This window comes from Parasedimentitalea denitrificans (genome assembly GCF_011813015.1).
GTDB classification, from domain to species: Bacteria; Pseudomonadota; Alphaproteobacteria; order Rhodobacterales; family Rhodobacteraceae; genus Parasedimentitalea; species Parasedimentitalea denitrificans.
Genome location: NZ_QHLQ01000008.1, coordinates 115,344 through 170,859 on the forward strand (window position 1 = coordinate 115,344; position 55,516 = coordinate 170,859).

Below are 55,516 nucleotides of genomic sequence, written 5' to 3' on the forward strand. Positions count from 1 at the left end.
CCAAGGTTGTGGCAACGCCTTCAAAGCCTGCGATAGCGCGTCCAGTTGCCGAAACTCCGGACAGCGACATATCTCGCCTCATGGACGCAGCCGACGAAAAGCTGGAAGATCCAGAGGCTTCCTCTTCACGCGAGACCTACGACCATCTGCGCGCAGCCATGGCTGCTGCTCAGGCTGACCGGGCCGCAGGGGGCAGCGTTGGATCGGACATTCGCGATGATGAGTATCGTGAGGATCTGGCCAGCGTAGTGCGCCCACGTCGCCCTGCGCCGACCAAGACTGCATCACGACGCCCAGAGCCTGCGCAACGCCCTGCCCCACTGAAACTGGTGGCCGAACAGCGCATTGATGAAGAGCCGGTGAAGAAAGATGGCCCGGTACGGCCCCGCCGAATTGCGTCATCCCAGGTAGATGAAGCTGAGTTTGCCAATAATGGGCGTGAAGGTGGGTTTGCAGAATATGCCACCGAAAGCGGTGCCGTGGAGTTGAATGAACTTCTAGAGGCCGCTGCTTCCTACATGAGCTTTGTTGAAGGTCGCGATCACTTCTCACGTCCGCAGCTGATGAACAAAGTCAAATTGTTGGACAGCGCCGAATTCAATCGTGAAGACGGGTTGCGGTCATTTGGTCTGTTGCTGCGTGAAGGCAAGATCGAGAAGACCAACAATGGTCAGTTCACGGCTTCGGGCCAGATCGGGTTTCGCCCAGGTCAACGCGCCGCAGGCTGAGAATACTCGGCATAAAAGAAAAAAGGCAGGTCTTTCGACCTGCCTTTTTTCTTTGCGATATGCTTGAATCACTCGTCTTTTGGCGCGTCAGGATCGGCCTGCCCAATACCGCGAAACAACGACTTGAACGGCAGGATCCAGATGATCCCCAGCACAACAAAGACCAACAGCTGCAAAACAACCGGATAATCCACCAGGAGTCCGCCCAGCACGGTTGCCACCATGATATAGAGCGGCAACCCGATCAGCAGCACCACAAGGGCCCAGCGACGCCGGGCCTTGTAGCTGAGACCTTTCTTGTCAGCCATCAGTCTTCAAACGGGTCGGTTACCAGAATGGTGTCCTCCCGCTCCGGGCTGGTGGACAGCATGGCAACCGGGCAACCGATCAGTTCTTCGATGCGACGGACGTATTTCACCGCGTTGGCGGGCAGGTCATTCCAGCTGCGCGCGCCTTCGGTTGATTCGCTCCAACCGGGCATCTCTTCGTAGATCGGAGTGCAGCGGGCCTGCTGATCAGCAGCGGTTGGCAGATAGTCCATTTTCGCGCCGTCGAGCTCGTAGCCGGTGCAGATCTTCAAGGTTTCAAACCCGTCAAGGACATCCAGCTTGGTCAAGGAAATTCCGGTCACGCCCGAAGTCACGCAAGTCTGGCGAACCAGAGCAGCGTCGAACCAGCCACAGCGGCGTTTACGGCCGGTTGTGGTGCCGAACTCGTGGCCACGGGTGCCCAAACGGTTGCCGTCGTCATCATCCAGTTCGGACGGGAACGGGCCTTCACCAACGCGGGTGGTATAGGCTTTGACGATGCCCAGAACATAGTCGATCGAGCCTGGGCCAATGCCGACGCCAGTCGAGGCCTGACCTGCGATCACGTTGGACGAGGTCACAAAGGGGTATGTGCCAAAGTCGATATCCAGCAGCGCGCCTTGGGCACCTTCGAACAAGATCCGCTTACCGGCCTTGCGCTTTTCGTTCAGCACTTTCCACACTGGTGCGGCGAACGGCAGGATTTCTGCTGCGATTTCCTCGAGTTGAGCGATCAGCGCGTCACGGTCGACGGCTTCGATACCCAGACCTTTGCGCAGTGGGTCATGGTGCTGCAGAGCACGATCAACACGCGCCTCTAGGGTGGCGTCATCTGCCAGATCCGCAACGCGAACCGAACGACGGCCAACTTTGTCTTCGTATGCTGGGCCAATGCCGCGACCGGTGGTACCGATCTTGGTGCCTTTGCTGGCGGCCTCTTCGCGAGCGCGGTCCAGCTCGCCGTGGATTGGCAGAATCAGCGGAGTGTTTTCCGCGATCATCAGTGTCTCGGGCGAGATTTCCACGCCCTGCTCGCGCACAGTGGCGATTTCTTTCATCAGGTGCCATGGGTCCAATACGACACCATTGCCGATGACCGACAGTTTGCCGCCACGTACAACGCCCGAAGGCAGCGCGTGCAGCTTATAAACTTTGCTGTCGATGACCAATGTGTGGCCCGCGTTATGGCCGCCCTGAAAGCGCGCGATGACATCGGCGCGCTCGCTGAGCCAGTCTACGATCTTGCCTTTTCCCTCGTCACCCCATTGGGCGCCGACTACGACGACATTGGCCATATCTGGTCCTTTTGTATTTGTCTGAAACCGGCCCCCCTATAGCGGTCGAAAGGGGCCAGTGGAACCATAAATGCGTGGCAAGCGTGTCTGGGAGTGCACATTCGCTGAAAACTTGAGCAAAAGCGGTGCGTGCAGGCCCGCATCACCCCAGATCAGGGCGTGTCGAGCCGAACAACAGCACCATGTGGAGTTTCCAGATAGGCACGCTCCCAATCATCGCGCAGGCGGTTCACCTCGAGAGCGGGGGCCACCCCGTCTTCGGCGAGAATCAGTTCAAGCGTCGCCAGCCACGCGTTGAAGTAGTCGTCACCGCCGTCCAGTTCCCGGTCGACCCCGTGTTGTGCCAGAACCGCTGAGAACCGGGTCACCCAGTCAGACCATGTGAAACACCCGCTTTCGTTCAAGGACACTGTCAGCGCAAAGACCTGCGCGTGCCAAGGTTGCAGGAACACGGGGTCAGGAGCGGATACTGTAGGACAGTCGCTCATAGCGGCACCAGATAGCTTTGCCACAAGTCCAAGATAACCTGATCATCGGGGTGCTCTGGGTGAGCCCAGAGCTCGCTGGCGGCGAAACGCACTGCATATAGGGGCTCTGGCGCTTCTCCCAGATCATGGGCATTGCTGTCGGGAAGAACGTGGGTGCCGTGCAGGCGGTGAATATAGCCACGCGCGCCTGCTACATAGGCAGGCAAGCGGGTATGGCCGCCATCGACCAGACGATTGGCAGCCGGATGCTTGCATCGCACCGCTTGGCCCGCCGAAAACTTGGGCTGAGCATCACTATCGCGGTTTGCTGGCCCACCCTTTGCCAGAACTCCGGCAACATTTTCTGCCTTCAGTACTTTGGCAGCGAGTGGATGGGGAGTATCGTCCCCCTGCCCAGCCTCTGGCTCGGCCAGATCATCCCTAGTCAGTACACCGCGTTCGACCAACAGGTCTGCCAAGGCCGCGAGCCAGATCTCATAATACGAAAACCCGGTGTAGTCCTGCGGTGACAGGCATTCGCGGGCGTGGCGTGAAATGTCGATGTTCCATTGCCCCAAAGCCCCGCAAGCCAGTGTCACGGACAGGACCTGAGCGTGCCAATCGGCAGTAAAAACCGGAATATCGGGGGCATCGGGCATGACCGGCCCATCTCCGAATCGCCCGCCCATGTCGTGGACGCGAGTCATGTTGGGGCCTGTACAAGCGCCGTGCCGATCATGCTGTCGCGGGTTACAAGAGCGGCCAATGCGTCGACATCCAGCCCTTCGGTTCCTGCGGGGCGCATTGGGATTACCAGATACCGGACCTCGGCAGTCGAATCCCAGACACGGACGGCTGTTTTTTCGGACAGAGTGACACCAAAATCGGCCAGAACCTTGCGGGGTTCACGCACCACACGGGCACGGTAGGCATCAGACTTATACCAAGCCGGAGGAATCCCCAGCAGCGGCCACGGATAGCAACTGCACAGGGTACACACGACCATGTTGTGAAGGTCCGGCGTGTTTTCGACTACCACCATATGTTCACCCTGACGCCCAAAATACCCCAAGTCCCTCACGGCAGCGGTGGCATCCGCCAGCAAGGATGCGCGGAACTTTGGGTCGCTCCAGGCGCGGGCGACAACCTGCGCCCCGTTTTGCGGCCCTATCTTATTTTGATAGGTATCGACGATCTCATCTAGGGCTGCTGGGTCAATCAGCCCCTTGCGGGTGAGAATCGTTTCCAACGCCTTGACCCGCAATGCAGGATCAGACGGCAATAAGGCATGTGGATGGTCGCTGTGATCATGGGGCATGCAATCAGAGTGCGAATTTGTTTGCCACCTGTCCAGCCCCATTGCCGTTTGCCAACAGGGGGAATGCGCCTTCTCGCCTGCAATAGGTAAACTCGGCTCTTGCCCCTCTGCGCAAACTTGCCTACATACCGGCCGATACTCAGCCAAATGCCGCAGGGACCCATGGAAAACGTTGTTCTAATTATTCACCTTTTTCTGGCCCTTGGCCTGATCGCAGTTGTTCTGTTGCAACGGTCCGAAGGCGGCGGCCTTGGCATGGGTGGCGGAGGCGGTGGCGCAATGTCTGGCCGCTCGGCCGCGACAGCAATGAGCAAAGTGACTTGGCTGCTTGCCATTGCGTTTATCATCACCTCGATCACTCTGACCATTCTGGCCGCGCAAAAGTCCGCTGGCTCGTCGGTTCTGGATCGCACAGACGTACCTGCAGCCACCGAAGGCGCACCGGCTGTACCAAGCGTTCCGGGTGGTCTGCTGACACCGCCACCAGCCGAAGGCGACAATGCGCCACTGGTTCCAAGCGCAGACTGAACTACCATACCTAGACGGGGAATTTGAGCCGCAACAGCATCTTGCGGCTCCCTTGCGTTGTTCGCGCGAATCCTTTACTAGTGAAGTCCCGTGATGCTTTGGTTTTTCGGAACCTATTTGGGCACCTGAATTCTTATTTCTACATGACTTCTCACGGGGGCAGCCGACACAATGGCGCGTTATATCTTCATTACTGGTGGGGTGGTCTCCTCCCTTGGCAAAGGTCTGGCTTCGGCGGCTTTGGGCGCGCTGTTACAGGCCCGTGGCTATTCCGTACGTCTGCGCAAGCTGGACCCCTATCTGAACGTCGATCCGGGCACGATGAGCCCGTTTGAACACGGCGAGGTCTTTATCACCGATGATGGTGCCGAGACTGATCTGGATCTGGGCCACTACGAACGGTTCACAGGCGTTGCCGCCCGCAAGACCGACTCGATCTCATCCGGTCGGGTCTATTCCAACGTGTTGGAAAAAGAACGCCGTGGCGACTACCTTGGTAAAACCATTCAGGTAATTCCGCACGTCACCAACGAGATCAAAGACTTCCTTGATATCGGCGGCGACGAAGTTGATTTCATGCTGTGTGAAATTGGTGGCACTGTTGGCGACATCGAAGGCCTGCCGTTCTTTGAAGCCATCCGCCAGTTTGGCCAGGACAAACCGCGCGGCCAGTGTATCTACATGCACCTGACGCTACTGCCCTATATCAAGGCAAGCGGCGAACTGAAGACCAAGCCGACCCAGCACTCGGTCAAGGAACTGCGTTCCATTGGTCTGGCGCCAGACATTCTGGTGTGCCGCTCCGAAGGACCAATTCCAAAGAAAGAGCGCGAGAAGCTGGCGCTGTTCTGTAACGTACGCCCTGACAGTGTGATTGCAGCGCAGGATCTGAAGTCGATCTACGAAGCCCCACTGGCCTATCACCGTGAAGGCATGGATCAGGCGGTTCTGGATGCCTTTGGCATCGCCCCTGCCCCCAAGCCAAACCTGGCGCGCTGGGATGATGTTGCTGACCGGATCTACAATCCTGAAGGCGAAGTCAAAATCGCTATCGTCGGCAAATACATCCAACTGGAAGATGCCTATAAATCTGTGGTCGAGGCACTGACCCACGGTGGCATGGCCAATCGGGTCAAGGTCAAGATCGAGTGGGTCGACGCCGAAACCTTTGACACTGAAGACGCCACCCCACACCTGCAGGGCTATCATGCGATTCTGGTTCCCGGCGGATTTGGCGAACGTGGCACCGAAGGCAAGATCAAAGCCGCGCAATACGCCCGTGAGCACAATGTGCCCTATCTGGGCATTTGCCTAGGGATGCAGATGGCCGTGATTGAGGCCGCGCGCAATGTGGCTGGCATTTCCGAGGCAGGCTCGGAAGAGTTTGATCACGAGCTGGGCAAGAAACGCTTTGAGCCGGTTGTCTATCACCTGAAGGAATGGGTGCAGGGCAACCACAAGGTTCAGCGTCAGGCGGACGATGACAAGGGCGGCACCATGCGTCTGGGTGCCTATGATGCCACCCTGGCCGAAGGGTCGAACGTGGCAAAGGTCTATGGCGGCACTCACATCGAAGAACGCCACCGTCACCGTTATGAGGTCGACATCAAGTACCGTGACAAGCTGGAGGCCGCTGGTCTGCGGTTCTCGGGCATGTCGCCGGATGGTCGTTTGCCCGAGATTGTTGAGTGGGCAGATCACCCGTGGTTCATCGGTGTTCAGTTCCACCCGGAACTGAAGTCCAAGCCGTTTGCACCACATCCGCTGTTCAGCGATTTTGTGCGCGCAGCAATCGATACCTCGCGTCTGGTCTGACCCCAAGCGCGGTGTGTGCAAACGCGCTCACCACCCTAATTAGATACGGGCGTGCCGAAGATCCGGCGCGCCCGTTTTTTTGTTGTCGTGCCCTGCATCGCCAAAAAAAGCGCCTTTTTGCGGGTGTCCTTCGTCAAATTATCAGTGTTAGCGCAATCGTTTAGGCAAGATGGGTGTCCCCCTACAAAACTGCGTGATAGACGGGCCGCAACCGAACTTTTGTGGAGACCTGGGTATATGACACAAGACCTTTCCATTCAGCAGCAGCAATTTGACCGTATCGCCAACGGTCAGGGTTTCATCGCGGCTCTGGACCAAAGTGGTGGTTCGACGCCCAAAGCGCTGGCGCTGTATGGCGTGACAAGCGATGCCTTTTCCAATGATGACGAGATGTTTGGCGAGATCCACAAGATGCGCACGCGCATCATCCAGGCGCCTGACTTTAACAGCCAGAAGATTCTGGGCGCGATCCTGTTTGAAAAGACAATGGATGGGCAAATTGATGGTACTCCGGTGGCCAGCTACCTGTGGGACCAATGTGGTGTTGTGCCGTTCCTGAAGGTCGACAAAGGTCTGGCGGATGAGGCCAATGGCGCGCAGGTGATGAAGCCGATGCCAGATCTAGATGCCTTGCTGGCCCGCGCTGGCGAAGCTGGTATTTTTGGCACCAAGATGCGTTCCGTTATCAAAACTGCCAACACCGACGGTGTGCGTGATGTGGTTGCCCAGCAGTTTGAGGTTGGCAAACAGATTGCCGCCGCTGGCCTGCTGCCTATCATCGAGCCAGAAGTCGACATTCATTCGGACACCAAAGGCGAGGCCGAGATCCTATTGAAGGCGGAACTGCTGAAGCAGCTGAACGCCCTGCCCGCAGACACCAAGGTTGCGCTAAAGCTGACCCTGCCAAATGTCTCTGGTCTGTATGACGAGCTGGCCGACCACGACAACGTTGTACGCGTTGTTGCCCTGTCCGGCGGCTACTCCACCGATCAGGCCTGTGCCCTGCTTAGCCAGAACGCCAAGATGATCGCCTCGTTCTCGCGCGCGCTGACCGAAGGTCTGAACGTTTCGATGAGCGACGACGAGTACAACACGGCACTGGGTTCGAACATCGGCAAGATCTGCCAAGCCTCGCTGTAAAGAGAAATTCAAGCAACCATTCAAAGGCCGTGCATTCAGCGCGGCCTTTTCTTGTTTCGGTTGCGCCATTTTTGAGCACTACTCGTTACCTTAGGTCATTTAACCCTTAAAGCCCCAAACCTGTTGTGTTGTTAAAGACTTTTAAAACCCTTCTACGGCAAGGCTCGGATTGAAGGGAACAAGATGTCTAATGTCACATTCATCATTGCCGCAGTGATTTTCGTGGTCGCCTCTCCCGTCCTGACATTGCTTTTTCAGAGCAAACCGCAGGCTGGTGAGGTTGCATTGGTTATCTCTGCCCCATGGGGGCCGGACACAGCACAAATTGCTGAACTGTCCGGCGTTCAGGAAATCTCCCCTGAACGTGCGCCTCTTGGTGCTCTTGTAACACTGGAAGACACTCAAAGTATTGACCGCCTTTATTCAAACGGAGCCTGGCTGGTCATCAATGGTAAGAAGGTTTTGGAACTATGCTCAAGTTAATCACACCGGACGGTGAACAGGCCACGCCACTGGGAAAAGTCGCCAGTGAGCGCAAGGTCCAACAGGTTTCCAGTTGGCTATTGATGCCGGCTCCCGCACTTGCCGCGTTTTACCTTAACGAAGCAGGAAACTGGTGGGTGCTTGCCCTACTGAGCATAACGCTGGGCGCCTTGGCCTATGTGACGAAACTGATGCCCAATTCGACCAGAGACTATGTGCTGACGTTTTGTTTTGTGGCGCACTGTATTTTGTTTACTGCGGCGCTGAACGGCCATGCCTGGCAACTTGACTCGCATATGCTGTTCTTTGCCGCCCTAGCGATTGTTTCAACGCTGGCCAACCCACGGGCGCTGATTTTTGCAACGGTTTTGGTTGCGCTACATCACCTATCGTTCAGCGTATTGCTGCCAAAGCTGGTCTATCCAAGCGGCGACGTAATGCAGAATGTTCAAAGAACCGTCTTTCACGCGGCTATTGTTTTGCTGGAAACCGGGGTGCTTTTGATCAGTCTGTTGAAAAGCGCTGCAGCAGATGCAGAACTAAAGCAGCAGCAAGAAGCCGCTCGGGAACAGGCACAAGCGGCAGAACGCGCTGAAGCCAAGGCAACACGCAGCCAGAAAGACGCCGAACATGTGGTTTCGGTTGTTGGAGAGCACCTTGGCCAGATGGCAGATGGACGGCTCGATTGTGAAATAGGCACGGAATTCCCCGCAGAATATGACCAGCTGCGGACCAATTTCAATGTCACCGTTGGAACATTGAAAGAGACCATCGAACAGGTCATGGAGGCCACCACCAGCATTAATGGCGGAGCCACTGAAATCAGTCGTTCGTCAGAAGATCTGTCCAACCGTACTGAAAGCCAGGCTGCAACCCTTGAGCAGACTGCCGCGGCGTTGGAAGAGCTGACAGTGTCGGTGACCTCGGCGGCCGAAGGCGCCCGCAGTGTGGAACATACCATGGGTGAAGCACGCCAAGAGGCAAAATCCAGTGGTGAAATCGTAAAGCGTGCGGTTTCAGCAATGACTGAAATTGAATCTTCGTCCGCACAGATTTCGCAGATCATCAGTGTGATCGATGACATTGCCTTTCAAACCAACCTACTCGCTTTGAATGCCGGGGTCGAAGCTGCACGAGCTGGCGAAGCGGGCAAAGGGTTTGCCGTGGTGGCATCCGAGGTTCGGGCCCTCGCCCAGCGCTCGGCTGATGCGGCAACCGAGATCAAGTCGCTAATCTCGGACAGCTCAAAGCAAGTGGAGCACGGGGTTGAACTGGTCGGGAAGGCTGGCGAGTCGATCGGCAATATTGTCGACCGCGTGACCCATATTTCCACCCTGATCACCGATATTGCCGAAGGTGCGGCGGAGCAATCGACCGGGCTGGGAGAAATCAACACCGGCGTGTCCCAGTTGGATCAGGTGACCCAACAAAATGCAGCCATGGTAGAAGAGGCCACAGCGGCAGGGCACCTTTTGCATTCAGATGCGGTAAAGCTGTCGGACCTCATGGCGCGGTTCCATCGGACCGAAGGCAGACAGAATCTTTCGGCATTTGCAGCCTAAAGTTACTTGTCCAACAGCGCGGGCTGCACCTTGTCTGGTTCAGCCCAAACGCAGAATTAGAACTACTCAAGGCCGCGCTTTGCCAAGTGCGGCCTTGGTGGTTTCTAGCGAATCACATGCACCGAACATTTCGCATGACGCACCACGCGGGCCGCTGTCGAACCTAGGAACAGATCCTCGAACCCTGGCCGATGCGAGGCAAGGACGATGCAATCCACGTCGCTTTCATCAGCGAAGTCGACAATCGCCCGTCCTGCGTGGCCAGAAATCAGTAGTGCTTCGGCCCCGGGCAAGGCTCTGGCCGATTGATTGAGCGCCTTTTCTACTTCGTTGCGGGTTTTTGTCAGCACTTCACTAGGGATCTCGGCGGTCACATAACTGGGAATACTTTCCATCACATGCACCACTGTGAACTTGGCATCATCATCCGCTAGCGCGCGCGCAGCCAGATAAGACGCCTGGGTATCGTGGCGATCGTCGAAAAGGACTGGAATAAGAATATGCTTATACATCACAAGCCTCCAACTCGGGTTTGATTTGAGGCCAGTGTAAGGGTAGTCGCAGGTTGGGACCTTGCGTTAGGTCAATACACTATCGCAGAGGATTTCAGGCCCATAATAGGACGATGGCACCTGTGATCAGCGCCATGATCATAAAGAACGCCGAGGCACCAAAGAAGAACGGGCGCGCGGATCGCAGTTTAGCCCGCACATCTTTACGGGTTCCAAAATAGACTGGCAGCCCCATAGCTAGGAACGGCACCGGGACAAGCCTGTTGTTCCTGAGACGGCCAATGGCCCAGATGGTTTGCCCCGTCTTCAGCATCCAGGCTTCAACCCGGCGGAACCGTTCTTTGGGGTCCTCACCATATTTCAAGGACATCTCAATCTGGTTGGTCGGCCGGTTGATCAGCATTTCATTGACCAGAAAAGTCGGGATCGTACCGGGTGCCGGACGCGATTGCGCCTTGGCATTTTCTAAAATACCCGGCGCAATCTTTTGCGGCATTGCATCGGTTAGGTTCGGGAACCCGTTCAGGTCGATCGCACCTGATGTCGTGATGATCTGTGTGGGCACCTGAAAAACCCCCTCATATCGCAACGACTTGTTGTCCTCTCGACTGCGCTTGCGGGCCTCGTCCCGTGTCGTTTCCATGCCTGCCTCGGTGCTGAGGATACGGAAATGACAGGCAAGGATTTCGTGATCCAGTTCTACCAGTGGCACGGCCTGCCCATGGACAGCGCAAACCGCGCCCTCCTTCCCGGTTCCATCCGAGCGCATCATGATGCGCTCCAACCGCAAGTCGCGTATCGCAACAGCCAAGGGAACCAAGCCTAGGGCGATCAGCACCGTAGGCAGCAACGCCAGATCAGCCGTTGGGCCAAGCCAGAAATAGAACCAGTTCAGCGCCAGAAAGATCGCCACATAGGGGGCTATGCGTGCGGCGCGATACCCTATGGCCCTGGCAAGGCTGATGTTTAGCGACATTTCGCCCTCCTGTGGCGGCAAAAGCGATACAAACAAAAGCTAGCTGGGACGTTGGGTTTGACCAGACAGCGGTCACTCAGCTTACTTAAGTGTCACGAGCATTGGCTCTAACACAAAACCAAGCTCTACTGTCGTGGAGCGTTATCGATCAGCAATTGCAGGCTCGTGATGCTATACTTGAAAATGATAGGCGGCAGATATGGTCTAGTCTCCAAGCACAGGGCCAGATTGTGCAGCCCATCGAAAGTGCCAATCTGCATCATCACGTCACGGCCGACACAAGCGTCTGCAATGGCCAATGCATCAGCCAGTTTCAAGGCATTCGCGATCTGCGTGTCTGCCAACACTCCAGTTCTGTGGTCATGCGCCTTGATCGCCCCTAGAGCGTCGACCGGAAGCCTCCCTTCCAGCCACTGCGCAGTGACTTGCAGTTTTTCAGCAATACGCCGCATCAGATGTGCCACGATCCGCGAATGCGCGGCCTTGTTGCTGTTCGCCAGATGCTTATCGAGCAGACCCTGCGCCTGCCTAAGTGTCAACATAACCACAGACTACAACCTAAACGAAAAACAACCAAACCCGGAAACACCAGTCCGCCTCTTCATCTGGCCAAAAATATCCCGGGGTGAGGCCCAAAGGCCCGAGGGGCAGCGCCCCTTATCCTTTATTCAAACACCGGCTTACGCCCACCCATCTGAGCGGCGATCACTTCCATCTGCTCTGGCTTGCCAATCAAGGGCACCTGCTCGGCTGATTCCGCCAGCAGCACCGCCTCGCGGTCCTCGGCTTCGGCCCGCTCGATCAGCCGTTTGGCAGCCCGGATGGCGTTGGGGCCTTTCAGCGCAATCTGCTCGGCCAGTTCCTGAGCACGGGCCAGTGGGTCATCAGCCAGTTCTGTCACCAGCCCCCAATCCAGCGCCTGAGGGGCCTGCACCACCTCGGCCGTGTAGGTCAGCCGCCGCAGTATGTCTGAGCGCAGCAGTTTGGGCAGAAACACCATGCCGCCCATGTCGGGGACGATGCCCCACTTCATTTCCATCACTGACAGTTTGGCATCTGGCGCAGCAATACGAATGTCAGCGCCCAGCGCCAGTTGCAGCCCACCGCCATAGGCTGCACCCTGGATCGCCGCGATCACAGGCACCGGGACTCGGCGCCAGACCATCGCGACCTCTTGCATTTCATTGGCATCGTGGTGACTGCGGGTCATCAGCCATTCCTCGGGATCAACCTGGCTCAACTTGGCAAGGCTCATCAGATCCAGCCCGGCGCAAAAGCTTTTGCCCTCGCCCGACAACACCACCGCGCGCGCATCCGAGGCGGCAACCTCTTGCCCGGCGGCGATGATCGCCTGAACCATCTCGGGGTCCAGCGCGTTCATTTTGTCCCCGCGGGTCAAGGTCACATGGGCGATGTGGTCTTTGTACTCGATTGATACGCGCGCCATGGTGATGTCTCCTGTTTTGATCTCGCGATCACAGTGCCGTGGAAATCGCAATGCCGCCAGCCTGACGCCGGGGCATTAGGGTAGACATCAGCCAACGCGCAACAAAAGTGGTCCAAACCTGAGGGGAAGGTCAGGCGCGGCCCGGTGTGCCACCGGGCACAACACTTGCAGCCTTGTTAGTTCAGTGCACCTTGATTGGCGGCATGTCCCCCACCGACATGCGGGCAAAACCATCGCTGTCCAGCGTCATGACATAGAACTGATCCCCCACGATCTTGCCGCCGGTTGTTATGCCCAGACGCCCCGTCGGGTCTTGCAAAGTGCGTAGGATGTTTCCCTGCCCGTCAAAGTGCACCATCATGCCGCGATGGATTGGGGCTGGTCGCACCATGGGGCCCAAGCGCCAGACCACTTTACGCAAGAACGGGTATGGCATCAGCGCCTCGGCCGGAACACGGGGGCTGGCAAAGGCAAGCCAATAGGTGCCATCGCCCTGGGCCTCAAGATTGTCGGGATAGCCGGGCAGATTATCCAGGAAAACCTCTTGCTGTCCGGCCTTGGGGCCTGTCAGCCACAGACGGTGCATTCGCGCGCGACCGGTTTCGTTGATCAGCAAGAAATCTTCGTCGGGCGATAAGGCCACACCGTTGGTATAGACAAAACCTGTTGCGATTTTCTCGACTGTGCCATCCGGCAGGCGCCGCGCCACATAGCCGGTGTCTGATTGCTCCCAGATGGTCATGACCGAGGTTGGCTTGGTACCGCCCAGCACCTCAGGGTCAAACCTGTCGGATGAGTTCGAGAAGTAGATGGTTCCGTCCCGTCCCACATCCAACTGGTTGGGGTAGATGACCGGCGCGCCGTCAATCTGATCGACCAGAGTTTCCAACGTCCCCACCCCGCTCCAGCGCAGGATGCCGCGGAAACTGTCTGCGATGTACAGCGCGCCGTCTGGACCAGCCTTTAGCCCCAGCGGACGGCCACCCAGTTGATCAACCACCTTGGGGCTCTCACCATCAATGCGATACAGCGCACCGATCAAATCCGTGGTGTAGACCGTACCGTCGGGCATCACCGCCAAATCCTCGGGGCCAATCGCGCCTTCTCGCAGGGTGACCATTTGGGCAGCATCCAACGCGTTGTTGGGAACATAATCCCCGGTGAAACCCTGCGATTTAGGAGGTTCGTAAGCCACCGGAGCAACCGGCACTGGCCAGAACAGCAGGTAGCCAAAGCCAATCAAAAGAATTCCCAAAACAATACGCATTTGAGCCCAGCCTTTTATATGCGGTGAAATTCAACCAATGCCCATCTTTGGAACAGGATTGATCCCGCGACAAGGTATGTCTGGGTAATCGTCGTTGAGACACATCAAGGCTCGCTCTGCGTCGCTGTGATACCCTGCGCTTAGCATTTACGCCCCTTTGCCGCACAATATTCCGCGAAGGTTCGACCGAATTTCGAAGTTCATCTGATTTAATCTGTGAACGGGAGATCATTTCATGACCCATGCTCCGCAAGACCAAATCGTCACAAATGCCATTGCAGACCAAGCGATTTCATCTGTCACGGTTCTAAGCACAGGACAGGCTGAGCAGCATTGGGAACACCGATACGGCAGTCGGCTTCCGCAGCTTTGGTGGGTGTTCTTTTCCAAAAACTGGGTGCCTGTGCCCATTCAGCTCTTTGTTATTCAGCACCGGGATGGATTGGTCCTGTTTGACACGGGTATCGACCCGGCGATCCTGAGCGACAAGGGCTATATTCGGCAGGCTATCGGGCGCTTTTTGTTGCCGAGGATTTTCCGGCTGCACATTAGCGCGCAGGACCGGTTGGACCATGTCTTGGCACGCGCGGGTTTCGCCGCGAGTGATGTACGAAAAGCTGTGATTTCACACCTTCATTTCGACCATGTGGGCGGGATTGCCCAAATCCCGCAGGCTGATCTGCTGGTGAACAGTCGGGAATGGGCGATGCTGTCAGAGCCGCACCCCGAGAGAGAATGGATCCTGCGCGAGCATATTGAAATTCCTTCAGCCAATTGGCGGCAGGTGTCATTTCAGCCAACCGACAACCCCTTATTCGAGGATTTTGATGGGGTGGTTGATGTTGCTGGAGACGGATCGATGATCCTGTTGCCTACGCCCGGTCACACGCCGGGGTCGATGTCGATGCTGATCCGCCGTCCGGGCTGGGCGCCAATTCTGCTGGTTGCAGATCTAACCTACGAGGCGGCCTTGCTTGAACAGGACATTGTTCCGGGCACTGGCGACCGTGATGCGCTGCTTGCGTCGTTTGCCAAGGTCCGGCGGCTAAAAGAAAAGCTGCCCGGCCTTGTTATTGTTGCATCACACGATGCAGCGGCGCGTGGTCTGTTGGCGCAAGCGACAGGTTCTGGCGAATAGGTTTGCTGTCAACCTAGCGGGCCTTGTTGTTTCGCCCGCGATGGGATTATCTGACCCTATGTCAAATGCACGCTACACCCCGCTTACCCAATCCCTGCCCGCAACGGTGCCCTTTGTTGGGCCTGAAACCCAAGAACGCGCACGCGGGTCGGCGTTTGAGGCAAGATTGGGGGCAAATGAAAACATTTTTGGCCCCTCGCCCAAGGCGATTTCAGCGATGCAAGAGGCCGTTGGCGGTTGCTGGATGTATGGCGACCCCGAGAATTATGACCTGCGGCAGGCGCTGGCGACGCATCACGGGGTATCGGCGCAGAACATCGTGGTTGGCGAAGGCATCGACGGGTTGCTGGGCTATCTGGTTCGATTGCTGATTTCCCCCGGTGACAGTGTTGTCACCTCGCTAGGGGCCTATCCGACCTTTAACTACCATGTCAGCGGGTTTGGCGGGGTTATTCATACAGTGCCCTATGTGGACGACCACGAAGATCCGGCCAGCCTGTTTGCCAAGGCGGCTGAGGTTGGCGCCAAGATTGTCTATCTGGCCAACCCAGACAATCCGATGGGCAGCTACCACCGGGGCGAAGACATTGTCGCCGCGATGGACCACCTGCCCGAGGGCTGCCTGCTGCTGCTGGACGAAGCCTATGTTGAATGCGCCCCAGAGGGGACTGCCGCCCCGGTTAGTTGTGATGATCCGCGTCTGATCAGAATGCGTACCTTTTCCAAGGCATACGGAATGGCTGGCGCACGGATCGGCTATGCCATGGCTGCGCCTGACTTGATTTCGGCCTTTAACAAGGTGCGTAATCATTTTGGCGTGAACCGCATCGCTCAGGCCGGGGCACTGGCCGCGCTGAAGGATGACGCCTGGCTGGATCATGTCCTGAAACAAATCTCAATCGCCCGCGACCGTATCGGGGATATTGCCCGAGACAATGGGCTGACTGCCCTACCCTCGGCCACCAACTTTGTTGCAATCGATTGTGGGGCTGATGCGGGCTTTGCGAAACGGGTTCTGGATGGGCTCATTAGCCAGGGGATCTTTGCAAGAATGCCGTTTGCTGCCCCACAGAACCGCTGCATTCGTATTAGCTGCGGCCCACAGGTTGATCTTGACGCATTTGCCGCTGCTCTACCAGCCGCACTTCAGTCTGCGCAATCGGCGAAATAACGCAGACTTCACGATTAATTGGCAATCCATTTACCGGACATTGTCAAAGCCTGACCTAGATTATTGCATGTACCCACCGAAAAATGGAGGTCACTATGCAAGATCAAAATCTTCCAGAGAAGCCCGACATCTTATCGATGGCGATTGCCTTTCTGGGCATAAACTTGATGTGGATTTTTGTCGTAATCTGGGTGGGATATGGCTTGGTCCCCGTGTTTGTATTAGCCGTCCTAATCAACCATCTCATCACCCGGCTAGACCACCGCCTGAATTAAGCGCAACTGACGTGTTCACAGCGAAATTTTCCGTTAGGAACGAGCGAATTCCCCTGTTAGCCCGTAGCCAGAATCTTGGCAGCAGCCTCTACCGCGCCCGAGCCATGTGGAATATTCAGGGCCTGCAAACCAGTCTCGATGCCGCCCAGCATGCCCATCACCATGTGGCCGTTGACGTGGCCCATATGCCCCAACCGAAAGTATCCGTGCCATTCGGGTGAATCGGATGGTGCCATGCCAAGGCCAATTCCAAGGGTCAGCCCCAGATTCTGCTCTAGCCAGTCCCGTAGGCGTGTACCGTTCGGGGCTCCAATGTGAATCGAGGTGACAGCATGGGACCGCAAGCTCGGCTCGCTTACGTTCAGGCGCATTGGGCCACCATCTTGCCCCCAGACCTCGCAGGCAGTCCAGATCGCCTGAGCCAGGCGCTGGTGTCGAGCCCAGACATTATCCATCCCTTCCGCGTGGATCAGATCAAGCGCTGCCCGCAGGCCATAGAGATGATGAGTCGGGGCTGTTCCGTTGAAAAACTGGTAGTATTCTTGTGGGCGGGCACGCGGCTGCCAATCCCAATAGCCACTGACCCGCGGCATTGCGTTGCGCACTGCGTCCGCCTTGTCATTGAAGAACACAAAACCCAGACCGGGTGGCACCATCAGTCCCTTTTGGCTGGCTGCAACCAACACGTCGACGCCCCATGCGTCCATTTCCACTTGATCGCAGCCCAATGAAGCGATGCAATCGAGCATCAGCAACGCGGGGTGGTTCAACTCGTCCATCAATGCCCGCAGCGCGACGATGTCGTTGCGAATCGAGGTCGACGTGTCGACGTGCACTGCCAGAACCGCTTTGATCCGACGGTTAGGATCATTCTTCAGGCTATGCGCAACCTGCTCCAGATCCCAGCATGAGCTCTGGTCGTGGCTTAGCTGTTCGACCTCGGCCCCCAGCCCCCGTGCCATGAGCGCCCAGCCCTGACTAAATTCGCTGGCGCCGGGCACGAGGACCCGATCGCCCGGTGATATGACGTTGGACAGAGCTGCTTCCCATGTGCCGTGCCCATTGGCGATGTAGATCGCGACGTTATGATCGGTTTGCGCCACCCGTCGCAGGTCGGGGATCAACCCATGGGTCATCTCGACCAGCTCACCTGCATAGATATTCGGAGAGGCGCGGTGCATCGCCTGCAACACCTGATCCGGAATGACCGAGGGTCCGGGAATTGCCAGATACGCACGCCCTGCCGTCAATTTCACAGTGTCTGCCATTGGTCTGTGCCCTTTGCCGGTCAGCCCTCGATGGGCCGATTTGTGATCAAATTCCCCCACACAGTATCCTCGGCACCCAGCGCGTCAATCCATGGAAGCGCATCAGATCGCCAGCCGGTCCCTTCTGCAAAGCTTGCGCCTATGGATACAGGTGTTTAAATGGCCCAGAGCATCATAAAGGCCCATACATGATACCACTGTCCCGGCGAAAGTTCCTCTTATGACTGTCAAAACGACTGTCAAACCAAAGTCCTCTCGCGAGTTGATGGGTTGGCTTTGGCGGGGATATCTGCGCCAATACATGCCGCTTTTGGGGCTTGCAGCCATATTCATGTTGATCGAAGGCGGTACCGTTGGTGCGCTGAGTTACATGATGCAGCCAATGTTCGACCTTGTATTTGTAGACGGAAATTCGGACGCATTGTTCTGGGTTGCAATGGCCTTTTTTGTCATCTTCACGCTGCGTGGGATGGCCAGCGTTTGCCAAAAGGTTATCCTTAGCAAGATCTCTCAGACTTCCGCCGCGCATCTGCGCAAAGACATGCTGGCGCGGTTGATCCGACAAGATCCCTCGTTCCACCAGATCAACCCACCCGGCTTTTTGATCCAACGTATCCAAAGTGACGTGGGCGCGATCAATTCGGTCTGGCGGGCTGTGGTAACTGGGGCTGGGCGCGACATGGCGCAATTGGTTGCTGTCATTGGCGTGGCGATCAGTGTCGACTGGATCTGGACTGTGGTCATGCTGGTCGGCTTGCCGGTAGTGCTGGTTCCCATTGCAGCGATCCAACGCTATGTGCGCAAAAAGGCCAGCCAGGCACGTGATCTTGGCGCCTCATTGGCGGTGCGACTAGACGAGATTTTTCACGGCATGGTGCCAATCAAACTAAACAACCTTGAGGACTATCAGACGGACCGATTTGCCGGTCAAACCAGCACATTTGTACGGGCAGAAGTCAGGGCCTCGCTGGGCACTGCGTCAATTACTGGCATGATCGACATGATGGCCGGAATCGGTGTGATGGGTGTTGTGCTGTATGGCGGCGGCGAGATTATTTCTGGCGAGAAGACTGTTGGCCAGTTCATGACGTTTTTCACCGCGATTGGTCTGGCGTTTGATCCGATGCGCCGGTTGGCAGCAATCAGTGGTATCTGGCAAACCGCCGCAGCGGCGCTGGAGCGGATCAAAGAGTTGATGGATGAACCGATTAAACTGACCTCGCCAGCCAAGCCTGCTGCGTTGCCGACCGGGTTGCCGAAAATTCAGCTGGATGACGTAACCCTGCGTTATGGCGATGCAGAGGTTTTGCGAAACCTGTCTTTGGAGGCCGAAGCTGGCAAGACCACTGCCTTGGTCGGGGCCTCGGGCGCTGGCAAGTCGACCATTTTCAACCTGTTGACCCGTTTGATCGACCCCCAGGAAGGCGCGGCGACGGTTGATGGGATTTCGGTTGCGGACTTGGAACTGACCGATCTGCGAACGTTGTTTTCGGTGGTAACGCAAGAAGCTGTGCTGTTTGACGAGACCCTGCGCGAAAATATCCTGCTTGGGAGAACTGATGTTTCGGATGCGCAGCTACAAAAGGTGCTAGAGGCCGCTCATGTGGCGGACTTTTTGCCCAAGCTGCCAGACGGATTGGAAACCTTGGTTGGCCCCCGTGGTTCGGCCCTTTCGGGTGGTCAGCGACAAAGGGTGGTCATTGCGCGGGCTTTGCTGCGCGACAGCCCCATTTTGTTGCTCGACGAGGCGACATCGGCACTGGACGCAAAATCTGAGAAAGTGGTTCAACAGGCGTTGGACAAGCTGTCAGGTGGCCGCACCACGCTGGTCATCGCGCACCGATTGTCGACCATCCGCAACGCGGATAAGATTGTGGTCATGGAGCGCGGAGAAGTCGCCGATCAGGGCACGCATGATGAATTGCTGTCGCGTGGTGGCATCTATGGTGATTTGTACCGACTGCAGTTCCAAGATGGCAAAACCCTAGTGGACCGGCAGGGAGTCGAGGCTCAGGCGCCAGCAATTGCGCAGGACTCAACAATCCGACCCAATTGGTGGCAACGTATTGGTCGTAAGGTCTTTGGGTCCTGACCTAGTTGGGGTGCATGTTGCCAAGCAACATTGCGCCTTATTTTCCGTATGATCGGGCCAACGCTTCAGTCCTGGCGCCAAGGGCATAACGCAGCAGCAACAACAAGTTGCGCCCCCCGCGGCGCAGCCAGCCCTGTTGCTGATACCGCGTCGCACTTGTCTGGGCATGGGCGGGCAACTCTTGCAAGCCTTTCAGACGACGTACCATTGCAACATCTTCCATCAGGGCCTGATCCCGGTAACCACCGGTAGCGTCATAGTCACTGCGTTGTATCAACAGGGCCTGATCGCCGTAGGGCAGTCCAAAAAGTCTTGAGCGCAGGTTGGCCCAGCCCGCAACGACCCCCGGCATCACTCCGCTCGCCCGGAACCTGAGCTTGAAATAGGCTGGTCTGCCGCCACCGTCGCGCAGGTGCTGTGACACCACCTTGCTCCACCCGGCTTCTAGCTGCGTATCAGCATGCAAAACTAGCAGCCAGTTGCCCTTTGCCAATTCACATCCGCGCTGCAATTGCCCCCCACGTGAGGCAGGCCCCTGAATGAATTGCGCACCAGCGGCATCGGCAATCTTATCCGTTGCATCCTGCGAGCCGCCGTCGGTGATGATAAGCTCTCGGATCAGCCCCGTTGCCAGCCCTTCCATCAATGCCTCTAAACACTCCGGCAGTTCGTTCGCTGCATCTAAGGTTGGAATGACAAGGCTTATCTCGGCGGGCATCTGGGCTTTTCCTGTTTTCTTCCGGTCCCGTTGCTATATCACTGAGACAGAATATGACCATGCCAATGGAGACCCAAATGAGCCAACGCCGCATTCTGCGCCTGTCCGGTCCCGATGCTCGCAGCTTTTTGCAGGGTCTGGTGACAAATGATGTGACCAAGATCGACCAAGGTTCGGTCTATGCAGCGATGTTAACGCCGCAGGGAAAGTATTTGGCTGACTTCTTTCTACTGTCCGACGGAGACGATGTCTTGCTAGACGTTGCTGAAGATCTGGCGGACGGGTTGTTTAAACGACTGTCGATGTACCGGTTGCGGGCACAGGTCGAGATTTCAGACAGTGATACGCAGGTTTCACGCGGAACCGGGCCTGCCCCGTCGGGGGCTTTGGCTGATCCGCGCCATGACGCGATGGGTTGGCGGTTGTATGGTGATGTCAGTGGCGACGATGGCAGTGATTGGGACGCAATCCGGGTGGCCCATTGCATTCCAGAAACTGGGATAGAGCTGACCACGGACAGTTTTATTCTGGAGGCCGGTTTTGAGGCCCTGAATGGGGTCGATTTCCGCAAGGGTTGCTATGTCGGTCAGGAAGTCACCGCTCGGATGAAGCACAAGACAACGCTGCGAAAAGGATTGTGCCAAGTCGAAATCGACGGACACGCAGCACCGGGGACGTCTGTCACCATAGATGGCAAAGTGGCAGGCACTCTGTTCACTCAATCCGGGCCTAGGGCCATCGCCTATCTACGGTTTGACCGCGCGAAGGGTGATATGCAGGCCGACGACGCAATTGTTCGAATGATCAATCCGGGTTGAGCTATTCCGCTATCCGGTCCACGATCCAGCAAAACAGGTAAGGAACGAGGCCAGCTTTGCTACAGCTATACACTGCCATCTGGCGCGTCAGTGGAGGCCGTCAGCTTGTCCTGATCGCGTTTTCGATAGCAATTGCCGCTTTGGCTGCACTGCCGCTTAAGTTTCAGCAGGAAATCGTCAACGCGCTGACTGATGGCGCCGCAACGGCCGAGTCTCTGTTTTGGCTCGGAGCGGGCATGATGGGGGCTATTGTCCTTAGCCTGGTGTTGAAGTGGCTGTTGGGTCTGCGTTCTGGTGTGCTGGGTGAAGACATAATAAGGCTGCTTCGTAATCGTCTGTATTCAACTACCGAAGGGCATCAAGAAGGCTCCAGCTCTATCCAAACTGGCACGCTGACGACCGCTATTTCCGCCGAGGCCGAAGAACTGGGCAAGTTTGCCGGCAGTGCATTTTCTGAGCCAGTGGTGCAGATAGGCACGTTAATCAGTGTGATCGGCTTCATTGCCTCGACCCAACCGGGGTTAGGCGCCATTGCACTGGCGATGATCGCTCCACAGGTTGCCTTGGTTTTGTTCACTCAGAGCCGGATCAACGCATTGGTGGCCATGCGGGTTCATATTCTGCGTCGGGCAACAGATCAGATAAGTGTCGCTGAGGCGGCCGAGGCTGAGCAAACTGTTTTGAAAGAATTCGACCGAATCTATGAAACCCGTCGACAGATGTTCATCTGGAAGTTGTCGACCAAGTTCCTGCTAAGCGCAATCAACGGGGCCGGAACCGTGGCTGTTCTGATGCTGGGTGGTTGGCTGGTTCTACAGGGACGCACGGATGTCGGAACCGTTGTGGCCGCTACATTGGGGTTGTCCCGCCTGCAGGGGCCGACGGCCTTTTTAATCGCATTTTACCGGCAGGTAAGCGCCAATCGCGTCAAGTTCGAACTATTGCGCGATATCCTACCCCCGCGTGTTAACGCAACGTAAGTTCAGGATATAAAGAAAGTTTCGCCAATTAGTTGAGCGAAAGGGCCTGTAGATTCACACTAATTTTAGACGAACATGATCTTGCATTACTACGCCCCTGTGTAACTTTTGACATAGACTTCGAAGGATTGTTTGATGCGAGTATTCCTTGCCCTTGCACTGGCCGCTGCCTCGGCCGTACCGGCCAACGCCGGTTACTGGAACTATAATGATTGGCATGTTTCCACTGACCAATTTGACACAGGCGAGGACGTACGAGTCACCTGCTATGCTCATACGGGTGGTGATGGCGACCCTGTATGGGCGTTGGAAATCTCCAACGGAGATGCGGGACCGCCGGACTTCTTCCCTGCCCCGCGTCTGGTCGAGGTTGCCCCCAGACACCACCAAACCATGATGCATGACAATCAAACCATCGAGTTCGTTTTTGAAGCGGGCCCGACGGTCCCGGCCCAAGCGATGGCCTATGTAAACGAAGATGGTCTGTTTCAGGCAGAAAGCAGCCCCGCGCATAACTCAGTTTTAATGATGCTGATGGCGATGCGCCGCGGGACCACTGTCGAGGCATTGGGTGATAGTGAAGTCATCGCAACTGCTTCTCTGAAAGGGTTCACGGCAGCCTATGGCAAGATGATGGATGAGTGCGGCTTTACCCTGACTATGAACTAAACAAACCACGATCCGTATACAAAAGGCCCCGCGCTGGCGACAGCACGGGGCCCTTGTTTTTGATACCAGTCCACTTAGGCGCGTTCGGCGTATTCCATAGTGTCAGTGTTGACGACAATCATTTCGTCCTGACCAACAAACGGTGGAACCATCACACGGACACCGTTGTCCAAAACTGCTGGCTTGAACGATTTGGCTGCGGTCTGTCCTTTGACCACTGGCTCTGTCTCAACAACCTTGCAGACCACTTTCTGTGGCACGGTGGCATGCAGAGCTTCGGATTCGTAGAATTCCACAACGATAGTCATACCATCTTGCAGAAACGGGCGACGCTCGCCCAAAAGTTCGGCAGGAAGCTCAATTTGTTCATAGGTTTCAGTGTCCATGAACACCAGCATTCCGTCGCTCTCATAGAGAAACTGCTGGTCCTTTTGCTCTAGGCGAACTTTTTCAACTTTATCGGCACTACGGAACCGTTCGTTAAGCTTGGAGCCGTTACGAAGATTTCGCAACTCAACCTGAGCAAAAGCTCCGCCTTTGCCGGGTTTCACATGATCGACCTTAACAGCGGCCCACAGACCGTCGTTATGTTCAAGCACTGCGCCGGGGCGGATTTCGTTTCCGTTGATTTTGGGCATGAGAAAAATCCTGTCCGGGTGTTGATGATTTGTTAACCGTTCCTATATCTGGCGGGATGATGCGTGGCAAGACAACGATATTTTGTGGTTAGCAAGAAAAAGGTATGCGCAATTTGCATGACAGCCATGCAACAAGAGCCTATCCGAATCGTTCAAGATCAGTCATAAGGAGCGTCACGCCAGAATTGCAATAGCAAGAACAACAAAGGAAACGAGATGAGAGATTTCGTTGACGGCACAGCTTTTAACAATGAGCAAGGCAACCGAGCCCGCAAACTGTTCGCAGCTGTAGTCTTGGCTGCGTTGGATGATGCCATTGCAGACGACAAAAAATATGGCAATGGACCTGAGCAGATTGCTCGTTGGGCACGTTCGCGCGATGGTCGCGAAGTATTGTCTTGTGCCGGTATCGACCCAAATGAGCGGGTTGTGTCCGGACTGATGGACTTTGTTGGTCGTGGTGTTCGCACCTCGGTTGCACTGTCCCGTGAAGAAAGCGAGCGCCGCAATGCTGCGCAGGCAGAAGCCGCCTAAGTCAGGCCGCAATCAGACTAAAAAGGCGCGTCCTGGGGGGCGCGTTTTTTTATTTCAGAGTACCGTTTTTGACCGACCTCGGACTTCCCTCGCAGGCTAAAATCAGTCATGCCAAGGAAAACACGGGAGGCAGGCATGGCCAAGGCAATCATGATACAGGGCACCGGCAGTAATGTCGGCAAGTCGATGATTGTGGCTGGTCTGGCGCGGGCTTTCGTGCGCCGTGGCCTAAAGGTCGCCCCATTCAAGCCGCAGAACATGTCGAACAACGCTGCGGTTACACCCGAAGGCGGTGAAATTGGCCGCGCTCAGGCCCTTCAGGCCCGTGCGGCCATGTTGCAGCCGCATACAGACATGAACCCAGTTTTGCTAAAACCCGAGAGCGATACCGGGGCGCAGGTCATCGTTCAGGGCAAACGACGCGGCACGCAGGCCGCCGGATCGTTCATGCGTGACAAGTCTGGCCTGCTAGAGGCGGCGCTGGATAGTTTCCACCGCTTGGCTGCTGGCGCCGATCTGGTGTTGATCGAAGGTGCGGGATCACCTGCTGAAACCAACCTGCGCAAGAACGACATAGCCAACATGGGGTTTGCCTGCGCGGCGGATGTGCCCGTGGTGCTGATCGGCGACATTCATCGTGGTGGGGTTATCGCTCAGATTGTCGGTACACATGCGGTTCTGGATCAGCAAGACCTTGATCACGTTGTTGGCTTTGCCGTGAACCGGTTTCGCGGAGAGTTAAGCCTGTTTGACGGTGGTCGCGATGATATAGCGCGCCGCACTGGTTGGCCTTCTATGGGAGTCATCCCGTGGTTCTTTGACGCTTGGAAACTGCCTGCCGAGGACATGATGGATATTGCCTCGCATAAAGGTGGGGCCTGCAAGGTTGTGGTGCCACAGCTAGAGCGAATGGCGAATTTCGATGACTTGGACCCGCTGGCGGCAGAACCCAATGTCACGGTAGAAATCATCCCAGCCGGACGGCCCCTGCCCGGTGATGCCGATCTGGTGCTGATTCCCGGTAGCAAATCTACCATCGGTGATCTGGCCTACCTTCGGGCGCAGGGCTGGGACATCGACATTCAGGCGCACTACCGCCGGGGTGGTCACGTGCTGGGGCTGTGTGGCGGCTATCAAATGCTCGGGAAAGAGATCCACGATCCTGAAGGTGTTGATGGTAAGGCCGGGAAAGTTACTGGGCTTGGGCTGTTGGACATTTCAACCACCATGGCAGGTGAGAAAAAGGTCGCACTGCGGCAGGCCCATACCATTGGCGGCAATGAACCTGTGTCAGGCTACGAGATCCACATGGGTCGCAGCGAAGGGCCGGACTGCGCGCGCGCATGGCTAAACGTCGAAGGCCGCCCCGAGGGAGCTGTTTCTGCTGACGGACGGGTCCGAGGGTCATACCTGCACGGGCTATTCAGCTCGGATGTATTCCGGGCAAAGTTCCTTGCGGATCTAGGGCATGAAAGCGTGGCTGGATACGACGATGGGGTCGAGGCAACGCTGGATGCGCTGGCGGACCATTTGGAGCAGTATATGGATTTGGATCAACTGTTTGAACTGGCCCGGCCGGTCAAAGGCTGAACCTGCTGCAGGATTTAACCGAGGCCCTGCACAGCCAGGGCACGGTGAATTTCGCGGCGGACCAGCTTGCGCACATTGCGGGTAATACGTTCCCCCAGAGCGCCTTGCAGCTCTTCGCGCACGATGTCAGTGACCAGTTCACGCAGAGTTTCTTCGTCCATCACCGTTTCATCATCGGCGATACCGCCAAGAACTTCATCGGCAACAGCCTGTTCAGCCAAATGAGTGGAGTCCAGGACGTCTGCTTCGGCACGATCGAAAGTGGGTTGGTCGGATGCCGGTGTCACCTCAGGCGTGACATCAACCTGCGGATTAACGTCAACAGGCTCTTCCGTCTCAGCCGTGGCGAAAGGAGCCACCTCATCCAACTCTTCTTCGAGATCTTCCCAAGCCAGTGTCTCGAACGAAGTACCTGCATTAGCCTCGTTTGATTCGCCATCCGGCTCCCATTGCTCGTCAGCCTGACCAATAGCGGCTTCCAGGGCGGCAATTTTCTCGGCAAAGCTTGCGGATGATTTTGTATCAGCCGATACATCAGCCTCAGCTTCACAGTCCGACGTTGATCCGGTTACCCCAGCTGCTGCAAAAAGGGTTGCACCAGGCTTTTGCCAGGGTGCGTCGCCCAGTGCTTCAGCTTGTGTTTCAGCCAGTGTTTCGGTCTCTGACCTGGCTGCTGCGGTCTCTGCCGCCTGTTCAGGCTCAGCCTTTGGCTCCTCGCCAGCCTGCTCGGCGACCTGATGAACAATCGTATCGTTGCCAAAAACCACCGGCTCTACCGAAGGGAGAGCAGTGACAGGTTGCTCTAGAACCAGCGCCACTGATTGTTTCACCTCGAGCGCTTCGTCCGGCTGTTCGTTTTTTAGCGAAACAGATGGTTGCGCCTCAGGCCGTCCGGCCTGTGAAAGCTCGCCTACTCTGTCTTCATCTATCATTACTGCGGCCGACATCTCTCCGGCTGATAGTTCCGCGGACAGCGTATTTTCAGTGCTCTCGGATCGATCAGAAGAAGTCACCAAATCATTTGTCACGCGCAAAGAAGGCGTCAGAACCAGACGCGGCACTGATTTCGTTTTGGGTGCCGGTTTGATTGGAAGTGGGGATTCGCGACCGTCTTCGCTTACCAAGCGGCGAATCGAAGACAACACATCTTCTATCTCAGAATGTGTTACAGGTTCGGACATAGCTCACTCATCACTTTCGCCTCTAATACGAAGTGTAACGGGATTAGCTTTTTCACACAACCGATAGTACGAATTGTTAATTCTTTCCTAAGGCTTTCATCACCCGATCCAAATCTTTGCTGCGCTGACTGACATGTGCTGGCGCATCTTTGACCAGGTTATAATATAGGGTCGGATCATAAATTTCGACTGACAGCCCCAGATGTTCAGCAGTCAAAAGTCCCTGCGAACTAAGCAACCCAAAGGCCGCAATGACCTGGTTCGCGCGCGCCTGAACTCGCGAGGTTTGAGCGTCGAGGAGCTCTTGCTCGGACTGCAGGACATCCAGCGTTGTTCGCGCACCCAAGGTCGCTTCTTCGCGGATGCCGTCAAAGGCAACCTGAGCGGCACGGACCCGCTCGTTCGAAGACACCAGACTGGCGCGTGAGGTTTCGAGAATGACATAGGCCTGACTGACAGTCTGCGCTACCGATCGCTGCACCGAAATCAAGGCGCCCTTTTCCGCATCTAACCGAGCCACGCTGGCACGGCTGCCAGCCGCTAGCGCACCACCGGCATAGATTGGTTGCGAAAGAGTCAGGCTAGTATTGGAAGAGTTTGAACCACCGGAGCCATTCCAAGAGTCAGTATAAGAGGCCGTGGCGCCAAACGACACGCTTGGTCCCAGGGATTTCGACACACTCTTGGCCGTCAGTTCAGCGGCCTTTACTGAGTGCTGCTGAGCCAGAAGCGACGGGTGGTTGCGTGCAGCAACAGAGTGCGCTGCCTGCAAGGATGTAACCCGTTGTGGCAAACTGGGTTGGCCTGCAAGGCTACCCGGAGAATGGCCAACCACTTCGATATAGACAGCCTGCGCGGTCAACAGATCACCACGGCTCTCGGTTAGGCTAGCCTGAGCACCTGCCACCCGGCTTTGCGCCAGTGCAACATCTGTCCGCGTGACTTCGCCAACCTCAAAACGGTCCTGAGCGGCCTTTAGTTCTTCTTGCAGCAGTCGCAAGTTATTGCCGCGCAGCGACACCGTATCTTGCTGCAGCAAGACGTTTACGTAGGCCTGCACAGCATTGAACAAAACCTGTTGTTCGACATTGAGAAGAGACTGCCGGGTTGCCAGCACGGTTTCTTGCGCCGCCAGCTGGCTAAGTTGTGATGCACCACCGTCGAACAGCAACCATTGCAGGTTGATGCCTGTGGACAGGCCCTCACTATTGGACTTTGAAATCGCCGAGCCTGTATTTACACGGCTATAGGACTGTTGTGCTGACAGCGTCCAGTTGATCACCGGGCGCAGCTTAGCCACCGCAATCGCAACATTCTCGTCCGTTGCACGCAACAGCGCCCGATTTTGCTCTAGCAAGCCACTGGTTTTATAGGCGCCAATCATCGCGTCCGAGATGTTGTCTGCCTGCGCGACCTTAGGGGCGAGAGCAACGGCAACAAGCCCGCCTGCAAAAACGAAGGTTTTTAAAAAGCCTTTTGAAACTGTCTTGCGCATCTATATCGCCCCATCTGCCCAGAGCTATGTTAGCCCTTTTTACTAAAAAACCGGCCCGGGTTAAACTGGTCCCGGGCTCAGCACACTAATCTGGTTGCCGCAGTTCAGAACTGCAAGTCCAGCGCGCCCTTATTAAGGATCAGAGCGCAAATTCTTTGGCCGCAGCAAATCCCGGCAACACCGGAGCGCCTGCATTGAACGCAAACCGCCACGAGATTTTATCGCCATTCTTGTACCCGACTTTGACCTGCCCTAGGGCACCGGTCATAAAGATCGCAGCAATTCGCCCGCCGTCTTTCAACTGATCCAAAAGCGATTGAGGAAGGTCCTCGACCCCACCCTGTACCAGAATGACGTCATATGGGCCATGTTCCGCAGCGCCCTCTTCCAGAGGCGCAACATGCACGATGGCATTGTCGGCACCAATCTCGCTCAGCTGTGTCTGCGCCTCGGCGGCAAGCTCTTCGTCGCCTTCAACGGCGATCACCATCTGTGCCAAACGAGCAACAACGGCAGAGGAGTAACCCATACCACAGGCCACATCCAACACCAGTTCATCGCCCTGCACGTCCAGTGCGTCCAGCATTTTGCCCAGAGTACGCGGTTCTAGCAAAGTGCGGCCCTGCCCCAGATCGATGTTCTGGTCGGCATATGCCGCCTCACGCTGGGCGCCAGCTACGAAGTTTTCACGCGGCACGTTCAGCATGGCGTCGATAATTGGATACTTGGTGACGTCCGACGGGCGGACCTGTGTATCAACCATCATGCGGCGGCGTTCGGCAAAGTCAGTCATGTGCTAAACTCTTCTGTTCAGTCGGTTGTAAAAGGTTGTGCCACATCCCCGCAGGCGCGGCAACGGGGCGAAAGGGAAATTGCATGCACCGTTGCCGTACAGTTCTATTTCTTTTTCACAAACTGGGTCAAAATCACGATGCGCTGGCCTTCGACCCGGCCTTCGATGTGTTCGGGATTGTCTGCCACCAGAGAAATGCTGCGCACTGCGGTGCCGCGTTTGGCGGTGAAACCGGCCCCTTTGACCACCAGATCCTTGATCAAGACCACTGTATCGCCCTGGCTAAGCATCACACCGTTGCTGTCTTTGTGCTGGCTTGGCGTCGCAACATTATCAGCCCAGGCGCGGGCCTCGTCATCCAACCACAGCTGATCCGCCAGATCCCGCGCCCAGTCATGGTCCGACAACCGAGCCAACAGCCGCGCTGCCAGCACCTGTACGGCCACATCTTCGGACCACATCGATGAAGACAGGCAGCGCCAGTGATTAGGCTCCAGTTCAGCTTCGATCTGGGTACGGCAGATTTCGCAGATCGCAGCCACAGCGCCGTCGGGGCCACCCGAAACGGGGTAGTCGGACAGCGGGGTGTCGGCAGAACATAGGGCGCAGGTCATTGGGAAAGGCTCCGAAAATCAGGGGTCAGAGCTGCTATAGGTCAGGATGCCGCCAATGGAAAGCAAGGCTAACGGTCGCAGTTGCCACAAAATGGGGTCGCCGGGTTGCTATCCAGATGTGCATCGTCAATGTCGTCTCCGCAAATCTGACAGAACCCATAGCTGCCCTCTCGCAGGCGCGCCAGCGCCGCTTCGATCTGATGCAGTTCATCTGCGTTGCTGTTTCCCCTAATTTCATCGCTTGGCCGCGTCGGCTGCTCTAGCTGCCAACTCAGCGGCCTTGCCCCAACCAATTGGCGTTTTGCACCCGGCAACTTCCCGGCCAATCCCCGCCGAATTGTCTCTAGCGCATACCTTCGAGCGGCCAAATTCATCTCCTTACTCCTTTTCCATATCGCGTGCCCATCTAACGCAACAAAGATCTTTGATCATTGCCCTGCAGCAATAAACTCACCGAATAAAAGAAGACTAATTGCGTCAGGCAACCGGAGCGGTCGGCAGATCTGGTACAGGTGTTGGAATGCTGATAGATCTCGTCGAGATCAATGACGGAGACCACAATGACTAAAGTTATCGCCCTGGGCCTGGCCCTACTTAGCCTAGCCGCCTGCGAAACCACCAAGGGTGCGGGCAAAGACATTTCCAAAGCAGGTAGCGCCATCAGCGGCGCCGCACAGGATGTTCAGAACTCGTTCTAAGGCGTCTCGGAACTGCCAAATATTTCACCAAGCAGCTTAGCCTGATTGGTAAAGCTAAGGTCAGGCGCGGCCCGGCCTATCAGCCGGGCTAGTAGCTTGCTAGGAGATCGTGCAACAGAAAACGGCGGAGCTGACGCCCCGCCGTTTTAACTGATGTGATTGATTTTGACGGGTGTGAGTTCCTGCTAATGGCCCGCAGAACACGACCGTGTGGGCACACGATTGACTGCGCCATTCTCTTTCGCCCACCGTCACTCAAGCTGAACAGCTTTAGCTGTCCATCTTGAGTGCAGAAATAAACGCCTCTTGTGGGATGTCGACACGGCCAAACTGGCGCATCTTTTTCTTACCCTTTTTCTGCTTGTCCAGCAGTTTACGCTTACGGCTAGCATCGCCACCGTAACACTTGGCGGTCACGTCTTTGCGCAGGGCAGACAGGGTTTCACGCGCGATCACCTTGCCACCGATGGCCGCCTGAATCGGGATCTTGAACATGTGGCGCGGGATCAGGTCTTTTAGCTTTTCAACCATCGCACGGCCACGGGCCTCGGCCCGGTCACGGTGTACCATCATCGACAGCGCATCGACGGGTTCTTCGTTCACCAGGACCGACATCTTGACCAGGTTGTCCTCGCGGTAGCCGGTCATCTGATAGTCGAACGAGGCATAGCCCTTGGTCACCGATTTCAAACGGTCGTAAAAATCGAACACCACTTCGTTCAGTGGCAGGTCATAGACGGCCATGGCGCGTGAACCGGCGTAGGTCAGGTCTTCTTGCAACCCGCGTCGGTCCTGGCACAGTTTCAGCACGTCACCGAGGTATTCGTCAGGCACCAGAATGGTCGCCTTGATGCGCGGCTCTTCCAGGTGGTCGACGTGGGTCAGGTCAGGCATGTCGGCTGGGTTGTGCAGTTCAACCATGGTGCCGTCGCGCATGTACACGTGATAGACCACCGACGGTGCGGTGGTGATCAGCTCGATGTTATACTCGCGCTCGATCCGGTCGCGGATCACCTCTAGGTGCAGCAGGCCAAGGAAACCACAGCGGAAGCCAAAGCCCAGCGCGGCAGAGGTTTCCATTTCAAAGCTGAAGGACGCGTCGTTCAGGGCCAGTTTGTCGATGGCACTGCGCAGGTCTTCGAACTCGGCGCTGTCTACTGGGAACAGACCACAGAACACCACCGGCTGAGCAGGTTTGAAGCCGTCCAGTGCAGTTTCGCAGCCCTGACGATCATTGGTGATGGTGTCACCCACACGGGTGTCGCGCACCTGTTTGATCGAGGCGGTCAGAAAGCCGATTTCACCCGGGCCCAACACGTCAATGGTTTCCATCTCGGGGCGGAACACGCCGATACGGTCAACGCTGTGCAGGGTGTCGTTGGACATGAACTTGACCCGCATGCCCTTGCGCAGCTCGCCATCAATGATGCGGACCAGAACGATCACGCCCAGATAGCTGTCGTACCAGCTGTCCACCAGCATCGCCTTTAGCGGCGCATCGCGGTTGCCGGTAGGTGCCGGCAAGTCGTTGACGATGGATTCAAGCGTTTCGTGGATGCCCTGCCCGGTTTTCGCCGAAACCTGAATGGCGCCGGTGGCTTCGATGCCGATAACATCTTCGATCTGTTCCGCCACGCGGTCACAGTCGGATGCTGGCAAGTCGATCTTGTTCAACACAGGCACGATCTCGTGGTCGGCCTCCATCGCGTGATAGACATTGGCCAGCGTCTGCGCCTCAACCCCTTGCGAGCTGTCGACCACCAGCAGCGAGCCTTCGACCGCACGCATAGAGCGGGAGACCTCATAAGCGAAATCGACGTGGCCGGGGGTGTCGATCAGGTTCAGAACATAGTCCTGCCCATCATCGGCGGTATAGTCGATCCGCACCGTGTTGGCCTTAATCGTGATACCGCGCTCGCGCTCGATATCCATGCTGTCGAGCAGCTGGGCCTTCATATCACGGCCAGCCACCGTGCCGGTCTCTTGGATGAGCCGGTCAGCAAGGGTGGATTTGCCGTGGTCAATATGCGCCACGATCGAGAAATTGCGGATTTTGGACAGATCAGTCATGCAAGGGGATATGATTTGGAATCACGCATTGGTCAAGGTGGATAAACACTCTAGCTCAGCTCGCGACAACATGTATGATTTTCAATGTTCAGTTTATGGAGACAGGCTATTTGATCAATGCTCATAAGACGGATTGGCTACAGGACAAACAATTAGATCAACTGCAAGTACTACTCACTCGATACGCTTTGCGTGCCTTTCCTGCGGTTAGTCCAAAAGACATCGAGAATACGCGTGACGAAGACTATTTCATTCGTCACGCCAGATCTCTTTTGGTAGCGTGTTGTTGGGTCGCTAATCCGGAATACGACTTGCAACAACCTGCATTATCCGCTGCCTTTTCTGCTGGAGATTTCACACGCAATAGAACACAAACAGCATCGTCGATAGCTTGCAAGGCAGCATCAAAAGTATTTGTTTTGAAAGATAAAGACGAGGCCAAACGCACAGTCTTCAACGCCATTGAAAATCTGCCCCACCCAAATTTTTTCGAACAAGCGCAATGGGATTTAGATGAAATCGGGGCTGAAGTAGAGCGTTTGACAATCTACAGAAATCCTCTTTGGACCACTTCGCCGGAGCACTTCAACCCTGATGAAAATCTCTCGCGGCCCAAAGATATCAAAATGCGGAACCGCTTTACTTTTTGGCAAGAGTGGTTCCAAGGGTTTAGAGATGGCAAGCCCCTGGACTGGAACCTGCAATTGCAGGTGGCCTTGATTGAGGATGCCATCTGGGACGCTGGCCCCGAAGCCGTCGCCAAAGAAATCGAACGCATCCGTGCCAAGTTCGACCTCGAACAAGAGGTCAAACAGCTCAAAGGGCAGCTCCTATCGATGCAACAAACCACCGCCACGCCACAGATCGGCGACAACGGCGGCCCACCTTTGAATGATCCAGAAGACATTGCCTTCCAGACTGACCTTTCGCAGACCTGGCAACAGGTTGAGAAGCTGGAAGACGAAATCGACAGCCCGACGCCCTCCACTGACAAGCTGAATGCGCTTGCGGCGTGGTTTCAGGCTTTCTTTATCCGCGCAACGAAATACCTTGGCGCGAAAGCGGATATCATCATCACCAAAGGCTGTGAAGCGATTGGGACAACGGGAACTAAAGCCCTGATCGCATACTTCACTGTAGCCGCCGCTGCACAAAACGAAACCGTACATAGCTTACCCAAAGCGATCTTGGATTTTATTAAATCACTTGCGGGCGGATAGCCGAAATCGGTGACTTCACAACAAAGGTCAGCGCCTGACCCTGGGTGGGTGCAAAGCGCCCTCCCGTGGGGAGGGTCGGGCGCTGACCGGCGGTGCCGCCTGTCAAAGGCATCAGGCCCGCAGCTCCATGCCCCTTCCCTTAGTCTCCGACTGCTGCATTTCAGCCCAAAATGCGGTATACTCCCAGCATACGCGCGAACAGGGATACTCAGAAAACGGAGGACACACCCATGAACGCCGTCCAAACTGCTGAATTTGCCCGTGCACTATACAGTGCGCATGGCGACAAGGCCGAGGCGGAGGCCGCACGGAAAATGCATGAATGCGATCTAGCCGAAAGCCCCGAGAAAGCCCGCGACTGGCGAGCGATCCGGCAGGCGATCCGGTCTATGCGTGGGCCGAACCAGTCGTAGAACGTTTTCGCTGAACGTTGTGAAGATGATCCCGCCTCTCTCGGGACCATCCGCTGCCCCTTACCCATCCATCACCCTGGGTTCCGGCAACATCCTGCTCAAACCTGTTTCCATCTTTACCATGATTGAACCACCGTCAGGCTTGGGCCATAGTGCGTCGAAATGCGGACAATAAGATCCGACGACCAAGGATGAGTGAACAGTAATGAAGAGTATTTTGACCGCAGCGCTCTGCGCAGGAACCTTTTACGTAGTGGCGCCCCAACCGGCTGAAGCGGGCGTGATTGAGCGTGCTTGCCGTCAAGCTGACCGAACCGCGGCGTCTCCGTCCGTATGCGGGTGCATTCAAAAGGTAGCCAACGTCAGCCTGACCCGGTCTGAACGCAAGAAAGTTGCCGCTTGGTTCGACGACCCACATCAGGCGCAGGTGGTACGACAGTCCAGCCGCAGCGGCGACGAGCGGCTTTGGTTGCGGTATAAGGCCTTTGGTGAACGTGCCGAACGGACGTGCGGCTGAATATGACGCGGTGCGTGTGAGCAGCAGCCTATGCGAAACCAGACAGATCCAGTCTTAGACGAATGTCAGAAAGCTGAATTTACAACTGCAGCAACTCCCCTCCCTCTATGCACGCAACCAAGGCTAACTTATCACCCTTAAGTCGATTAATCCCTTGACCCATAAGCCGCAGAGTTTAACAAAAGGCCCGTGTGAACAGGAGTGTGGTTATGTTGATGAAAGGGGTGACCCTTCGGGGGCTGGAGGTTTTTGAGGCTTTAGCCAAGACTGGATCCGTTGCTCAGGCTGCTGAGCTAACCGGGTTAAGCCAACCAGCCGTCAGCCAACAACTTCGCAACCTTGAAAAAGCCTTGGGTTCAGATCTGGTCGACCACAGCCGCCGCCCGATGCTGGTAACGTCCGCCGGTCGCAATTTTCTAAGCCGGACAGAGGTGGTTTTGTCCGAGCTTCGTTTGGCGCAGAGCGAATTGACAGTGGTGGATTTGACCCACCTGGCAACCCTGTCGATTGGGTTGATCGACGATTTCGACAATGATCTAACGCCACGTTTGGCAACCATTTTGGCCGATAGTCTTACCCAATGCCGGTTCAAGATGGTCACGGCCTCTAGCCATGACATCAAACGCGCCATGGCGGCGCGGGAATTGCACATCGCCGTTGCGGCCAGCACCGGCGAGATGCACGACGACATCGTAGAGTACCCACTGGTCTGCGATCCCTTTATTCTGGTTGCGCCAAAGGGGCTTCTGAATGACCCCAGCAAACAAAGAGACCTGTTGAACGAATTCCCATTGTTGCGCTATGGCCGCGAGCAGCTGATCTCGCAGCAGATAGAGGCCCACTTGCTGCGTCAAAAGCTGGTGTTCGAGGAGCGGTTCGAGATCGGATCACATCTGGCGCTGATGGCCATGGTTGCGCGCCGTATTGGCTGGGCTGTGACGACCCCACTGGGGTTTATGCGCGCGGCCCGGTTCCACAATCAGATTGACGCCTTCCCGCTGCCGTTTGGCGCGTTTTCACGCAACATTTCACTCTTTGCAGCAGCTGATTGGGCTGACCGCGTTCCGCGGGATGTCGCCCAAACCATGCGCCATCTGGTGCAAAGTCAGATCATCACACCGGCCATCGGGCAGCTTCCTTGGCTGGCTGGGAACCTTCAAGTGATTGAAGAATAGGATCTGACCCGGCCCAAGTTGAGAAGACAGCACCAACTGGTAGCAGCGCTCTCTTACGATTCTGAATAGCTTAGCGCAGCTTTTAACCCATGTGCCGCCTGCTCCAACAGATCCAGACAACCGTCAAAGTCACGGGTGTAATATGGGTCAGGTACATGGTCCTGCGCTGAGCCTTTTGCGAAGTCGGTGAACAGGGATACCGGTGTCTGACTACCGGGAGGTCGCAGGGATTCGACGTCGGCTTGATTATCGCTGTCCATCACGATGATCAGATCAAACTGATGATAGTCCGACGAAGTGAACTGACGCGCCCGCAAGTCCGAAATGTCCAACCCACGCTGCACTATTGCCTCTTGCATGGCATGATATGGGGGCTTCCCTACGTGCCATGCTGCTGTACCTGCGCTGTCCGTTTCCAACTCAGGCGCCAAATGTCGAACGATTCCTTCAGCCGCGGGTGAGCGGCAGATATTGCCAAGGCAAACAAAGAGGACTTTCTGAGCCATTAGAGATTCCGTGTGTTGCGTGGGCTAAAATGGTCATGAGACGGGGCAGGTGGTTCGCAGTCTATACTGAACTGAAAAGATAATCAGAGAAAATAAGTCCGGAGCAGAAACTCGACAGCGCAACCCGATCTTGGTGCGCAACCGCCAAGCCAGCCCAATTAGGCTGGCCGGGCGCGAAGGAGGGCGGCAGCGCCGTCGGACGCCGCGCCCTCGCTGGATATTAATTGCTGTGGTTTGAGTGATCCATGCCACCTTCAGCAGGCTTACGTTCCAGATCGACTGGAACCTCAACAACGACATCACCGGCCTTTTCAAAGGTCAGGGTCAGGCTGATCATGTCACCCTGCTTCAGCTCTTGGTTCAGGCCCATGAACATCACATGGTCGCCACCGCGTTTCAGCATGTGGGTTTCACCTGCTGGAATGACAAAACCCTCTTCGACATGCATCATTTTCATGACGCCATCACCTGTTTCCATATGAGTGTGCAATTCGGTGCGCTTGGCGATGTCCGAGCTGACAGCGATCAGTCGGTCATCTTCGGCGGCACTGTTCATCACTGCCATAAAGGCCGCGCCGGCCATTTTGTTGGAAGACCGCGCATAGGAATCATGCACCATGATTGCGGACATATCGGCAAGTGCGGCACCAGCCAGTGTAAGGGAAGCAGCAGCGGCGATAACAACGGATTTGAAGGACATGATAGTCTCTCTTTAGTCTGAGTTTTGATTTTCTTAGGGACTTGGAATTGGAAGAATCAGCAGACAAAAGGCGGTGCGCGTGCGCAGGCATTAAGAATCATACGCGATTGGATGCGCACTTGGGCGGGCAGTTGCACCCTGCCCTTTGGTCGCGGCATAGCCAAAGCAACTTGTTCGGGTACAACCGACAGATCCAAGCCCAGCGTAATGCAATCAGGGCAGTTTCCCGGCGCCCGCGCAGGCTGGCCGTCGGCGTCCACATAGATCACCACAGGCCCCGTGCCAGAGCAGATCACCACCTGGCCGGTGGCATCCCGCATCCCTCGCATAGCGCCAGCGCTATGGGCGGTCAGTGTGACAGCCAGGACCAGAAACAAGGTCAGATATGAACGCATGTGCAGTTTCATCACGCCTTGATAGGCCTCAAGACCGACAACCTGCAAGAGCCAAAGACGCCGCAGTTTGCGCTATAGCAACAACGAAAAACGCCCAGCATGATTTCTCATGCTGGGCGTTAAATTATTAATCCAGTGAAAGGATCAAGCTTCGGCAGCAGCGGCCTTGGCGATCTCTTTTTTCACTTTCAACGCGCCTGTCGACAGCTCGTCGTCTTTGGCTTTTGCCAGAAACGCGTCCAGACCACCACGGTGATCAACAGTACGCAGAGCAGCAGCCGAAATCTTCAGCTTAACGCCGCGGCCCAGAGTCTCGGACTGCAGGGTTACGTCGTTCAGGTTTGGCAAAAACCGACGGCGTGTGCGGTTCTTAGCGTGGCTTACGTTATTGCCCGTCATCGGGCCTTTTCCGGTCAATTCGCAACGGCGCGACATGGCATTTTCCTCGTTTTCGTCACGGGGAAGCAGACCCCGTCAATGTAAGAGAGCACCGCCTAAGCCGCACTCAGAATTTCGTTGGCTGCTCATACGCGGAATCAAAACGGGCGTCAAGCGAGTCCGGTCACCCCGCGACCACTAGTATTTGCATTTCTGCCAGAAGCCATTTCCGGAAGGCACGGATCGCAGGAGAGTTACGCCTTCGCTCAGCATAAACCAACCACACCGGGCGTCCACTCTCAACCACGATATCAAAGGGTTGTATCAATTCCCCGTTGGCCAGTTCTTGCCGATAATAAGTGGGGGTCAACAGGGTAACCCCCTGCCCCGCCTTGGCAGCCTGTACCTCAAAAATTTGCGACCCCATGGTTTTATCATGTTGGTTCTTGGTACAAGGCGGTGTCAGTCCGGCTGCCTTAAACCAACGATCCCACGCAGGATGACCTGCCACCACCCGTGGCGCTGTCAACAAGTCCTCAAGACATGTCAACGGCCCGTGTCGGTCGATATAGGCCGGGCTGATCATCGGAGTGATCTCTGGCCGCATCAAATGATCCGCCCGCATACCATCCCAATTGCCATCGCCAATGCGTATGGCCACGCTCGCCTCCCCGGCCTCCAGATTGACCTGTTTCTGATTGATATCGATCCGGGTGGCGATGTCTGGGTTCTCGGCCTGAAATTGCCATAACCTAGGCCCCAACACACTGGCCGCAAAAGCTGCAATAACTGAAATCACCAATGTGTCCTCAGTCGTTTGGCGCAGTTCCGCAAAGGCCACACGCAAGATCTCCAGCGCCTCACCCGCACGGGCCGCCAATTGCGCCCCGTCTGGCGTCAATTGTACGCCGCGTGGTTGGCGACGAAACAAGGGCACTCCGGCGCGATCTTCCAACTGTTTGATTTGATAGCTTACCGCTGCCTGCGTCATCCCCAGTTCTTCAGCTGCTCGGGTGAAGCTGCCGTATCGCGCGGCGGCTTCAAAAGCGCGCACAGCGGTCAAAGGTGGAAGGAGCAGTTGCTCTGGCATAAATTCTCCTTATGCCTCCCCATGGCAATTCAATTGGTCATTCCAGCGCCTCATCGCCATTTAGCAAAAGTAAGAGACGAAAGGAAAGCGCCATGACCACACACTGTATTGAACACCAGCCACAAAGATCACTTTGGACAGGTCTGAAACTGCGCTGGCCCCAAAAACGCAGAGACCAGTTGGTTCGGCAGTTGCAAGCACGTGCATCGCTTCGCGGTTTATCCAGCCATATCCAAAAAGACATTGGCCTATTCAATGAAACTGGCCGCCAAACCTTTACCCGGTTTTGATATTGAGGCGGGTCAACGCAAGATCCGCCGCTGTCGCTGATGACAGGCTGCCATCAGCAACCTGAAGCGCAAGATGTTGTATCTCACTTTGCGCTTCAGGGCTGTTCAACTGAGACAAAACTGCTTGGCGTAACTCTTCGTGAAACCAATACTGTGCCTGATCTGCGCGGCGCTGATCCCAACACCCCTGCTCGCGACGCCAATCATTCAGCTTTTGCATTTCGTCCCAAGCAACCGCCAACCCCTGATCCTCCAGCGCGGACACCATCAACGCCTTAGGAAATCCTTGCGGATCTTGCGGGCGCTTGCGCAACAACCGCAAAGCACCGGAATAGTCGGCACAGGTGCGAGTGGCGGCAGCCTTCAGGTCACCATCGGCCTTGTTCACCAGAATCACATCAGCGATTTCCATGATGCCGCGTTTGACTCCCTGCAACTCATCACCGCCGGCCGGGGCCAGTAGCAATAAAAACAGGTCCGAGATTTCGGCCACCACCGTCTCGGATTGCCCAACGCCCACGGTTTCGATCAACACCACATCAAAATCGGCAGCTTCGCACAGGGCCACTGCCTCACGGGTTCGCCGTGCCACCCCACCCAGATGAGTCTGGCTGGGTGATGGGCGGATAAAGGCGTTTGGATCGCGGCTAAGCCGCTCCATCCGGGTTTTATCGCCTAGGATAGATCCACCAGATCGGGCGGAACTGGGATCGACTGCCAACACGGCCACCCGCAGGCCCTGTGCCGTCAACATCAGGCCAAAGCTCTCGATAAAGGTGGACTTACCAACCCCCGGCGTCCCGGACAGCCCGATTCGCAAGGCCTGACGCCGGTGTTTTGCCAACTCGCTAATCAGCTCGCCTGCTTGCTTACGGTGATCACTTCGCTGGCTCTCGACCAGGGTTATGGCGCGGGCCAAGGCGCGGCGGTCGCGGTTCAAGATCTTTTGGCCAAGCTCTGCGATATCCATGTGCACTCCCGTATCTGTCCGCATGTTTGGCGCAGTCCGGGCGCAGTTGTCCAGTGGCTAGACCTTGCCGCAGACTTTGGCGATAACGGCGACCATGACAAGATTGCCCATAGATGACGCCCTGCCCGAATTGATTGCCGCCCTGCGTGCCAAGGGGCGCGCCGTGCTGCAGGCCCCTCCGGGGGCCGGTAAGACCACCCGGGTGCCGCTGGCCATGTTAGACGCCGGGCTGACCGAGGGCCGCATTGTGATGCTGGAACCGCGCCGTTTGGCCGCACGGGCAGCAGCCGAACGCATGGCGGAAACCCTGGGCGAACGAACTGGCGAAACCGTAGGTTACCGGGTTCGCGGCGATGCCAAGGTATCCAAGGCCACCCGCATCGAAGTGGTGACGGAGGGCATCCTGACGCGGATGTTGCAATCTGACCCCGACCTGCCCGGTGTCGGTGCGGTGATTTTTGACGAATTCCACGAACGATCGCTGAACGCCGACTTTGGTCTGGCCCTATGTCTGGAGGTTGCAGGCGCGCTGCGCGACGATCTGATCCTGATGGCGATGTCGGCAACTTTGGACGCAGGCCCAGTGGCGGAATTGATGCAAGCCCCAATGGTCACATCCGAAGGGCGTAGTTACGACGTTGAGACCCGTTGGCTGGACCGGCCGATATCGACCCAGTCGCCTCGAGGGGCGTCAAGAGGGGCCGCAAGGGCTCGTCGGTTGGATGCGCTAGTGGATCTGGTGCAGCAGGCCGAGAAAGACACCCGCGATACCGGCGGCGGTATCTTGGTGTTCCTTCCCGGTGAAGGCGAAATCCGACGGGCGGCCTCGGCGCTGACAGCAAAACTGCCTGACGCCTGCGTGGTTCGCCCCCTGTTTGGGTCCCTCCCCTTTGCCGAGCAACGAGCGGCCATCGCGCCAGTCAAATCCGGGCGCAAAGTGGTGCTGGCCACTTCTATCGCCGAGACATCGCTGACCATTCAGGACATCCGCGTGGTGGTCGACATGGGACAAGCCCGCCGGGCTCGGTTTGATCCCGGATCGGGCATGTCACGGTTGATAACAGAGAAAGTGACCCGCGCCGAAGCCACACAGCGTCAGGGCCGGGCTGGACGGGTTGCAGAGGGTATATGTTATCGGTTGTGGACCAAGGGAGAGGAAGGCGCGTTGGCGGCTTTCCCACCTGCCGAGATAGAAGCCGCTGATCTAACCGGGCTGGCGTTAGAGCTTGCCTTGTGGGGCGCGGACGCAAGAGAACTTTCCTTTCTGACACAGCCACCCGAAGGCGCGATGGTTGAGGCCCAGGCCCTGTTGCAGATGTTGGGCGCGCTGGACACTCAGGGGCGGATCACAACTCACGGCAAGGCGCTGGCTACCCTGCCGCTGCACCCACGACTGGGCCATATGCTGGTCACCGGTGGCCAGGAGGCGGCGCAACTGGCGGCTCTGATGGCCGAACGCGATCCATTGCGCGGTGCGCCCAGTGACCTGTTGTTGCGGATGCAGGCGATGCGTGACCCCAAGGGTTTCACGCGCAAACGACCCTATCAGCTGAACCTGCCGGTGATTGAACGGATCAAAGCAGAGAGCCGTCGTCTGCGGCGGCAGGGCACACAACAGGCGGATCTTGACGCCACGCTTTCCCCAGCCGCCATGGCCGCGCTCGCCTATCCTGACCGCATCGGCCAACGCCGTAAGGGGGACACGCCCCGCTATGTGCTGTCCGGCGGTAAGGGCGTGGTGCTGGATGACAGCGACACGCTGGCGGCGGCACCCTTCATTGTGACGCTGGACAGTGATGGCGATCTGCGCGAGGCACGGGTGCGGATGGCGGCGCAGATCTCACAAAGCGAAATCCGTTCGCTGTTCGGGGATCAGATCGCTTGGCACGATACTTGTAAATGGTCCAAGCGCGAACGCAGGGTGGTATCACGCAAACAGGAACGGTTCGGCGCCATCGTGTTGGATGATCAGGTTTGGAAAGATGTCCCGGCTGAGGAAGTGGCAAATGCGATGCTGGATGGTGTGCGTGACCTTGGCCTGCGCCTGAGTGGTGCTGCCGCACGATTAGCCGCGCGGGTTGAACTGGTACGTGCCGAGGGCAACGACCTGCCCGACTTCTCTATTCAGGGGTTAACGGACAGCATTGATGATTGGCTATTGCCCATGCTGACTGGTGTAAAAACCGCGGACGATTGGAAGCGGTTCGACCTGCTACCTGCTCTGCGGGCCGCACTAGACTGGAACCAAACCCAACTGCTGGACCGCGAGGCCGCCAGCCATTTCACCAGTCCACTCGGCAACCGCATTCCGATCACCTATGCCGAGACCGGTCCCGAGATCGAGGTGCGTATTCAAGAACTGTTCGGAGTCACCCATCATCCGGCCAGTGGTGGGGTGCCTTTAAAGATCACCTTGCTCTCCCCTGCTCGTGGCCCGATCCAGATCACCCGCGATCTGCCTGGCTTTTGGACAGGGTCGTATAGTGATGTACGCAAGGACATGCGGGCGCAGTACCCAAGACACCCCTGGCCCGAGGACCCAACCCAGGCCGACCCGACTCTGCGGGCAAAACGGCGGAAACAATAAGAAACGGAATTTTTGTCGAATCGAAGTGCAACCGCCATTTCGGGACGCATTTGGCGACAATTATGAAAAATTTGGCTCAAATGCTCATATTCAGGCGGGGTCCAAAAATGTATAACGAGCCCACAAAAACAAGATCAAGATAGGTAAACTTGGCGACAATCGAGTAACACCCATTCATCACCTCCAATCCAGTAACCGAGCTAGTCTCGGCGTCAGGATTATCAGGCTTTGTGCCTGAACTTGGGGGTGACGCGTTTAATCCCTCCCCGGCGCGTCACCCCCACTATTCCTCTTAAAAATCAGTCGTCCTGAGCCGCGTCCCTAAGGGCTGGCAAGCCAATCCCGACGGCTTCAAATCCGCCATCCGCCGCCAGAATTTGCCCGGTGATGAAACTGGCCTTGTCAGACAGAAGGAAATTGACCGCTGCTGCAATCTCATCTTCCTTGCCATATCGGTTCAACGGCAGCGCATCATGATAGGCCGCGATGATCTCGGGCGAATGCACCGCCATTGCCAGTTTGGTTGCCACGGGGCCCGGCGCCACTGCGTTGACGCGGATACCCAATTCACCCAGCTCTGCGGCCTGTTGCAGGGTCAGTTGCGCCAGTGCCGCCTTCGAGGTGCCATAGGCCACCCGCAATGTGCTCGCCCGCAACCCGGAGATTGAGGTGATATTGACCACTGCACCGCCACCATCCGCTGCCAGCAGATCGGTAAAGGCCTGAGTCATCAGGAATGGGCCATCAAGGTTGGTCTGCATGACCCTCTGCCAGCGTTCAAATGTGGTTTCGCGGATCGGGCCAAAGTCAGCCACGCCGGCATTGTTCACCAATCCATCAAGACGGCCAAAGGCCTCGGTCACTTGTTCAACGGCCCGCTCAACATCCGCCGGGACTGAAACGTCCGCATCTAGACCGATCACACCGGGAAGGTTGGTCAGTGCATCAGCCAAGGCGTCGCTGTCACGATCCAAAATCGCAACCTGCCAGCCCTCGGACAGCAACCCCTTGGCCGTGGCCAGCCCAATACCCCGCGCGCCACCAGTAATCAGTGCAGTTTTCATCGGGTTCCCCTATGCCAGCCGAATTTCGCACATGGCGCCTCAGCGGTGGGAGATTGTCAACACTGCAAATCTCCCACTGGGCGAACCGTCGAAAATGTAACAGTCCCGAGACTTCTCCTCAGCGCAGATTGTAAATTCCGACACAAAGTTTATGTATGCGACATCCAATTCCAAACTTAAGGCAAGCCATAAAGGCTGCGAGTAGTTATGACCCCCTCCTTATCCCGGGCCTGGGAAGAAATTCTCAGGCCGATGATTTTTCGACCCAAACGCTTACAGGTCGCCGCCCTGTGTTATCGTAAAACTGACAAAGGCACTGATGTGCTGATGGTCACCAGCCGCGGCTCCGGACGCTGGATTTTGCCCAAAGGCTGGCCAATCAGCGGCAAAGACGGAGCCGAATCGGCCCTGCAGGAAGCCTGGGAAGAGGCCGGCGTCAAAAAGGCCACCATTCAGGGCGATCCTATCGGCCACTATGAATACCTGAAGAACTTGGGCAAGGGCCGCGCGGAAACAGTGCAAACGCTGGTCTACATCGCCAAAGTCACCAAATTATCCAAATCCTACCCAGAACGCGACCAGCGCAAACGCCAATGGGTACGCGCCGATGAGGCCGCCAATCTGGTTCATGAGCCAAAACTTCGGGATTTGTTGCGACAGTTGTAGTCTTCGTTCAGCAGAGATCAGACAAATCTCTTGCGCGAAAGCTAATGGCGGTCTACCCGGCTTTCAATCATTGGAACCAGGACTGATACGATGGCCGACGAACCACAACGCAGACAATGGAAGACACTAGACCGCGACCTGAACCGGATCGCGATCCTTGAAAACGCTACTGGGTATGTTTCTAGACCGATGGTCGGTCCGGGCATTGCGCTGGTGTTCATCGCGCTGGCTGGTCTAGCCGCCGCAGTTCTACTGGGTACCACACCAATCAACTTTGTTGTGGTCGCCGCGGCCGCATTTGGCGCCTATATGGCAGTCAACATTGGCGCCAACGACGTCGCCAACAATATGGGCCCAGCGGTGGGCGCCAATGCACTGACGATGGGCGGCGCAATCCTGATTGCAGCTATTGCTGAAAGCGCAGGCGCCCTTCTGGCTGGTGGAGATGTGGTTTCGACCATCTCCAAGGGCATTATCGACCCCGCGAAAATAAACGATACCAATGTCTTCATCTGGGCGATGATGGCTGCGCTGATCTCTTCGGCGCTTTGGGTCAACTTGGCAACTTGGATTGGCGCACCTGTTTCCACCACACATTCCGTTGTGGGTGGGGTCATGGGGGCCGGCATCGCAGCCGCAGGTCTATCTGTGGTCAGCTGGGGTACCATGGGCAAAATCGCTGCCAGCTGGGTGATTTCGCCAGTTCTGGGCGGTGTCGTTGCTGCTGCGTTCTTGGCGCTGATCAAGGCGCAGGTCATCTATAAAGAAGACAAGATCGCCGCCGCCCGCAAGTGGGTGCCCATTTTGGTCGGCATCATGGCTGGTGCGTTTGCTGCCTATCTGGCGGTCAAAGGGCTGAAGCGAATTGTCAAAATTGACCTGCAAACAGCGTTGGTGATTGGTTTGGTTCTGGGAACGGCATGCTGGGCTATCACCAAGCCGCTAATTGCCAAGCAGTCTGTGGGGCTGGAGAACCGCAACAAGTCCCTGAAGATCCTGTTCCGCATGCCTCTGGTCATCTCGGCCGGCCTGCTGTCGTTTGCCCATGGTGCTAATGACGTTGCAAATGCTGTTGGACCGCTGGCGGCAATCGTTCACGCCTCGGAGTTTGGCGACTTTGCTGCCAAAGTGGCCATTCCAACCTGGGTTATGGTGATCGGTGCTTTTGGTATCTCGTTTGGCCTGTTCCTGTTTGGCCCAAAACTGATCCGCATGGTTGGCAGTCAGATTACCAAGCTGAACCCAATGCGCGCCTTTTGTGTGTCGCTGTCAGCCGCGATCACCGTGATTGTTGCCAGCTGGCTGGGCCTGCCGGTGTCGTCAACCCACATCGCGGTTGGTGCTGTGTTTGGTGTTGGTTTCTTCCGGGAATGGCACCACGAGCGCCGCTTGCGCCTGACCAACGCCGCCCGTCCAGAGAAAAAGGTCCTAGCTCCGGAAGAGCGTCGCCGTCGCAAACTGGTGCGGCGCAGCCATTTCATGACCATCATCGCAGCTTGGGTCATCACTGTTCCAGCAGCAGCGGTCATGTCAGCGATCATCTACCTATTGCTCAGCACATTGGTTGGATAAGCTACCTCACTAAAGAAAACGCCCTCTCAACTAGATTGAGAGGGCGTTTTTGTTTCTGCCAGCACCGCATCCTATCAAGTCCATTCATGTCGGAACGGAAAGTCGCTAGAAGCTCGGCGACCTTTTGCTCAGCGTCGGGACTAGCGCGGAGGCGTCCTCGCCGCGAATAACCGAATGCGAGGCTTGCAGATCAAAGGCCAGAAGGCCAGCGCATGATCACATTCTCTGACCGCCACAGCGGCCCCTTATCAAGGCTCTTCGCCACTGGTTCGCCACCACAGGCGCGGTAAAAACTCAGCGCCGACTCGTTTTGGACAACCACGGCCAATATCAACTCTGACGCACCAGAGGCCTGCGCCCACTGTTGCGCCAGCTGTAACAGATGACGTCCTAGACCACGCGCCCGCACTGCTGGGTCGATGTATAAATTGGTCAATTCCATCGCATCCGGAAACTCTGCATTTTCGGATTTGGCCAAGTCGCAAAGGCCCTGAATGCGGCCTTGGTCATCCTCTGCCAGTATGGTCAAGGCGTGGCTACGTTCACCCGATAGCTTGGTGCGCCATTGAGGCTGACGACGGTCAAAACCTAATGCCTGAATGGCGGCTTCGGGTGCCATGCCTTCGTAGGTTTGTCGCCATAATCGAACATGGAAATCCGCGATCTGATCGCAATCGTCCGGGTCAGCACAACGCAGTGTCAGTTTTTGCAAATGAACCCGGTGCCCGGCTTGAAGCCAAGCGAGCTTTGCCAGGCGCAGATTGTCCTGTCGAACCAGAATATAGTCTCGCAAGAAGGTAGAGACGACAAAAATGCCCAACCCTGCCTCTGACACAGGTCGAGTTGCTGCCAAAACCACACCCGGTTCATCGACCTCAAACAGGTTGCTGACCTGCACTGCGGTCCAGCCCGCAGAATGCTCCACCTGCTCAGGTACCCGGTTGCCAAGGCAAAGGATCGAAATCTCGTCTTCGCCCTGGGTTACGCTCACCAGACCGGGACCATTGGCCCAGTCTGGAACGCCATGCTTTGGCAAAACCCGAGAGAGAGCGTACTCTCCCTCAATTGGCCGCAGCCCCAACGTTGGTTCTGCTTTGGTCAGATTGGGTTTAGGCACCCAAACACCAGCGCATGACCGCCTTTTGCGCGTGCAGACGGTTTTCGGCCTCGTCGAAGATCACCGACTGTGGGCCGTCCATCACTTCTGACGTGACTTCCTCTTCCCGGTGGGCAGGCAGGCAGTGCATGAACAGGGCGTCGGGTTTGGCGTGACTCATCAGCTCAGCATTGATCTGGTAGCCGCGCAGCATGTTGTGGCGACGTTCCTTGGACGACTGGCTGTCGTGCATCGACACCCAGGTATCCGCCACAACCAGATCAGCCCCTTCGACAGCTTTTTGCGCATCACGTTCAATAACAACCTTGGATCCCGCCTTGCGGGCCAGCCCGATAAATTCATCTTCGGGATCCAGTTGCGACGGGCCTGTAAAGGTCAGGTCAAAACCGAACTGTCCAGCGGCATGCAGGAACGATGCGCAGACATTGTTGCCGTCACCGGCCCAGACTACCTTTTTGCCTTTGATCGGACCACGGTGCTCTTCATAGGTCAGGACATCGGCCATGATCTGGCAGGGGTGAGTTCGGTCGGTCAGCCCATTGATTACTGGCACCGAGGCGAACTCGGCCATTTCCATCAACACGGTTTCATCGAAGGTCCGGATCATGATCATGTCGACATAGCGTGACAACACCCGAGCGGTGTCGGCAATAGTTTCCCCATGCCCAAGCTGCATGTCTTTGCCCGACAGCACCATGGTTTCACCCCCCATCTGACGCACACCGACGTCAAATGACACACGGGTTCGGGTCGATGGTTTTTCAAAGATCAAAGCGACCATGCGATCCTTGAGCGGCAGTTCATCGTCCAGTGCCGCCTTGGGACGGCCAAGTCGCGCCTGTTTGGTGGCCGAGGCCTGGTCAATGATGGCCCGCAATTCGGCCGGGTCAGTTTTGTGGATATCGAGGAAATGGTTCATAACGTTTCACTTTGTTTCTGGGTCAAACCGGGGGCTCTGCCCCCGGACCCCCGGGATACTTCTGGCCAGATGAAGATCAGGCCTGTTCAATCTGTGTTGCCGCTTGGTCGAGACGGTTCAGGGCTTCGGCAATGTCCTCGTCAGAGAGTGTGAGTGGCGGCAGCAAACGGATCACGTTGTCGGCGGCGGGCACGGTAATGACTTGATTGTCATAGCCTGCGTTGACCACGTCGATATTGGTTGCCTTACATTTCAGGCCCAGCATCAGGCCGGTGCCGCGCACTTCTTCAAAGACCTCGGGATGCTCTGCGATCAGACCTTCGAGTTTTTGGCGCAGCAGGCCTGCCTTGCGGTTCACCTCGGCGAGAAAGTCTGGATTGGCGACGTGATCCACCACGGCACAGCCCACGGCACAGCCCAGCGGGTTGCCGCCATAGGTGGAACCGTGGGTGCCTGCGGTCATACCGCTGGCGGCCTCTTCAGTTGCCAGCACCGCGCCCAGGGGGAAGCCGCCACCGATGCCCTTGGCCACCATCATGATGTCTGGCGTGATCCCTGCCCATTCGTGAGCAAAAAGCTTGCCGGTCCGGCCTACACCACACTGAACCTCATCCAGGATAAGCAACAGGCCATTGTCGTCGCAGATCTTGCGCAGGGCCTTTAGCTCGGCATCGGGAACGGCGCGAATGCCGCCTTCGCCCTGAACCGGTTCGATCATAATTGCCGCCGTTTTGTCGGTGATGGCATTGGTCACGCCATCCATGTCGCCAAATGTCAGGTGCACAAAACCGGGCAGCAGTGGGCCAAAACCGGCGGTCATTTTCTCGGACCCTGCGGCGGCGATGCCTGCGGAGGACCGGCCATGGAAGGAGCCATCAAAGGTAATAATCTCGACTCGTTCTGGCTGGCCTTTGTCGTGGAAATACTTGCGGGCCATTTTCACCGCCAGCTCGCAGCTTTCTGTGCCGGAGTTGGTAAAAAACACGGTGTCGGCAAATGTATGTTCCACCAGCTTGTCCGCCAGCGCCTGCTGTTGCGGGATATGGTAGAGGTTCGACACATGCCACAGGTTTTGCGCCTGTGAGGTCAGCGCATCGACCAAAGCAGGATGTGCATGGCCCAGCGCGTTCACTGCGATGCCGGCACCAAGGTCCAGAAATCGGCGTCCGTCATCTTCGATCAGCCAAGCGCCCTCGCCTTTGACAAAGTTCAAAGGGGCGCGGTTATAGGTTGGCAGAACGGAAGCGATCATCGGATCATCCTTTTTCGAAATAGAAGCCCAAGAGGTGCAGTATGCTGGGCAGTTGGTCAACGATGTTGAGAGGGTTCGCGTCGTTTTGTGACGCATAGATCAAGGGGCCGAGGCGCAAATTAGCGTCGGCGTCGCAGCGAGGTGCCCAATCGGGTGATATCTGTGCGTTTGATCATGATTTGGGTCCATAGCGGAGGAATGGGCGGAAGAAAACCCCCTTTGCACAAGCCGTGTTGACATTTTGGCAGATCGCGCAATTCATGGCGCCATGATATCATTATTTTCAACGCGCAATTATCGCCTGCTGTTTTCTGCTTCGGCCATTTCCAATTTAGGCGACGGAGTGTCTGCCCTTGCCTTTCCATGGTTGGCGACATTGATCACGCGTGATCCGATGTTGATTGCGCTGGTGGCCTTTGCCACCCGCTTGCCGTGGTTGTTATTCTCGATCCCAGCTGGGGTTTGGACGGATCGGGTAGATCGGCGGCGGTTGATGGTGCAGGCTGACATGGTGCGATTTCTGCTGACGGCGGGAGTCATCAGCGTGATCCTTTCGGCCCCAGACTTTCCGATTGAGAACGGCACCCCCTATATTCTGGCGCTTTGCGCACTGGCCTTTTTATTGGGCAGTGCAGAGGTGGTGCGAGATAATGCGGCCCAGACCGTGCTGCCTGCGGTGGTGGCCAAGCACCAGTTAGAACAGGCCAACGGACAGATCTGGAGCATCGAACAGATCATGGGGTCGTTTGTCGGGCCACCGCTTGCGGGATTTTTGATTGCTTATGCCGTGCCTGCGCCATTTTTACTGGATGCGATCACCTTTGCCGGGGCCGCTGCACTGGTTTGGTGCATGCGGCTATCTCCGGCAAGTGCACCGGCTACCCCACGCCGTTCTTGGGCCGCTGAGGCGCGAGATGGTATTCATTGGCTGTGGGGGCACAAGGAAATCCTGCGACTGGCCATCATGCTGGGCTGTATGAATGCAATGGGCATTATGGCACTGACCATTCTGCCACTGTTTGGGCAGGAACTGTTGGGGCTGAATGCGGCCCAGTACGGGCTGCTGATCACCGCCGAGGCGGCAGGTGGCGTAGCCGGAGGGCTGATCTGCCCGGCCATTGCTGCACGACTTGGGGTGCGGCGATCACTGATGCTGGCGTTGCCGCTGATGATGGTAGGATGGGGCATGATCGGGCTGGTGCCCAATGTCTGGATAGTTGCTCCGGCGCTGTTTGTCGGGATGTTTGCCGGGCTAATGTGGAATGTGGTGACGGTATCCTATCGCCAGCGGCGCATTCCAGACGACTTGTTGGGACGCGTGAACAGCCTGTACCGGTTCTTTGGCTGGGGCATGTTACCGCTTGGGGCGCTGCTAGGGGGATGGATCGTATCCGCAGCAGAGCCAGAGCTGGGTCGAGAGATGGCGTTGCGCCTACCCTATCTGATTGCGGCCTGTGGGATGGGCATCATTTGGATCTATGCTTTGCTAAAGCTTCGGCTGTGAGCTGATCGAATAGACTTGCAATGTGGCACCGGTTGGCGCACCGGTGGCGGATGAACAGACCTATCCAACATAACCCGCCTTTGGCGGCTATTTTTGTCCTGGTGGCAACCACATTCATTGCAGGCACAACGCTGGTGGCCAAGGCGCTGGGAACGGATGCCTTGGGCGCGCCTTTGCATCCACTGCAAGTCAGCCATGGGCGGTTTCTGTTTGCCTTTATCGCTATTTCCTCGGTCGCTGCGATCCTGCACCCCAAGCTAACCAGCCCCAACTGGGGCCTTCATATCGGGCGCACAACGTTTGGTTGGGCAGGGGTATCCCTGATGTTTGCCGCAGTAGCCTTTATCCCGCTGGCCGACGCAACGGCGATTACGTTTCTGAACCCGGTGTTCGCCATGATGCTGGCCATTCCGCTGCTTGGGGAAAAGGTTGGCCCCTGGCGTTGGGGCGCTGCGGTGATTGCCTTAATCGGTGCCATGATATTGCTGCGCCCTACCCCCGATAGCTTTCAGCCTGCGGCCTTGCTGGCTTTGGCGGCGGCGATGATCATGGGGATGGAGCTGATCTTCATCAAGAAACTGGCCGGTCGTGAATCGCCACTGCAGGTGCTGCTGATTAACAATACGCTAGGTGTGCTGATTGCCTCGATCGCGGTGATCCCGGTGTGGCAGATGCCCAGCCCCGAACAATGGGCCGCTTTAGCGGCTCTTGGCGTGCTGATGGCCTGTGCGCAGGCTTGTTTTGTCAACGGAATGGCGCGGGCGGATGCGTCGTTTGTGGCGCCGTTCAGCTATGCCACGCTGATCTTTGCCACACTGTACGACTTCCTTGGGTTTGGCGCGATGCCAGATGCAGTGACCATTCTGGGTGCTGGCATCATTCTGACCGGTGCAGCGGTATTGGCCTGGCGCGAGGGACGGCTGAAGAAAATTAATCCCCCAGTCGCCGAAACAATTAGCTGACCCGCGAGGCGTTGGCGGTGAAGACGCCGGCGGCGAACATGCATGAGGCGCCAGTTCTGTTTACCGCCTTCTGAGCCCGCGGCTTACGCAACTTTGCCCGTAATCCAGCGGCAAAGAACAACCACATCAACCCATTGAGCGCAGCAACCACCACAAAGGTTGCCGTAAGAATGCTGAATTGCTCAAACACCGGCAGCGATGTGTTCACGAATTGCGGCACAAAGGCCATGTAAAACACCGGCCCCTTGGGGTTCAACGCGCTGACCAGAAACGATTGGGCAAAGATCGACCACAAGGATTTTCCCGCAATCGGACCTGCGTCTTCGACCTCATCGACAGGCGCAGTCCACAATCGGTATGCCATCCAGATCAGATAAGCTGCCCCTGCCGCCTTGAGGATGGAAAACAAGGTAACCGAGGTGGCAAGGATAGCGCCCGCCCCCATCAAGGTGGCGGACATCGCAACCAATGCGCCCAGCGCTGTGCCTGTTACCGTCCCCCAGCCTGTGCGCCGTCCGCTGCGGAGGGCATAGTTCACGGTCAGGATAATATTCGGCCCCGGAATCACGACTACAATCGCGCTGGCCAGAACAAAGGCAATCCAAGTTTCAAAAGTCATTGGTACTTCCATCTTCTAAGTCTCGCCGACAGTTGCACGCTCCACAGAGGCTGTAAATGAGTGTTCCCGAACGGTCCTAACTCAGGCCTTCAACCGATACCCTGTGCGCAGCATGGCCCAGCCCACCAGGCAGACAACAAATGTAGCACCGCTACAAACCACCAGCCCAACCCAAGGAGAGCTGTCCGACGTACCAATCATGCCGAATCGCACACCGTCGATCAGGTAGAAAACCGGGTTCAGGTAGGACAATGTCTTGAGAACGGGCGGCAAAGCCGAGACGGAATAGAATGTTCCGGATAAAAACGCCAAGGGCGTGACAATAAAGTTGGTGATCGCTGCCATCTGGTCGAACTTTTCTGCAAATACTCCGGCGACAATGCCCAAGGCCCCCAAAAAGCAGGCGCCGAGGATCACGAACAGTAGTGCTACCAGCGGATAGGTTGGCCAGATACCCAGCAAAAGACCCAACCCCAGCGCGATGCCCAGCGCCACAAACAGCCCTCTGGCAACGCCACCTGCAAGATAACCCAACAGAATTTCCAGCCCGGACAGCGGCGGCATCAGCGTGTCGACGATATTTCCCTGCACCTTGGTGATCACAATCGACGAGGATGTATTGGCAAAAGCGTTCTGGATCACTGTCATCATCATGATACCCGGAGCGAGGAATGTCATGAAGGGCACGCCCATGACATCGCCGCGCCCTGGTCCAATAGCGATAGTAAAGATCAACAAAAACAGCGCCGAAGTCACCAACGGGGCCAACAAAGTTTGCGTCCAGACAACCAGAAACCGCTTCACCTCACGCCCTGCCATTGTGCGCATACCCAGCCAGTTTACTCGCCCAAAGCGGCGCTCGCCCAAGCCGATGCGATACTCGGTGTCTGACATGGTTGTCTCCATTTACTGTGTCGCGTCTGCATAACCGCTGCACAGGCAGGTGCAAGATGGCTTGTAACTCGCGCCACAGTGATTAAAATGGGGAAGGATACGGATTACTATGGCGGCCGCAGGTTTCTTGGGGCCGCTTTTAGCTTGGAAAGGCAAGATATGTCCTGGACAGACGAGCGCGTTGATTTGCTCAAGAAAATGTGGGGCGAGGGTCAGTCGGCCAGCCAGATCGCCAAAGAATTGGGCGGTGTCACCCGTAACGCGGTGATCGGCAAGGTACACCGGTTGGGCCTGTCCAACCGCAATTCGACTGGTGCAGCCAAAACAGCTGAGCCCAAGGAGAAGCCCGCCGCCGCGGCCAAACCGGCCCCCAAGCCCAAACCGCAGCCCAAGACCGAGCCTGCGCGCCCGATCACGCCTGCGCCTGCAAAGTCGGCAGATGGCAAGCCAAACCTGCCTGCGCGCAAGCAGATCATTCCAGCAGGCCAGCCACTGCCACCGCAGCCATCGGCCAACGAAATCAGCCCCGAGGCATTAGCCAAGGTCAACGAGGTCGAGAAAAAGGCTAAGCGCCTGTCCTTGATGGACCTGACCGAGCGTACCTGCAAATGGCCAGTTGGCGACCCAGCCACCGAAGATTTCTGGTTCTGTGGCCTATCTGTGCAGCAGGGCAAGCCCTACTGTGAGGCCCACGTCGGCGTGGCCTTCCAGCCGATGAGCGCACGGCGCGACCGGAAACGGTAGTTTTCACCAAACATCAAAGTTTCCAAACGGCGCCTGTTGGGCGCCGTTTTTTATTGCCCGCTTACAAGTTGTGGTGCTCACTGTCACAAGCACTGCGTGCCCTTGCCCGTTGGACAGCACAAAAAGCAGTGTCTGGCAGCCAAAAGGACTTTGCAAAATGAGTGATCCATTTTTTCACCCGGTTTCTGGATTTGATCTCCCCCGCTTTGCTGGCGTACCAACGTTCATGCGATTACCCCATGTGCCGCTTGATGATGCACGGCTACAGGATGTGCAGATTGGCTTGATTGGCACCCCTTGGGATGGCGGGACAACCAACCGGCCCGGCCCTCGACATGGTCCTCGGCAACTGCGTGACATGTCGACGATGATACGCGCCCAGAATGGCGCTACGCATATCCGTCCGTTTGAACTGGCTAACTGCGCTGATCTAGGCGATGTGGCTCCCAATCCAGCGGGGCTGGAAGACAGCATGACACGGATCACTGCATTCTATGATCAGGTCACAGAGGCAGGTATTCTGCCTTTGACCGCTGGTGGAGACCACCTTTGTTCGTTACCCATACTACGTGCACTTGCAAGGGCTACCCCGCTGGGAATGATCCATTTCGACAGTCACACAGACCTGTTCCACAGCTACTTTGGCGGCACGATGTATACCCATGGAACCCCGTTTCGGCGCGCCGTAGAAGAAGAGTTACTGGACCCCAAGCGTGTCGTACAGATCGGGATACGCGGCACGACCTACGACAGTGAAGATCGTGATTTTGCAAAAAGTGTTGGAATTCGGATTATCCCGATCGAAGAATTCCATGTGCGTGGCGTCGAGGATGTGATGGCTGAGGCAAAAGAGATCGTCGGCAGCAGCAAAACCTATGTCTCCTACGACATCGACTTTGTCGATCCAGCCTATGCCCCCGGCACCGGCACCCCCGAAGTTGGTGGCCCCAACTCATATCAAGCAATCCAGGTAGCCCGGATGCTTGACGGAGTGCACATTGTTGGCGCTGACTTAGTTGAAGTATCACCGCCGTTTGATACTGGCGGCGCGACGGCTTTTCTAGGCGCTTCGATCATGTTCGAAATGCTATGCAACATGGCGCAAAACCTAACCTCAGACTAAGTTCACCCCTTTTAGCCCTTATCAGGTGCCGTTGACGTGAAGTTCGGGATTTTGTTGCCCGAGGCATCATTACCCTCGATCCCCGGCCAGTTGCCGTTCGCCAGATTGATGTTGCCGGGAATGTCTTCCTCCCAGAACCCGGTCACAACTGTGGTAATGTTCAGGTACAGCTTGTCATCAACGATGCGCCATAGGTTGGGGTTACCGGGCACCTTGCCGCCCTTGGATACCCCATAGGCGCAGTGGCCATC

General features: G+C 56.6%; 59 protein-coding genes (2 of these 59 only partly in view). 27 read left to right on the forward strand and 32 right to left on the reverse strand.

Annotation, left to right across the window (positions count from 1 at the left end; all coding sequences use genetic code 11):
- A protein-coding gene (locus tag DL239_RS10125) for a chemotaxis protein CheA (RefSeq protein ID WP_167683892.1) crosses the window boundary here: on the forward strand, positions 1-728 show its 3' end. Its footprint begins 1,594 nt before the window's first position; 728 of the gene's 2,322 nt are visible here — the last part of the coding sequence; its start codon lies beyond the left edge, outside the window; it ends in the stop codon at positions 726-728.
- Positions 729-796: 68 nt separating this feature from the next.
- Here DL239_RS10125 and DL239_RS10130 read toward each other — a convergent pair whose 3' ends face one another.
- The 5 genes from DL239_RS10130 to nthA form a co-directional block, all read right to left on the reverse strand.
- The gene (locus DL239_RS10130; RefSeq protein WP_167683893.1) at positions 797-1,036 is read right to left on the reverse strand and encodes a DUF2842 domain-containing protein; all 240 of its coding nucleotides are present in this window, start codon (positions 1,034-1,036) and stop codon (positions 797-799) included.
- Positions 1,036-2,331 carry an adenylosuccinate synthase gene (locus tag DL239_RS10135; protein WP_167683894.1) on the reverse strand — a complete coding sequence of 432 codons (1,296 nt, stop codon included), beginning with the start codon at positions 2,329-2,331 and terminating at the stop codon, positions 1,036-1,038. The genes DL239_RS10130 and DL239_RS10135 overlap by 1 nt, the downstream gene beginning before the upstream one ends.
- A 152-nt stretch (positions 2,332-2,483) precedes the next feature.
- Complete coding sequence (locus tag DL239_RS10140; protein ID WP_167683895.1) at positions 2,484-2,819, reverse strand: nitrile hydratase accessory protein; 336 nt, start codon at positions 2,817-2,819, stop codon at positions 2,484-2,486.
- A complete protein-coding gene (gene nthB, locus DL239_RS10145) occupies positions 2,816-3,505 on the reverse strand; it encodes a nitrile hydratase subunit beta (RefSeq protein ID WP_167683896.1) in 690 nt (229 codons plus the stop codon). Before nthB ends, DL239_RS10140 begins: the two co-directional genes overlap by 4 nt.
- Positions 3,502-4,116 carry a nitrile hydratase subunit alpha gene (gene nthA / locus DL239_RS10150; RefSeq protein ID WP_167683897.1) on the reverse strand — a complete coding sequence of 205 codons (615 nt, stop codon included), beginning with the start codon at positions 4,114-4,116 and terminating at the stop codon, positions 3,502-3,504. Before nthA ends, nthB begins: the two co-directional genes overlap by 4 nt.
- Before the next feature lie 162 nt (positions 4,117-4,278).
- Between nthA and secG the strand changes: the two genes are divergently transcribed.
- From secG to DL239_RS10175, 5 genes are all read left to right on the forward strand, one after another.
- Positions 4,279-4,644, forward strand: a complete 366-nt coding sequence (secG, locus tag DL239_RS10155; RefSeq protein WP_167684003.1) for a preprotein translocase subunit SecG — start codon at positions 4,279-4,281, stop codon at positions 4,642-4,644.
- Between the two features lie 171 nt (positions 4,645-4,815).
- Complete coding sequence (pyrG, locus tag DL239_RS10160) at positions 4,816-6,459, forward strand: CTP synthase (protein ID WP_167683898.1); 1,644 nt, start codon at positions 4,816-4,818, stop codon at positions 6,457-6,459.
- A gap of 237 nt (positions 6,460-6,696) precedes the next feature.
- Positions 6,697-7,599, forward strand: a complete 903-nt coding sequence (locus DL239_RS10165) for a fructose bisphosphate aldolase (protein ID WP_167683899.1) — start codon at positions 6,697-6,699, stop codon at positions 7,597-7,599.
- Positions 7,600-7,782: 183 nt separating this feature from the next.
- On the forward strand, positions 7,783-8,082 hold the full coding sequence (locus DL239_RS10170) for a hypothetical protein (protein WP_167683900.1): 300 nt from the start codon (positions 7,783-7,785) through the stop codon (positions 8,080-8,082).
- Positions 8,070-9,644: a methyl-accepting chemotaxis protein gene (locus DL239_RS10175; RefSeq protein WP_167683901.1), complete on the forward strand. Its 1,575-nt coding sequence runs from the start codon at positions 8,070-8,072 to the stop codon at positions 9,642-9,644. Before DL239_RS10170 ends, DL239_RS10175 begins: the two co-directional genes overlap by 13 nt.
- Positions 9,645-9,748: 104 nt before the next feature.
- Here the strand turns inward: DL239_RS10175 and DL239_RS10180 are convergent, their stop codons facing one another.
- From DL239_RS10180 to DL239_RS10200, 5 genes are all read right to left on the reverse strand, one after another.
- Entirely contained in the window at positions 9,749-10,156 is a 408-nt protein-coding gene (locus DL239_RS10180; RefSeq protein WP_167683902.1) for a universal stress protein, read from the reverse strand.
- Positions 10,157-10,250: 94 nt separating this feature from the next.
- Complete coding sequence (locus tag DL239_RS10185; RefSeq protein WP_167683903.1) at positions 10,251-11,132, reverse strand: hypothetical protein; 882 nt, start codon at positions 11,130-11,132, stop codon at positions 10,251-10,253.
- A 125-nt stretch (positions 11,133-11,257) separates the two neighbouring features.
- Entirely contained in the window at positions 11,258-11,680 is a 423-nt protein-coding gene (locus DL239_RS10190) for a hypothetical protein (protein ID WP_206188418.1), read from the reverse strand.
- Between the two features lie 116 nt (positions 11,681-11,796).
- On the reverse strand, positions 11,797-12,579 hold the full coding sequence (locus DL239_RS10195) for a crotonase/enoyl-CoA hydratase family protein (protein ID WP_167683905.1): 783 nt from the start codon (positions 12,577-12,579) through the stop codon (positions 11,797-11,799).
- A gap of 181 nt (positions 12,580-12,760) precedes the next feature.
- Positions 12,761-13,846, reverse strand: coding sequence for an SMP-30/gluconolactonase/LRE family protein (locus DL239_RS10200; protein ID WP_167683906.1), 1,086 nt, complete (start codon positions 13,844-13,846; stop codon positions 12,761-12,763).
- A gap of 235 nt (positions 13,847-14,081) precedes the next feature.
- Here DL239_RS10200 and DL239_RS10205 point away from each other — a divergent pair, with 235 nt between their 5' ends.
- The 3 genes from DL239_RS10205 (at position 14,082) to DL239_RS10215 (ending at position 16,430) form a co-directional block, all read left to right on the forward strand.
- Entirely contained in the window at positions 14,082-14,984 is a 903-nt protein-coding gene (locus tag DL239_RS10205; RefSeq protein WP_167683908.1) for an N-acyl homoserine lactonase family protein, read from the forward strand.
- Between the two features lie 58 nt (positions 14,985-15,042).
- Positions 15,043-16,155: a pyridoxal phosphate-dependent aminotransferase gene (locus DL239_RS10210; protein ID WP_167683910.1), complete on the forward strand. Its 1,113-nt coding sequence runs from the start codon at positions 15,043-15,045 to the stop codon at positions 16,153-16,155.
- Positions 16,156-16,250: 95 nt separating this feature from the next.
- Positions 16,251-16,430, forward strand: a complete 180-nt coding sequence (locus tag DL239_RS10215) for a histidinol phosphate aminotransferase (RefSeq protein WP_167683912.1) — start codon at positions 16,251-16,253, stop codon at positions 16,428-16,430.
- Between the two features lie 56 nt (positions 16,431-16,486).
- Here the strand turns inward: DL239_RS10215 and DL239_RS10220 are convergent, their stop codons facing one another.
- A complete protein-coding gene (locus tag DL239_RS10220) occupies positions 16,487-17,698 on the reverse strand; it encodes a pyridoxal-phosphate-dependent aminotransferase family protein (protein WP_167683914.1) in 1,212 nt (403 codons plus the stop codon).
- A 220-nt stretch (positions 17,699-17,918) separates the two neighbouring features.
- Between DL239_RS10220 and DL239_RS10225 the strand changes: the two genes are divergently transcribed.
- Positions 17,919-19,790, forward strand: a complete 1,872-nt coding sequence (locus tag DL239_RS10225) for an ABC transporter ATP-binding protein (protein ID WP_167683916.1) — start codon at positions 17,919-17,921, stop codon at positions 19,788-19,790.
- Positions 19,791-19,827: 37 nt separating this feature from the next.
- On the opposite strand, the gene DL239_RS10230 is transcribed toward DL239_RS10225, so the two are convergent.
- Positions 19,828-20,508, reverse strand: coding sequence for a TIGR04283 family arsenosugar biosynthesis glycosyltransferase (locus DL239_RS10230; RefSeq protein ID WP_167683918.1), 681 nt, complete (start codon positions 20,506-20,508; stop codon positions 19,828-19,830).
- 77 nt (positions 20,509-20,585) lie between these two features.
- Between DL239_RS10230 and ygfZ the strand changes: the two genes are divergently transcribed.
- From ygfZ to DL239_RS10245, 3 genes are all read left to right on the forward strand, one after another.
- Positions 20,586-21,326: a CAF17-like 4Fe-4S cluster assembly/insertion protein YgfZ gene (ygfZ, locus tag DL239_RS10235; RefSeq protein WP_167683920.1), complete on the forward strand. Its 741-nt coding sequence runs from the start codon at positions 20,586-20,588 to the stop codon at positions 21,324-21,326.
- Between the two features lie 56 nt (positions 21,327-21,382).
- Positions 21,383-22,306 carry an ABC transporter transmembrane domain-containing protein gene (locus DL239_RS10240; protein ID WP_167683922.1) on the forward strand — a complete coding sequence of 308 codons (924 nt, stop codon included), beginning with the start codon at positions 21,383-21,385 and terminating at the stop codon, positions 22,304-22,306.
- A gap of 135 nt (positions 22,307-22,441) precedes the next feature.
- Positions 22,442-22,975 (forward strand): invasion associated locus B family protein, encoded by a 534-nt coding sequence (locus tag DL239_RS10245; protein WP_167683923.1) that lies wholly within the window; start codon positions 22,442-22,444, stop codon positions 22,973-22,975.
- A gap of 74 nt (positions 22,976-23,049) precedes the next feature.
- On the opposite strand, the gene efp is transcribed toward DL239_RS10245, so the two are convergent.
- On the reverse strand, positions 23,050-23,613 hold the full coding sequence (efp, locus tag DL239_RS10250; protein ID WP_167683925.1) for an elongation factor P: 564 nt from the start codon (positions 23,611-23,613) through the stop codon (positions 23,050-23,052).
- A 216-nt stretch (positions 23,614-23,829) separates the two neighbouring features.
- On the opposite strand from efp, the gene DL239_RS10255 reads away from it, so the two are divergent.
- Positions 23,830-24,147, forward strand: a complete 318-nt coding sequence (locus DL239_RS10255) for a DUF6280 family protein (RefSeq protein WP_127749698.1) — start codon at positions 23,830-23,832, stop codon at positions 24,145-24,147.
- A 135-nt stretch (positions 24,148-24,282) separates the two neighbouring features.
- Entirely contained in the window at positions 24,283-25,737 is a 1,455-nt protein-coding gene (locus tag DL239_RS10260) for a cobyric acid synthase (RefSeq protein ID WP_167683927.1), read from the forward strand.
- Positions 25,738-25,751: 14 nt separating this feature from the next.
- Here DL239_RS10260 and DL239_RS10265 read toward each other — a convergent pair whose 3' ends face one another.
- The 5 genes from DL239_RS10265 to DL239_RS10285 all read right to left on the reverse strand — a co-directional run bounded on the left by DL239_RS10265 (position 25,752) and on the right by DL239_RS10285 (position 30,194).
- A complete protein-coding gene (locus tag DL239_RS10265; RefSeq protein ID WP_167683805.1) occupies positions 25,752-26,918 on the reverse strand; it encodes a hypothetical protein in 1,167 nt (388 codons plus the stop codon).
- Between the two features lie 76 nt (positions 26,919-26,994).
- Positions 26,995-28,413, reverse strand: a complete 1,419-nt coding sequence (locus DL239_RS10270; protein WP_167683929.1) for a TolC family outer membrane protein — start codon at positions 28,411-28,413, stop codon at positions 26,995-26,997.
- Between the two features lie 139 nt (positions 28,414-28,552).
- A complete protein-coding gene (locus tag DL239_RS10275) occupies positions 28,553-29,206 on the reverse strand; it encodes a protein-L-isoaspartate O-methyltransferase family protein (RefSeq protein WP_167683931.1) in 654 nt (217 codons plus the stop codon).
- Positions 29,207-29,310: 104 nt separating this feature from the next.
- Positions 29,311-29,820: a PhnA domain-containing protein gene (locus DL239_RS10280; protein ID WP_167683933.1), complete on the reverse strand. Its 510-nt coding sequence runs from the start codon at positions 29,818-29,820 to the stop codon at positions 29,311-29,313.
- Positions 29,821-29,888: 68 nt separating this feature from the next.
- Complete coding sequence (locus DL239_RS10285) at positions 29,889-30,194, reverse strand: TraR/DksA family transcriptional regulator (protein ID WP_167683934.1); 306 nt, start codon at positions 30,192-30,194, stop codon at positions 29,889-29,891.
- A 186-nt stretch (positions 30,195-30,380) separates the two neighbouring features.
- On the opposite strand from DL239_RS10285, the gene DL239_RS10290 reads away from it, so the two are divergent.
- Positions 30,381-30,518 (forward strand): entericidin A/B family lipoprotein, encoded by a 138-nt coding sequence (locus tag DL239_RS10290; protein ID WP_167683936.1) that lies wholly within the window; start codon positions 30,381-30,383, stop codon positions 30,516-30,518.
- A 270-nt stretch (positions 30,519-30,788) separates the two neighbouring features.
- Here the strand turns inward: DL239_RS10290 and lepA are convergent, their stop codons facing one another.
- A complete protein-coding gene (gene lepA, locus DL239_RS10295) occupies positions 30,789-32,588 on the reverse strand; it encodes a translation elongation factor 4 (RefSeq protein ID WP_167683938.1) in 1,800 nt (599 codons plus the stop codon).
- Between the two features lie 74 nt (positions 32,589-32,662).
- Between lepA and DL239_RS10300 the strand changes: the two genes are divergently transcribed.
- From DL239_RS10300 to DL239_RS10315, 4 genes are all read left to right on the forward strand, one after another.
- Positions 32,663-33,808: a hypothetical protein gene (locus DL239_RS10300; RefSeq protein ID WP_167683806.1), complete on the forward strand. Its 1,146-nt coding sequence runs from the start codon at positions 32,663-32,665 to the stop codon at positions 33,806-33,808.
- Positions 33,809-34,038: 230 nt separating this feature from the next.
- The gene (locus DL239_RS10305; protein WP_167683940.1) at positions 34,039-34,221 is read left to right on the forward strand and encodes a hypothetical protein; all 183 of its coding nucleotides are present in this window, start codon (positions 34,039-34,041) and stop codon (positions 34,219-34,221) included.
- 205 nt (positions 34,222-34,426) lie between these two features.
- A complete protein-coding gene (locus DL239_RS10310; RefSeq protein WP_167683942.1) occupies positions 34,427-34,738 on the forward strand; it encodes a hypothetical protein in 312 nt (103 codons plus the stop codon).
- 209 nt (positions 34,739-34,947) lie between these two features.
- Entirely contained in the window at positions 34,948-35,913 is a 966-nt protein-coding gene (locus DL239_RS10315) for a LysR family transcriptional regulator (RefSeq protein ID WP_167683944.1), read from the forward strand.
- Positions 35,914-35,966: 53 nt separating this feature from the next.
- Here the strand turns inward: DL239_RS10315 and DL239_RS10320 are convergent, their stop codons facing one another.
- From DL239_RS10320 to meaB, 6 genes are all read right to left on the reverse strand, one after another.
- Entirely contained in the window at positions 35,967-36,419 is a 453-nt protein-coding gene (locus tag DL239_RS10320) for a low molecular weight protein-tyrosine-phosphatase (RefSeq protein WP_167683946.1), read from the reverse strand.
- Between the two features lie 220 nt (positions 36,420-36,639).
- Positions 36,640-37,119, reverse strand: a complete 480-nt coding sequence (locus DL239_RS10325; protein ID WP_167683947.1) for a copper chaperone PCu(A)C — start codon at positions 37,117-37,119, stop codon at positions 36,640-36,642.
- Positions 37,120-37,175: 56 nt separating this feature from the next.
- Positions 37,176-37,514 (reverse strand): hypothetical protein, encoded by a 339-nt coding sequence (locus DL239_RS10330; protein ID WP_240931831.1) that lies wholly within the window; start codon positions 37,512-37,514, stop codon positions 37,176-37,178.
- 144 nt (positions 37,515-37,658) lie between these two features.
- Positions 37,659-37,949 carry a 50S ribosomal protein L28 gene (gene rpmB / locus DL239_RS10335; RefSeq protein ID WP_167683951.1) on the reverse strand — a complete coding sequence of 97 codons (291 nt, stop codon included), beginning with the start codon at positions 37,947-37,949 and terminating at the stop codon, positions 37,659-37,661.
- Between the two features lie 127 nt (positions 37,950-38,076).
- Positions 38,077-38,982, reverse strand: coding sequence for a LysR substrate-binding domain-containing protein (locus tag DL239_RS10340; protein ID WP_167683953.1), 906 nt, complete (start codon positions 38,980-38,982; stop codon positions 38,077-38,079).
- Positions 38,983-39,258: 276 nt separating this feature from the next.
- Positions 39,259-40,242 carry a methylmalonyl Co-A mutase-associated GTPase MeaB gene (gene meaB, locus DL239_RS10345; protein WP_167683955.1) on the reverse strand — a complete coding sequence of 328 codons (984 nt, stop codon included), beginning with the start codon at positions 40,240-40,242 and terminating at the stop codon, positions 39,259-39,261.
- 94 nt (positions 40,243-40,336) lie between these two features.
- Here meaB and hrpB point away from each other — a divergent pair, with 94 nt between their 5' ends.
- Positions 40,337-42,829 (forward strand): ATP-dependent helicase HrpB, encoded by a 2,493-nt coding sequence (gene hrpB, locus DL239_RS10350; RefSeq protein WP_167683957.1) that lies wholly within the window; start codon positions 40,337-40,339, stop codon positions 42,827-42,829.
- 299 nt (positions 42,830-43,128) lie between these two features.
- Here the strand turns inward: hrpB and DL239_RS10355 are convergent, their stop codons facing one another.
- A complete protein-coding gene (locus DL239_RS10355) occupies positions 43,129-43,893 on the reverse strand; it encodes an SDR family NAD(P)-dependent oxidoreductase (protein WP_167683958.1) in 765 nt (254 codons plus the stop codon).
- Between the two features lie 207 nt (positions 43,894-44,100).
- On the opposite strand from DL239_RS10355, the gene DL239_RS10360 reads away from it, so the two are divergent.
- Together DL239_RS10360 and DL239_RS10365 are read left to right on the forward strand one after the other, a co-directional pair.
- Positions 44,101-44,559 carry an NUDIX hydrolase gene (locus tag DL239_RS10360; RefSeq protein WP_167683960.1) on the forward strand — a complete coding sequence of 153 codons (459 nt, stop codon included), beginning with the start codon at positions 44,101-44,103 and terminating at the stop codon, positions 44,557-44,559.
- 90 nt (positions 44,560-44,649) lie between these two features.
- On the forward strand, positions 44,650-46,131 hold the full coding sequence (locus DL239_RS10365) for an inorganic phosphate transporter (protein WP_167683962.1): 1,482 nt from the start codon (positions 44,650-44,652) through the stop codon (positions 46,129-46,131).
- 190 nt (positions 46,132-46,321) lie between these two features.
- Here the strand turns inward: DL239_RS10365 and DL239_RS10370 are convergent, their stop codons facing one another.
- The 3 genes from DL239_RS10370 to DL239_RS10380 all read right to left on the reverse strand — a co-directional run bounded on the left by DL239_RS10370 (position 46,322) and on the right by DL239_RS10380 (position 49,419).
- Entirely contained in the window at positions 46,322-47,248 is a 927-nt protein-coding gene (locus tag DL239_RS10370) for a GNAT family N-acetyltransferase (RefSeq protein WP_167683964.1), read from the reverse strand.
- Positions 47,241-48,167 (reverse strand): ornithine carbamoyltransferase, encoded by a 927-nt coding sequence (gene argF, locus DL239_RS10375; RefSeq protein ID WP_167683966.1) that lies wholly within the window; start codon positions 48,165-48,167, stop codon positions 47,241-47,243. Before argF ends, DL239_RS10370 begins: the two co-directional genes overlap by 8 nt.
- A 76-nt stretch (positions 48,168-48,243) precedes the next feature.
- Positions 48,244-49,419 carry an aspartate aminotransferase family protein gene (locus DL239_RS10380; protein ID WP_167683968.1) on the reverse strand — a complete coding sequence of 392 codons (1,176 nt, stop codon included), beginning with the start codon at positions 49,417-49,419 and terminating at the stop codon, positions 48,244-48,246.
- Between the two features lie 268 nt (positions 49,420-49,687).
- Between DL239_RS10380 and DL239_RS10385 the strand changes: the two genes are divergently transcribed.
- On the forward strand, positions 49,688-50,923 hold the full coding sequence (locus tag DL239_RS10385; RefSeq protein ID WP_206188419.1) for an MFS transporter: 1,236 nt from the start codon (positions 49,688-49,690) through the stop codon (positions 50,921-50,923).
- Positions 50,924-50,973: 50 nt separating this feature from the next.
- Entirely contained in the window at positions 50,974-51,885 is a 912-nt protein-coding gene (locus tag DL239_RS10390; protein WP_167683970.1) for a DMT family transporter, read from the forward strand.
- Here the strand turns inward: DL239_RS10390 and DL239_RS10395 are convergent.
- Together DL239_RS10395 and DL239_RS10400 are read right to left on the reverse strand one after the other, a co-directional pair.
- On the reverse strand, positions 51,878-52,504 hold the full coding sequence (locus DL239_RS10395; protein ID WP_167683972.1) for a LysE family translocator: 627 nt from the start codon (positions 52,502-52,504) through the stop codon (positions 51,878-51,880). The two genes, DL239_RS10390 and DL239_RS10395, sit on opposite strands and share 8 nt — an antisense overlap.
- Positions 52,505-52,585: 81 nt before the next feature.
- Positions 52,586-53,398, reverse strand: a complete 813-nt coding sequence (locus tag DL239_RS10400; RefSeq protein ID WP_167683974.1) for an ABC transporter permease — start codon at positions 53,396-53,398, stop codon at positions 52,586-52,588.
- Between the two features lie 159 nt (positions 53,399-53,557).
- Between DL239_RS10400 and DL239_RS10405 the strand changes: the two genes are divergently transcribed.
- Together DL239_RS10405 and speB are read left to right on the forward strand one after the other, a co-directional pair.
- A complete protein-coding gene (locus tag DL239_RS10405) occupies positions 53,558-54,142 on the forward strand; it encodes a GcrA family cell cycle regulator (RefSeq protein ID WP_167683976.1) in 585 nt (194 codons plus the stop codon).
- 157 nt (positions 54,143-54,299) lie between these two features.
- Positions 54,300-55,265, forward strand: coding sequence for an agmatinase (gene speB, locus DL239_RS10410; protein ID WP_167683978.1), 966 nt, complete (start codon positions 54,300-54,302; stop codon positions 55,263-55,265).
- A gap of 11 nt (positions 55,266-55,276) precedes the next feature.
- Here the strand turns inward: speB and DL239_RS10415 are convergent, their stop codons facing one another.
- Positions 55,277-55,516 carry the final stretch of a YHS domain-containing (seleno)protein gene (locus tag DL239_RS10415; protein ID WP_167683979.1) on the reverse strand. The gene runs 279 nt beyond the window's last position, so 240 of the gene's 519 nt are visible here — the last part of the coding sequence; its start codon lies off the right edge, out of view; it ends in the stop codon at positions 55,277-55,279.

Bases quoted from the DNA above. Each gene is read 5' to 3' on its own strand.
- DL239_RS10130 (WP_167683893.1), bottom strand. From the start codon at position 1,036: ATGGCTGACAAGAAAGGTCTCAGCTACAAGGCCCGGCGTCGCTGGGCC.
- DL239_RS10135 (WP_167683894.1), bottom strand. From the start codon at position 2,331: ATGGCCAATGTCGTCGTAGTCGGCGCCCAATGGGGTGACGAGGGAAAA.
- DL239_RS10140 (WP_167683895.1), bottom strand. From the start codon at position 2,819: ATGAGCGACTGTCCTACAGTATCCGCTCCTGACCCCGTGTTCCTGCAA.
- nthB (WP_167683896.1), bottom strand. From the start codon at position 3,505: ATGACTCGCGTCCACGACATGGGCGGGCGATTCGGAGATGGGCCGGTC.
- nthA (WP_167683897.1), bottom strand. From the start codon at position 4,116: ATGCCCCATGATCACAGCGACCATCCACATGCCTTATTGCCGTCTGAT.
- secG (WP_167684003.1), top strand. From the start codon at position 4,279: ATGGAAAACGTTGTTCTAATTATTCACCTTTTTCTGGCCCTTGGCCTG.
- pyrG (WP_167683898.1), top strand. From the start codon at position 4,816: ATGGCGCGTTATATCTTCATTACTGGTGGGGTGGTCTCCTCCCTTGGC.
- DL239_RS10165 (WP_167683899.1), top strand. From the start codon at position 6,697: ATGACACAAGACCTTTCCATTCAGCAGCAGCAATTTGACCGTATCGCC.
- DL239_RS10170 (WP_167683900.1), top strand. From the start codon at position 7,783: ATGTCTAATGTCACATTCATCATTGCCGCAGTGATTTTCGTGGTCGCC.
- DL239_RS10175 (WP_167683901.1), top strand. From the start codon at position 8,070: ATGCTCAAGTTAATCACACCGGACGGTGAACAGGCCACGCCACTGGGA.
- DL239_RS10180 (WP_167683902.1), bottom strand. From the start codon at position 10,156: ATGTATAAGCATATTCTTATTCCAGTCCTTTTCGACGATCGCCACGAT.
- DL239_RS10185 (WP_167683903.1), bottom strand. From the start codon at position 11,132: ATGTCGCTAAACATCAGCCTTGCCAGGGCCATAGGGTATCGCGCCGCA.
- DL239_RS10195 (WP_167683905.1), bottom strand. From the start codon at position 12,579: ATGGCGCGCGTATCAATCGAGTACAAAGACCACATCGCCCATGTGACC.
- DL239_RS10200 (WP_167683906.1), bottom strand. From the start codon at position 13,846: ATGCGTATTGTTTTGGGAATTCTTTTGATTGGCTTTGGCTACCTGCTG.
- DL239_RS10205 (WP_167683908.1), top strand. From the start codon at position 14,082: ATGACCCATGCTCCGCAAGACCAAATCGTCACAAATGCCATTGCAGAC.
- DL239_RS10210 (WP_167683910.1), top strand. From the start codon at position 15,043: ATGTCAAATGCACGCTACACCCCGCTTACCCAATCCCTGCCCGCAACG.
- DL239_RS10215 (WP_167683912.1), top strand. From the start codon at position 16,251: ATGCAAGATCAAAATCTTCCAGAGAAGCCCGACATCTTATCGATGGCG.
- DL239_RS10220 (WP_167683914.1), bottom strand. From the start codon at position 17,698: ATGGCAGACACTGTGAAATTGACGGCAGGGCGTGCGTATCTGGCAATT.
- DL239_RS10225 (WP_167683916.1), top strand. From the start codon at position 17,919: ATGACTGTCAAAACGACTGTCAAACCAAAGTCCTCTCGCGAGTTGATG.
- DL239_RS10230 (WP_167683918.1), bottom strand. From the start codon at position 20,508: ATGCCCGCCGAGATAAGCCTTGTCATTCCAACCTTAGATGCAGCGAAC.
- ygfZ (WP_167683920.1), top strand. From the start codon at position 20,586: ATGAGCCAACGCCGCATTCTGCGCCTGTCCGGTCCCGATGCTCGCAGC.
- DL239_RS10245 (WP_167683923.1), top strand. From the start codon at position 22,442: ATGCGAGTATTCCTTGCCCTTGCACTGGCCGCTGCCTCGGCCGTACCG.
- efp (WP_167683925.1), bottom strand. From the start codon at position 23,613: ATGCCCAAAATCAACGGAAACGAAATCCGCCCCGGCGCAGTGCTTGAA.
- DL239_RS10255 (WP_127749698.1), top strand. From the start codon at position 23,830: ATGAGAGATTTCGTTGACGGCACAGCTTTTAACAATGAGCAAGGCAAC.
- DL239_RS10260 (WP_167683927.1), top strand. From the start codon at position 24,283: ATGGCCAAGGCAATCATGATACAGGGCACCGGCAGTAATGTCGGCAAG.
- DL239_RS10265 (WP_167683805.1), bottom strand. From the start codon at position 26,918: ATGTCCGAACCTGTAACACATTCTGAGATAGAAGATGTGTTGTCTTCG.
- DL239_RS10270 (WP_167683929.1), bottom strand. From the start codon at position 28,413: ATGCGCAAGACAGTTTCAAAAGGCTTTTTAAAAACCTTCGTTTTTGCA.
- DL239_RS10275 (WP_167683931.1), bottom strand. From the start codon at position 29,206: ATGACTGACTTTGCCGAACGCCGCCGCATGATGGTTGATACACAGGTC.
- DL239_RS10280 (WP_167683933.1), bottom strand. From the start codon at position 29,820: ATGACCTGCGCCCTATGTTCTGCCGACACCCCGCTGTCCGACTACCCC.
- DL239_RS10285 (WP_167683934.1), bottom strand. From the start codon at position 30,194: ATGAATTTGGCCGCTCGAAGGTATGCGCTAGAGACAATTCGGCGGGGA.
- DL239_RS10290 (WP_167683936.1), top strand. From the start codon at position 30,381: ATGACTAAAGTTATCGCCCTGGGCCTGGCCCTACTTAGCCTAGCCGCC.
- lepA (WP_167683938.1), bottom strand. From the start codon at position 32,588: ATGACTGATCTGTCCAAAATCCGCAATTTCTCGATCGTGGCGCATATT.
- DL239_RS10300 (WP_167683806.1), top strand. From the start codon at position 32,663: ATGATTTTCAATGTTCAGTTTATGGAGACAGGCTATTTGATCAATGCT.
- DL239_RS10305 (WP_167683940.1), top strand. From the start codon at position 34,039: ATGAACGCCGTCCAAACTGCTGAATTTGCCCGTGCACTATACAGTGCG.
- DL239_RS10310 (WP_167683942.1), top strand. From the start codon at position 34,427: ATGAAGAGTATTTTGACCGCAGCGCTCTGCGCAGGAACCTTTTACGTA.
- DL239_RS10315 (WP_167683944.1), top strand. From the start codon at position 34,948: ATGTTGATGAAAGGGGTGACCCTTCGGGGGCTGGAGGTTTTTGAGGCT.
- DL239_RS10320 (WP_167683946.1), bottom strand. From the start codon at position 36,419: ATGGCTCAGAAAGTCCTCTTTGTTTGCCTTGGCAATATCTGCCGCTCA.
- DL239_RS10325 (WP_167683947.1), bottom strand. From the start codon at position 37,119: ATGTCCTTCAAATCCGTTGTTATCGCCGCTGCTGCTTCCCTTACACTG.
- DL239_RS10330 (WP_240931831.1), bottom strand. From the start codon at position 37,514: ATGCGTTCATATCTGACCTTGTTTCTGGTCCTGGCTGTCACACTGACC.
- rpmB (WP_167683951.1), bottom strand. From the start codon at position 37,949: ATGTCGCGCCGTTGCGAATTGACCGGAAAAGGCCCGATGACGGGCAAT.
- DL239_RS10340 (WP_167683953.1), bottom strand. From the start codon at position 38,982: ATGCCAGAGCAACTGCTCCTTCCACCTTTGACCGCTGTGCGCGCTTTT.
- meaB (WP_167683955.1), bottom strand. From the start codon at position 40,242: ATGGATATCGCAGAGCTTGGCCAAAAGATCTTGAACCGCGACCGCCGC.
- hrpB (WP_167683957.1), top strand. From the start codon at position 40,337: ATGACAAGATTGCCCATAGATGACGCCCTGCCCGAATTGATTGCCGCC.
- DL239_RS10355 (WP_167683958.1), bottom strand. From the start codon at position 43,893: ATGAAAACTGCACTGATTACTGGTGGCGCGCGGGGTATTGGGCTGGCC.
- DL239_RS10360 (WP_167683960.1), top strand. From the start codon at position 44,101: ATGACCCCCTCCTTATCCCGGGCCTGGGAAGAAATTCTCAGGCCGATG.
- DL239_RS10365 (WP_167683962.1), top strand. From the start codon at position 44,650: ATGGCCGACGAACCACAACGCAGACAATGGAAGACACTAGACCGCGAC.
- argF (WP_167683966.1), bottom strand. From the start codon at position 48,167: ATGAACCATTTCCTCGATATCCACAAAACTGACCCGGCCGAATTGCGG.
- DL239_RS10380 (WP_167683968.1), bottom strand. From the start codon at position 49,419: ATGATCGCTTCCGTTCTGCCAACCTATAACCGCGCCCCTTTGAACTTT.
- DL239_RS10385 (WP_206188419.1), top strand. From the start codon at position 49,688: ATGATATCATTATTTTCAACGCGCAATTATCGCCTGCTGTTTTCTGCT.
- DL239_RS10390 (WP_167683970.1), top strand. From the start codon at position 50,974: ATGAACAGACCTATCCAACATAACCCGCCTTTGGCGGCTATTTTTGTC.
- DL239_RS10395 (WP_167683972.1), bottom strand. From the start codon at position 52,504: ATGACTTTTGAAACTTGGATTGCCTTTGTTCTGGCCAGCGCGATTGTA.
- DL239_RS10400 (WP_167683974.1), bottom strand. From the start codon at position 53,398: ATGTCAGACACCGAGTATCGCATCGGCTTGGGCGAGCGCCGCTTTGGG.
- DL239_RS10405 (WP_167683976.1), top strand. From the start codon at position 53,558: ATGTCCTGGACAGACGAGCGCGTTGATTTGCTCAAGAAAATGTGGGGC.
- speB (WP_167683978.1), top strand. From the start codon at position 54,300: ATGAGTGATCCATTTTTTCACCCGGTTTCTGGATTTGATCTCCCCCGC.